The following is a 46,222-nucleotide window of genomic DNA, read 5'->3' as shown; positions in this document are numbered from 1 at the left end:
CCCACCTGCTCCCGCAGGAACGCCACATCCTGCGGCCCCTGCACCTTGTTGCCCACCACCGCGACGGCCACCCCGTGCTCGGCCGCGTACTGCCGGTACTGCCGATACACCCCCACCCCCTGCCGGGTCGGCTCGGCCACCAGGAACGTCAGATCGAACCGGGTGAACAACCCCGACGCGAACGCGTCCGCCCCGGCCGTCATGTCCACCACCGCGTACCGGCCCGGCCCGTCCACCAGATGGTTCAGATACAGCTCCACCGCCCCCACCTTGGAGTGGTAACACGCCACCCCCAGGTCCGCCTCCCCGAACGGCCCCGTCACCATCAGCCACGGCCCGTACGGCGCCGCCACCGCGAACCCCCCGTGCACCGGATCACCCGCCACCGACACATCGGCACCCGTCACGGCCGGCAACTCCAGCAGCCGCGACCCCCGCCCCGGCGGCGTCGTCTTCACCATCGACCCCGCCGAGGAGATCCGCGGATTGTCGCCCCGCAACCACTCCTTGATCTCCGTCAGATGCGACCCCATCGGCCGCGGCAGCGCCTCCTCCTCCACCCCTAGCACCATGCCCAGGTGCTGGTTGATGTCGGCGTCGATCGCCACGACCGGCAGCCCCCTGCTCGCCACATAACGCGCGAACAGCGCCGACACGGTCGTCTTCCCACTGCCGCCCTTACCGACGAAAGCCACCCTCACGACGACGATCCAATCTGATTATGAAAATCATTGCAAGGTCTGAGAGTGATAATCATGCCATGCCGGGAGGCGGGCGGCGCCGGCAAAAACGAGAACGGCGCGAGGAGTTAGGTGATGGCGCGCCTGATACCAGTACTTTCCCTCTGATAAGTCACTTCATATTTTTTCCTACTTAAATGGGATATATCGGTCAAGGTGGCGAGTCTCTGTGGTGCGTCGACTCGGGGAAATGTCGCTGATTGTGAAATTAGTGTCACTTTGTGGGGTTTTCGGGGCGAAGGTTTGACTTAGAGCGCGCTCTAACTTCTAGCCTGTTCGATGTGGCGAACGAGGGATCGCCGAAGCACCGGACCTGCCCAGGCAGGGCAGGGGCACGGCCCCGGCGCCACGTAAGACTTGGGCACGGATCAGGAAGAAGGGGGCAGTTCCCATGGGTGAGAGCACGACCCGCGAGGAGCGCTACGAGCACGGGCTGGCGATGCTCCACGCCGTGGACGGCACGGCCGGCGCGAACGTCATCGAGGCGCTCAAGGACGTCGCCCCGGAGCTCGGTCACCAGATCGTCGCGTGGGGGTTCGGCGAGATCTACTCCCGTCCCGGTCTCGAACCCCGGGACCGGCAGCTCGTCACGCTCGGGATGCTGACCGCGCTCGGTGGCTGCGAGCCGCAGCTCACCGTCCACGTCAACGCGGCTCTCAACGTCGGGCTGACGCCGCAGCAGATCATCGAGACGTTCCTGCACTCGGCGGCCTACTGCGGCTTCCCCCGGGCGTTGAACGCGACGCTGACCGCGAAGAAGGTCTTCGCCGAGCGTGGGCTGCTGCCGGTCGAGTGATATACCCCGCTATTTGTTGATATTTCGGGGTCTGGTGGGTCGGCCGTGCGGGTCGTCGAAGCGGGAGACGAACCACGAGGCGAATGAGGCGGTGACCACGCCGAGCAGGCCGACCCCGCCCAGCATCAGCAGGCCGCCGACCCAGCGGCCCCGCCCGGTGACCGGGTAGACGTCGCCGTAGCCGACCGTGGTGATCGTGCTGATCGCCCACCACGCGGCGTCGCCGAAGGTCCTGATGGTCCCCCGGTGCGCGCCTCGTTCCGCGCCGAGCACGAGCAACGCCGAGGTCAGGCCGTACAGCAGTGCGGAAAGGGCGGCGTAGGCCGCGACCTGGGCCTGGAAGCGGAGGGCGGCGCCACGCCGCCGGTGCCGGATCGACGCCCCGCTGATCATGCCGACCGCGCGCAGCGGGCAGAGCGTCGGCACGACCAGGAACACCAGCGTCGGCCAGTGGTGGCGCAGGAACGCCGTGTGGCTGGGGGCGAGCGTCAGCCGTACGGCGACGTCGAGGGCGAACAGCGTCCAGGTGCCGAGCAGGACGGCCCAGCACGCCGTCCGCGCCGGGACGGGCATGCCCGGGTTGAGGGTCAGCGTCGCGAAGATCGCGAGGAAGACCAGGGAGGCGAGGATGAGCGGCACCTCGCTCGCCTGCTCCCAGCGTTCCGAACGTGACGGGGCGGTGTCCTGGCGTTCCGTCGGAATCCCCTTTCCGCGTGTGGGGTGTCATCCGGAACGTCACACTTTCTACCGGGATGGAAACATACCAAACGGTATGGCATGGTGGGGGCATGGCAACGGAGCGGGACTGGCTCGACGAAGGGCTCGCCGTACTGGCGGAGCAGGGGGTCCCCGCAGTGACGATCGAGGTGCTGTGCGAGCGGCTTGGCCTGACCAAGGGGTCCTTCTACCACCACTTCCGGGGGATGGCCGCCTACCGGGCCGCGCTGCTTGAGCACTTCGAGGCCCGGTTCACCACCGAGTTCATCGACATCGCCGAGTCGGGTGCGGACGCGTCGGCCGTGGCGAGGATGGAACGGCTGCTGGACCTGGTGACGGGACGGGGCGACACGGCGAACCTTGAGATCGCCGTACGGGCCTGGGCCCATCATGATCCGCTGGCCCGTGCCGTACAGGAACGGGTGGACCGGCGCAGGATCGACTACCTGGGCACCCTGTGGCGGCGACGCGGGGGCGATGAGCCGGAGACCATGGCGCGGCTGCTGTACCTGATCGTGGTCGGCGCGCGCCACCTGGTCCCCTCGCTGACGGCGGGCGAGTTGCGCGAGGTCTACGAGTTCGCCGTACGGCCCTACTCCCGGGAGCCGTCGTGACCCGCGCGCGCTTCCACGTGGTGACCGAGGGGCTGCCGGAGCTGCGCGCGCTGGCCGAGGGGGCCGACCATCTCGACGTCAAGACCGTCGAGGGGGATCTCAGCCTCGTGGAGTTCCTCAAGGGGATGCTGGTCTGGCGGCCCTGGTGGCTGCGGGCCCTCTATATGGTCCGCGGCGGGTTCGTGCGCCTGCTCGGGATGCGGCAGGAGGGCAACCCGGCCTCGGGACGGGTGCCCGTGGAGGAGATCCCGCTCGTTCCCGGCGCCAGGGCGTCGTTCTTCACCGTCGTCGAGGCGGACCCGGACCGCTACGTCGCCGCGGTCGTCGCGGAGTCGCATCTCACCGCCCACCTCGTGGTCGTGGCGGAGCCGGGGCGCTTCCACGTCGCCACGGTCGTGCACTACAACCGCTGGACGGGGCCGGTCTACTTCACCGTGATCCGGCCCTTCCACCACCTGGTGGTCCGCGCCATGGCCAGGGCGGGCGTCAGGGGAGGGCGTCCTTCGCGATATGGGCGAAGGTGATCTCGCTCAGCAGCGTCTCCTCGTGCTCCCGCAACGCGCTCCACACGTCGGCCAGGGGTCTGGCCACCCCCGGGTAGTCGGCGCGCGGGGACTGCTCGGGATTGCCCTCCACGACCATGATCACGTCGGCCAGGGTGATCTGCTCGGGGGGCCTGGCCAGCCAGTAACCCCCGTCGGGGCCGCGCTGACTGTTGATGAGCCCGGCCCTGCGCAACTGCAGCAGGATGTTGTCCAGAAACCTCCTCGGGATGTTCTGCGCGACGGCGATCTTCTCTGCGGGGACGGGGCCCGGAGGCGCCGCGGCCAGTTCGGTGACCGCCCGCAGCGCGTACTGGGTTCTGGCGGAGAGCCGCATGTCGGTCAGCTACGCACCTGCTGCAGGCCCCAGCGGCGGCGCAGCGCGTTGTCGCCGGTCTCGAACAGCAGGTCGATGCCGACGCCGATCACCAGGATCACGATCATCGTGGCGAGCAGGCCCGCCGAGTCGGCGAGTTCGCGGTCGTAGTAGAGCCGCTCGCCCAGTGAGGACTGGTGGGCGATGATGACCACCAGCTCACCGGCCATCAGCGAACGCCAGGCGAACGCCCAGCCCTGCTTGAGGCCGGCCAGGAACGACGGCAGCGACGCGGGCAGGATCACGTACCGGTAGAGCTGCAGGCGCCGGAAGCCCAGCACGTGGCTGGCGCGCAGCAGGATCGGCGGGGTGTAGTCGACGCCGGTGATCAGGCCGTTGGCGATGGACGGCGCGGCACCGAGGATGACCACGAAGGTGATCGCGCTCTCGGTCAGCCCGAACAGCAGGATCGCCAGCGGGAACCACGCGATCGACGGCATGGTCTGCAGACCGGTGATCAGCGAGCCGAAGGCCGCCCTGAGCACCTTGACCCGGGAGACCACGGCGCCGATGACCAGGCCGATGACCATGGAGATCGCGAACCCGGTGACCGCGCGGCGCATCGTCACCGCGATGGCCTGCCAGTACTCGGGGTCGGTGAACCGCTCGCCCAGCTTGCCGAAGGTCTCGGCCGGGCCCGCGAAGACGTACTCGGGCCACCGGCCGCTCCACACGACGCCCTGCCAGATCGCCAGCACGATGGAGATCGCGAGCAGCATCGGCCAGACACGGCCCCAGACCCGGGAGGCCAGTCCGTTACTGGTGCCGCCGCCCAGTTCGAGGGCGTCGAGCCCGGCGAGCTGCCTGGCGTGGACGTCGGAGGGCTGACCGGCGGCGGGTGCCTGGTCAACGGCCATGGCGCAGGACCTCCTGGCGCAGTCGGGCGGTGATGGTCGAGGCCAGCTCGGCCACCTCGGGAGAGTCGGTGAGGCGGGGCCGTTCGATGTCCACCTCGAACTCCTCGGCGACCTTGCCCGGCCTGCTGCTCAGCAGCACGACCCGGTCGCCGAGCCGTACGGCCTCGCGGACGTTGTGGGTGACGAACAGGACGCTGAGGCCGCGCTTCTGCCAGATCCGTTCGAGCTCGTCGTGGAGCAGGTCACGGGTCATCGCGTCCAGCGCGCCGAACGGCTCGTCCATCAGCAGCACGTCCGCCTCCTGGGCGAGCGCGCGGGCGAGGGAGACACGCTGGCGCATGCCGCCGGACAGCTCGTGCGGGCGCTTGGCGCCGAATCCGCCCAGGTGGACGATGTCCAGGAACTCGGCGGCGCGATCACGCCGTTCCCGCTTGGCCACTCCCTGCACCCGCAGCGCCATCTCGACGTTGGCGGCGACGGTGAGCCACGGGAACAGCGCGGGCTCCTGGAACATCATCGCGATCTTGCGTCCCCCGACGCTCAGCGTGCCGGCCGTCGGGCTGTCCAACCCGGCGACCAGGGACAACAGGGTGCTCTTGCCGCAGCCTGAGGCGCCGAGCAGGCTGACGAACTCACCGGGCGCCACGGAGAGCGAGATGTTGTCGAGAGCCAGCAGCCCGTTCCTGCCCTGGCCGTAGATCTTGGAGACGCCGTCCAGCCGGACCGCGGGCTCGTCGCCCTCGGCCCGGCGGGCGGCCCGCTCCGTGAGCGGAGCTGTCACTGTGCCCTCCTGGGGGACTCGGATCGGGTGGTGGGGACTTACTTGTCGGCTACCTCGGACTGCCCCTGGGCCTTGAGGACCTCGTTGAGGGGCTTGAGGTCGTAGATGCCGGTCAGGTCGACGGGCTCAAGCAGGCCGATCTTGACCGCGTGGTCGGCGCTGGAGACCAGGGAGGAGGCGATCGGGTCGTTGGTGAAGGTGATGTTCTTGAAGGCGCTGTCGATGACCTCGGGCTTGAGCGCCTTGCCGCTCAGCTTCTCCAGCGCGGCGTTGACGGTCTTCGCGGCGTCGGCGGGGTCGGCGTTGATCGCGGCGTTGGCCTCGACGTGCCCTTCGAGGAGCTGCTTGACGACGTCGGGGTGCTGGGCGGCGAACTCCTGGCGGACGATCAGGTGGGTGATCACGAACTGCTTGTTCGGCCAGAGGTCGCGCTCGTCGATGAGGACCTTGCCCTTGCTCTCCTGGATCAGGCGGCTGGCGAAGGGCTCGGGGACCCAGGCGCCGTCGATGTCGCCGGTGGCGAAGGTCTGCAGGGTCTGCGAGTTCTCCTGCGGGACGATGTTGACGTCGCCGCCGCCCTTGGTGTCGGTCTTCAGGCCCTTCTCCTGCAGCCAGTAGCGCAGGGCGACGTCCTGGGTGTTGCCGAGCTGCGGGGTGGCGATCTTCTTGCCCTTGAGGTCCTCGACGCTGTTGATCTCCGGCTTGACGACCAGGAAGACGCCTCCCGAGGCCGCACCGGCGATGATCTTGATGGCCTTGCCCTTGGATTTGGCCCAGGCGTTGATGGCGGGGTTGGGGCCGATGTAGGTGGCGTCGATGGCGCCGGAGAAGACAGCCTCGATCGCGGCCGGGCCGGCGTTGAAGGTGGTGGTCGTGAGCTTGGTGCCGCCCAGGTGCTTGGCGAAGAAGCCCTTCTCGACGCCTACGAGCGCCGTTGAGTGAGTGATGTTCGGGAAGTATCCGAGCCGGACCTCCGCGAGCTTGCCTCCGCCACTGCTGGAGCCCCCGCTTCCAGACGTCCCTGTCGTTCCCGAGCTCCCGCAGGCCGCGGCCAAGGTCGTGAGCGCCAGTACGGCGAGTGCCGCCACCACCCCGCGTGCCCCGCGAGCTTTCATGACTACTCCCTAATTCCTACTTAATAAGTCGGTTAGGTGTATATAAGGGTTCGGCGGGGGTTTGTGTCAAGCCGATCACCTGAAGGGGTGGGCACTGTTACCGCTTCGTGTTCTTGTGTGTGGGTTCGGTGACGCTCTTTGGGGCCCGTGGGGCGGATGTTCACCATTGGTGCTGATGGGGCTCCTGTGACCTGGGTATCCGGTTCCTTGAGCCCGAACGGTCCGGCGACAAGGGGTGGGTTCACCGCATCTGTGTCGCGTTCCCCGCGTTCGTTACACCACCCGCCGCGGAGGCCCCGGGAACGGGTTCGGTGGCGGGTTCCGGTACGGCGAGGCCCGGGAGGTCAGCCGCAGACGGCGTCGAGAGTGGCCGGGCCGTCGCCGGTGTGCCGCTGGGCGGTTCTCTTCGGTCCTGAGGCCGTGGTGGTCGAGGACTCCTCGGGCTGGGCGAGAACGGCGGCGATCTTGTGCTTGATCAGGCGGTAGTCGGGGTCACCGGTGTCGATCAGCGGCGGGACGAACTGGAAGCTCCTGATCTTCGACTCCTTCACCTTCTCCGACAGCTCGATCAGGTTCGGCAGCAGTTCACGCGGGATGTCGGTCGAGACGGCGTGCGCGGTCGCGTCGGCCAGCCTCTCGAAGCTCCTGAGCACCGTCACCGGGTCCGCCTGCTTGGTGACGGCGTTCATCAGGCACTTCTGCCTGCCCATCCGGACGTAGTCGTCGCCGTAGGTGCGGGACCTGCCGAACCAGAGGGCCTCCTCGCCGGACAGCCTGCGGGTTCCGGCCGGGATCAGGCCCTCGTTCTGCCTGCCGTACACGATGGGGTCCTTGATGGTGACCTTCACTCCGCCCATCGCGTCGATGATCTTCGCGAAGCCGAACATGTCGACCATCGCGTAGTTGGTCACGTCAAGGCCGGTGAAGTCGCTGATCGTCTGCTTCAACAGCGCCGGACCGCGCCTGCCCGCAGGGACCCCGGGCACCATGTCGGGGTGCTCCTCGGCGTACTGGAAGACCTCGTTGAGCAGGCCGGGGGAGTACGGCGGCTCGCCCCCGAAGCCGAAGGGGAAGTGCTCGCGCGCCGGCCCCTCGGGCATCGGGACGTGCTCCAGGTTCCTGGGCAGGCCGAACAGCACGGTCGAACCGGTCCTGGTGTCGATGCTGGCCACGGTCATGCTGTCGGTGCGTACCCCGATCCGGTTGGCCGCCGCGTCCGCCCCGATCAGCAGGATGTTGAGCCGTTCACGACCCTTCCACGGATCGACCGGGATCGGGGTGGCGCTCTCGGTGAAGACCGAGGTCACGACCTCCTGGGAGATGTAGGCGAGCCGGGCCGCGTAGGCCATGGGCGCGATCACCAGCGCGCACAACCCCCCGACGGCCAGGGCCGACAGGTAACGGGCGGGGCCGGACAGCGTCTCCGGCCGCACCAGCCGGTAGGACCGGACGACCACGGCGACCGTGGCGACGGCGAACAGGATCGCGCCCAGCGTGAGGACCCACAGCCAGCCGGGCTGCACGACCAGGGAGAGGATCTCGGGCCTCCCCGTGACGAGGGCGGAGCCGACCGTCGTGACGACGGTCAGGTACGTCCCCATCAGCAGCGCGCCCGTCACACGCCTTCCGGTCCACAGATGCGCCAGGCCCCACAGCACGGCGGAGCCCAGGGTGAGAGCCAGGCCCGTTCCGATCCCCGAGCGATCCCTGTTACCTGCCATCTGGTCGACATCTCCCGTCCCTCTGGCCCCCCGTGTCCGCAGGTTAGTGATGGTTTTCGAATGAATGGCCTATGTACCCCCGCGACGCGCTGAGAAGCCTGAGTCAAGATTCGGTGCGCGCATTCCCGCTGGTTGCAGCGGTTTGCGGTCTTTCAAATCACGGTCAAAAACGGCTCCTAGCGGGATCCCCGGGGCGAGAAGGGGGATTCCCGGTTATGTGCGAAGGACGATCAGCGCGGTCCTCGTCGTGCTCGGCTGTGTCTGCGCGCCGCTCGCCCTCGTCGGCTTCTGGATGGCGGACCGGGCCATCGGAACCGGACGCTACGTCGAGACGGTGGCCCCGCTCGCCGAGAACTCCACCGTTCAGGACGACGTCGCCGACCGGGTCACCGCCGCGATCGCCGAGCCGATGCGGGAACTGGACACCTCAGTGCCCGACCACACCGCCCGGATGGCGGTGGACAAGGTCGTCACGGGTGACCGGTTCCCCGGGATCTGGAGGTGGGCCAACCAGGTGGCGCACCGGCGCATGTCCGGCGACCCACAGGGCGGCAACCTCGTCCTCGACCTCACCCCCGTCTACGAGATGGCCAAGGGCGAACTGGAGCACGAGGGCGTCCCGTCCGCCACGCGTCTGCCCGCGCTGCACCCGGAGATCGAACTGCTTTCCGCGACCGACCTGGTCAGGGCCGTGACGATACGGGACGTCCTGGCCCCCTGGAGATGGGTGACGCTGAGCCTGTCGATCGTCCTGCTCGCGGTGGGCGCGGCGCTGGCCGAGGACCGGCTGTGCGCGCTGGTCGGCGTAGGGCTCGGCCTGGCGGGCGGCGTGACGGTGCTGGCCGTACTGCTGGTCGTGGTCCGTGACACCGCCCTGTCCGACGTCGCGGACGACGGCGCGCAGGGGCGGGTCTTCGTGACGGTCTTCGACGCGCTGACGAGGTCGTTGTGGACCGGGATACGTGCGCTCTTCGCCGTCGGCCTGGTCGTCGCGGCCGTCGCGTTCGCCGTCAGGCACGTCCGGTCCTCATCCCGTCCACCGGGCGGTGGCGCCCGTTCACCAGGTGGCGGCGCCCACGAAGGACGTGGCTGAGGGGCGGTAGCCGAGCCTGGTCCTGGCCGCGGTGATGTCCAGGGTCCGCTCGACGGCCAGGTGGCCGACGGCGTATCGGGTGAGCCGTGGCGGACGCTGACGCCGCAGCATCCGGAACACCGCCTCGGCCATCGCGGCGGCGGGCTCGGCGAGCGCCAGGGGCAGGTAGTACGGCTCGGCGTCGATGCCGAGCTCCGCGATGAGCTCCCGCAGCGCCTCGTCGAGGACCACGGGCTCGGCGTCGGTCACGTTGAAGACGCCGTACTTCACGGGACCCGCCGCCGCCCGTAAGCACGCCTGGACCAGGTTGCCGACGGAGGTCAGGCTGATCCGCTGGCGCCCGTCCCCGACGGCCAGGAGTCTGCGCCCCCGGACCGCTCCAAGAACGCGGGGCAGCAGCGTGGTGTCCCCCCTGCCGTAGATCGCGTGCGGTCGCAGGATCACCGCCGTGTCCAGCGCCCGTTCCGCGGCGGCCTTCGAGGCTCCGTAGGCGTTGGCGTACCGGCGGATCGGGGCCGCGTCCTCGGTGGCCATGACGGTCGGCTTGAACGGGTCGTAGACGCTGGCCGTACTCACGTGCACGAACCTGGCCTGCGGAAAGGCGGCGGCGGCGTTGCGGGTGCCGTCCACGTTGGCCGCCCAGATCGCCGGGGACTCGCCCCAGTCGGTGACGCTCCCCGCGCAGTGGATCACCGCGTCCACCTCGGGCAGCGGCGGGCGGGCCCCCAGGAGGTCCCACGAGGTGTACGGCGCGCCGCCCACGTGCTCGGGGTCGACGCGGGAGCGTCTGCCGAAGGCCCACACCTGCCAGCCCTCGTCCACGGCGCCCCGGCAGACCGCTCCGCCAACGAACCCGGAGGCCCCCGTGACCCCGATCCTCATCGGATCACCCCTTTCGGCAGTTGCTCAGGCGCGTTCAGGCACGGCGTTCACGGGCGGCGTTCACGGACGGCGGGCCACCAGTTCGCGAAGGGCCGCGCGGTCGAGTTTGTCAGCGCGACCCGAGCGGGGGAAGGCATCGATTGTCTCGATACGGGTGGGTATGGCGAGGGCGTCGACGATCTCGGGAAGCGCCTTCCTGAGCAGGGTCTCGTCGTATCCCTCGGCGGGGACGACGGCGAGCACGACCTCCTCGTCACCGGTCTCCGCGTCGGCGATCCCGACGACGGCCGCCTCGGCGACCCCGGGCAGCGCGGCGATCGCGGGTTCGTACAGGCCGGGGTAGATGTTCACCCCGTCCCGCAGGATCATGTCCTTCTTCCTGCCGAGCAGGACCAGCCTGCCGTCCTCGACACGGGCCAGGTCGCCGGTCGCGATCTCGGTGAGCGGCTCCTCCCCGAGGTAGCGCTGGGCCAGGTGCGGCCCGGAGACGAACAGCTCACCGTCGTCGGCGATCCGCACGCCGACCCCGGGCAGCGGCGCGCCCAGGAGATCGCCCCCCGAGTGGGCCAGTTTCTCCTCGGCCGAGGCGATCGCGATCGGCAGCGCCTCGGTCATCGCGTACACCGAGAGCACCCGTGGCCCGGACTCGACGGCCCTGCGCAGCACGCCCGCGGGCGCGGGGGCCGCGCCGAGCAGCAGGTAGCGCAGGGTCTCCGGCAGCCTCGGCGTACGGCGCAGCAACCTGTCCAGGTGGACGGGGACGGCGAAGGTGTGGGTGGCCCTCCTGGCGGCGAGCTCCTCGGCGAGGTCGCCGCCCCCGGGGAGCGACCAGGTCGCCCCGGCGAGCAGGGCGGGCAGTCCCAGCATCAACTGGTCGGTGTGCACGACGTCGCCGGGGCCGAGGGGGAAGGCCTCACGGAACAGCTCAAGGCCGGCCGCCAGGGACCCCCGGGTGTGGACCACGCCTCGGGGCCGCGCGGTCGTTCCCGAGGTGAAGATCACTGCCGCAGGCTGATCTGGTGAAATTTCGGATATGTCCGGCGCGGTAGTGCCGGACATATCCGACTGGGGGGTTCGTGGGAGGTCACGGCCTTCCTCCCCCGCCCGGCCCTCGGGAACGGTCCCGCGCAGAACGCGTGACAGGCTCAGGGCGCCCCTGGGCACGCCGGGCAGCCAGGGCCCCGTGTGCAGGTGCCGTACGGCGTGGCCGGGAAGCGGGTCCCGCAGGTTCGGCAGCAGCAGGCCCCTGCGGCGGGCCAGGCTCCGTAGCGGCCCGCTCAGGGTGTAGAGGACGGACTCGGCGACCACCCACCCGGGGCGGGTCGCGGTCATCCGGGCGGCGAGCACGTCGGGGGCGAGCCCGGGGTCGGCCAGCACGAGCGTCCCGCCCGCCGCGACCGAGCCGAGCGCGAGCACCACGGCGTCGACGCCGGGCCGTACCGCGAACAGCACGCCCCGCCCCGGCGCGGTCCCGGTCATCGCGGCGCGTACGGCCTCGACTTTGCGGGCCAGCTCGCCGTAGGTGATCTCCCGCCCGCGCCCGTCGATGAGGGCGGTCCGGTACGGCTCCCGCCGGGCGGTCTCCAGGATCCCGGTGATGATGTCGTTCATGCCGCCTTGATCCACAGATGTTCGTAGGTGGGGATGAGGACCCTCCTGGCCGCGCGCCGCCGTACGACACGGACGTCGTGGGAGAGCAGGACCGAGGCCACCGCCCTGATCTCGGCCAGGGCGAGCGGGTAGCCGATGCAGAAGTGCGCCCCCGCGCCGAACCAGATCCGCCGCAGCTCCGGCGGATGTCTCCTGGACGGGTCGAAGGGGCCGTAGGAGCGGGCGCAGTTGTGCGTCACGATCACCACCCGGTCGCCGGGCCGTACGGCCAGCCGCCCGACCCTGGCCGGTTCGCCGACCGAACGCAGCATCACCGGGGTCGGGGTGGTGACCCGCATGGCCTCGTCGATCACCCGGTCCAGGTCGTCCACCCGGGTGCCGTGGTCGTGCAGCAGCGCGACCAGCCGGGGGACGAAGGTCGCGACCGTCTCCGTCCCGGTCAGGAAGAACGCGCCCGCCGCCCCCCTGGCCTCGGCGGCCGACAGCTCCTGCGCCCGCATCCTGCCCATGACCGTGGACTCGTCCCCGGCCTCGTAGGCGGCCTGCGCGATGTCCCCGATCCGGTCGAGCACGCCTCTGGCGATCGCCACCTGCCGCTCGTTCAGCCGCCGGGAACGCAGCGAGACCATCGAGACGACCCGCTCCCCTTCGGCGAACAGCTCCCTCGCCCTGGCCGTCGAGACCTCGCCGAGGCCGATCACCCGGCAGATCACCGCCCCGGCCATCGTCCGCATGACGTCGACCAGATCGACCGTCTCACCCCGTCCGAGCCGCGCGGACAGGTCGTCGAGCGGCTCCCGCAGCACGTCGGCGACCAGCCCCGAGACGTACCCGGGGGTGAACAGCGGCATCAGCTTCCTGCGCAGCGCCGCGTGCCCCGGACCCTCCATGTTCAGCAGCACCGAGGGGCCGAGCACCGGCGTCCACAGCTCACCGGGGGAGCCGGGGCCGTCCTTGCGGAAACGCCCGTCGGTCAGCACGGCCCGCGCCGTCGCGGTGTCGTTGACCACCACCCCGAGACCGGGGACGCGGACCACGGGGCCCAGCCGGGCCAGCAGCCGCACCAGCGGATAGGCGAAGGGGTGGGCGGCCAGGTGGAGCCTGGTCTCGTGGTTCAACGGATGTCGACCACGTCGGGGCGGTAGCGGTGGTCGGCGTACCACGCCAGGGTCCCGGCCAGGCCGTAGGCGCGCAGGCGGCGCACCGAGCCGTAGACGACCACGTCGCGGCGGGAGCCGTACGCGGAGGTGACCCTGCGGACCTGGTTGACCAGGGCGCGGTCCTCGTGGACCTCCTCGATCGCGGTCCTGGGGAAGCCGCCCGCCCGCTCGTACAGCGAGGCCGTGATGGCCATCGCGCAGCCCGGCATCATCACGTAGGGGCCGAGGTACTCCGGCGACCGGTTGCCCGGCCTGAAACGGCCGAACGTCGCGGCCACGTCGACCACGAACGGGATGAACCGCCGCTCCCAGAACTTCAGCGGGAACTCGTCGGTCCTGGGCAGCAGTCTGCCCCCGACCATTTCGAGCCCGTCGCCGAACGCGCGCCTGACGCCGCGCACCCAGTCGGCGCGGGGCAGGCAGTCGGCGTCGGTCCTGGCGATGTGGGTGGCGCCGTTGGCGATGGCGTGCCGTACCCCGGTGTCGGAGGCGGCGCCGGTGCCCTTCTGCCGTTCGGTGATCACCCGGACGCCGTGCCGTTCGACGATCTCGGCGGTCCCGTCGGTGCTGGCGTTGTCCACCACGACGAGCGTGAAGTCACGGTCGTCCTGCGCGTCGAGCGCCCTGAGCGTCGCCTCGATGCCCCGCGCCTCGTTGTAGGCCGGGACGACCACCCACAGGTTCATCGCATCGGTTTTTTTCACATCTCCGCCAGCATCACGCCGGTGCTGATCCCGCCGCCCAGACCGAGCAGCGCCACCATGTCGCCCCGCCGCCAGTCGCCCAGCGCGAGCTGCAGCGGCAGGGTGGTCGAGGCGCAGTTGCCGTGCTCGGGGAGGCTGACCACGAGCCTGTCCCGGGGAATGCCGAGCGTGGCCGCCAGATGGTCCAGGTACGGCAGCGCGACCTGGTGCACCGCGACGAGGGCGAAGTCCTCCCAGCTCAGTCCGGTGCGTTTGAGCGCGTTGAGGAAGACGTCGGGACCGGCCAGCTCGAACGCCTCCTTCAGACGCCGTCCGTCACCGCGGAAGTAGGAGTACTCGGGGTCGCGCGGATGCGCGGAGCCGCCGCCGGGCAGTGTGCCGATCGCCCACGCGGTCGAGTCGGCGGCGAAGTCGCGGTAGAAGATGCCGCGCTCGTCGTCCGCGCTCAGCATCACGGCGCTCCCGCTGTCCGACAGCGTGTATCCGGCGAAGGACTCGGCGAACTGGGCGTGGTCGCGCACCCGCCAGCGGACCGCCCGCGAGGGGACCTCGCCCGAGCAGACCAGCACCCTGCGGTGCGCCCCGGTCAGGATCAGCGCCTCGGCCACCTGGATGCCGTTCAGCACGCTGTTGCAGGCGTTCTTGACGTCGAAGACCGGGCACGAGAGCCCGAGCTTGGCGGCCACGATGTGCGCGGTCGCGGGCTCGACCATGTCCTGCGAGGCGGAGGCGAAGATCAACAGATCGACGTCGGTGCGGTCGAGTCTCCTCGCGGCCTCGACGGCCAGGTCGGAGGCCTGTTGGCCGTCCTCCGCGACGTGACGTGACCGGATGCCGGTCATCCGCTCGATGACGCCTCGGTGGGGGACGTATCCCTCGATCCGTCGCTCGACCTCCGCGCTGGTCATGGTCCGTGGCGGCAGATACGTCGCGACGCCCGTGATCCGGGCCTTCATGCTCCCCCTAGGTGGTGTCACCTCTTCCTCATATCGGGGCAATGTACCGAAAACATGGGTAATTGTCCTGGTCAGCTCGGGGCGGAGAGCCGCCGGCCAGGCGGGTGAGGGTCGGACCGAAACCCTCAAGATCGTGATGAGGGTGCCCGGCGGGGTGGGTTCCGGTCCTCCGGAAATCATGGGCTCGGCTCGTAGAAATCCCTCCCGTGTTGGGTTGGGTGTTTTACGGAGCGGTGTCTTGATTTATCGGAGTATGTGAGAGGGATTCTGCCTTTTCCTCGACTTCGCAGGGCGGTGGCAGACGTGCCCCATATTGCGGAGATCTTTACTTAAAAGTGGATGGAAAATAATCTTGTTGCCGTAGTCGCCGTATTCTGCCGACCGCGTTGGAGCCCTTCCCTCTCATGGCTCATCCATATCCCGTGCCCTCGCCGTTGCCGACGGTCTCACCGCCGCCTCGGCCGCCCGCCGCTCAGCAGGCCGGGGAATCCCAGGCGAAAGCCGCCGCTCCCGCGCCCATGCCGCGTCCGGCCCCGGGCGTCAACGGTGAGTACTCGGGAATCGACCCTGCCTCGATGGACGACTTCGAACGGGGACTCGGAAGGGCACAGGACACCCTCGGCAGGAACGAGCCCCGCATTCGCAGCGCCCTGCAGAAACTCGACCTGGACACCTCGGGCCTGAACGCCCTGCGCGAGATACGGAGCTGGATCGAGACCAGCCGCCCTGACCTGCGTCGCCGCAGCGAGACGATCCGCGCCGAACGCACCGCCTGGGGAACCTCCTCCTCCATCGACACGACCCCTTTCGGCCTGCCCACCTTCGACGAGAAGCTGTACGGCAAGGCCGCCCACGACCCCGACGTCTACGCCGCGACCCTCAAACTGACCGAGGCCGCGCAGAAGGGCGAGGCCGACGACAGGACCCTGGCGGAGCTGGAGAAACGCACCGGCGACAGGACATTCGCCCTCGGCCTGATGACCACCCTGGGCGCCACGGGGTTCCGCGAGCTGATGACGAAGGCGGTGGAACAGGGCGACGGCAAGAAGGCGAAACGCCTGCGGACCGCACTTGGCAAGACCTTGGGAACGGCGAGTTCTAAACTTCCCGACACCTGGCGTGACGAACTGGTCTCAAGGCCCGCCCTGGGATGGCCGGGAAACGAGTATCGCGCGGTCGCGGAGGCGCTGAAATACGGCACCTTCGCATCTCCCTTTCTGCTCTCCGTCGCCAGGAAACTCGACGCCTGGGACCGTGAACCCAACCCCCCGGGCATCAAGTCGAACGTCATGGTGCCGCTCATGGAAGCCCTCAGCCGCAATCCGGCAGCCGCCCAGGACTTCTTCGCGGGCGACTCCACCGCGCTCAAGCACTTCCTGACCGAGTGGAGCATGACCGATGGCGGCGAAGCACTGGGCAAGGCCCTGGAGGCGGCGACGCTCACTTTCCGCGACCACGACGGTTCCCCACAACACCCGTCGCGGGGTTACCTGTCGGCAAAAATCGCCTCGGAGCTCATCCACCTGGGAGCCGAGCAGATCAATTCGGGAGACTCGCTTACGGCGTTTGTGAAACCCGAAACCGTAGGCCGCATCCTCGCCGGATACATCCATGACGTCAACTACGTCACCCAGCGAGTTGCTGACATCAAGGCGCCAGGGGTCCGAGGCATCGATAATCCAGACCTTCCAGGACGGAGCCCTTGGGGGGCGCAGTTCAGTGCGGAAGAACTACGTCTGGTGATGAAGGAGGCATTGTCGGACCCCAAAGCGTTCACTCCTGTTTTGGCCGCTCAGACGCTATTCAGTAAACAGCTTCTTGAACATGGCGCCACTGAGATGGCCGGCGGGCGCGGTGAGACCGTCTTCAAGGCAAGTGCGAAACGGATAGGGGCGGGGTTCGGCATCATCATTGATGCGGCCGGGCTTGCCAAGATCGAGGAGGGGAAGAAGCTGGATGAAAAACAAGAGCGGAACATGAAAACACTCGCGGCGGTGGTTAACATGGGACTTGCTTTTCCGCAGTCGAAACTTGGTTCGATCACTGCGGGTGTCATAGGGGCATGGACATGGCGTATTGAGGATGACCTCAAGGGAGATGCTGAGACCAAGGCGCGAGGCGAGGCCAATGCCGCAGTTGATCAAAGCCGGACCCTTGTTCGTGACTTGGCAGCTCAGGCCATGCTGAAACATGGCCTTTTCGGTTCAGCCGAACCTGCTGCGAAGACCCATCCGTGGGCTTCCTTGGAAGGGCTGAGCAAGGGAGAGAGCCCTCGCGACAGCCCCAACAACTTCCTGAGGAGTGATGGTCGGACACTTATGACCGTGAGCGAGATGGTCGACAAAACAGCCACAAATAGCACTGACATGTACCGGCGGGTTGAAGCGTATGATCGATGGCTTAACAGCGGATTGTCGGGAAAGCAGTGGCAGGACATCGAGGATCGTCTGGACCAGGGATTCTCTGACGCTTTCGCTCAGTATGGATCATGATGAAGAAACCAGTGATCTTGATGGTTCTGGTGGTGGCATTGTCCCTCTCGGTAGGCTGTCAGGGAGGTGTAATGAACGTCGATCTGAGCCCGTTGCCGGTTGCCGCCGTTCCACCTTATTTATGTGATTATATTCCTCTGCGGGCGGTGGAGTTGATGACCGGTGTTCGCGACCCACTGGTTCGCGGTCGGTTTGATCTAGTAGAACCAAAAAGACTTGGTGAGGGAAGCTGTATTGCCTATCGCCGGGACGGCGACAGGCCGAAGGTGCTGCATGTCGATCTAACTCCTGACGGATATTCCGGAGAGGCTAAGGAGCAAATCAAAGACGGTGCCCTTCCCTTGCCGGAGATCGTGCCGGGGGGCATTGGATTCTATTTCAAGGACAAGAACAGCAGAAACAATGCTGCTTATGCCATGCTTGTCAGAGGAAGGGCAGAGCTCACGATCCGACTGGAAAGAGGCGTCGCGGGGCGTGACAACGCCGCTGATGTGCTGGCGTTGATGAAGTTGATCGCGCCGAGGCTCATCACCGATGCCGGTGCCCCGTCCGCGAGCGCGGGTCCGTCCTCCTCGAAGAGAAGCTCATGACCAGGTTGGTGCCCAATCCGCTTCATGCCGCGTTGGAGGACGCGTTGCGGACGATCGAACCGTTGGTCCAGGAGGTCGAGAGCGGTTTCGAGACGCCGTTTCAGGCGTTTCACTCCGGCGGAGTGTGGACGGGGCCGGCGGCGAAGCGTTTCGACGAGCAGCTCGTCGGTCACCGTACGCGCCTTCGGGGGTCGGCGGACAGGATCCTGGCTGATCTGCGGCAGGCGCTGGCCCGCACGCCGCGCCAGGTGTCAGAGGAGGAGGCCACGGCGATCAGGAAACGGTACGGCCTGCCCTGACACCGTGCGGAAGCCTCAGAGGCCGGTGACGTCGAACCTGGAAACGTAGGGGCTGGGAAACGTCAGGATCGAGGTCGGCCAGGTGGGTGAGGGGCGGACTGCAATCCTCAAGATCGTGGTGGAGGCGGTTCCGGCCTTCGGGAAACCGGGGGACGCCCGGCGTGAAGTCCGGTGGCCGCGCCGGGGGAGGCCTGCGGCCGTACCCCGCTCATGCCCGGCCTGTCTCCCCGCGAGTATTGAATTTCACATGAACGCCGAATTTTGTGAACCGAGGGTCAGTGAGTGGTCGGCGTTTCCACGCCACCGCCCGAGGGGCGAAAAGCACCCTCGGGCGGTGTTCCAGGTATGGGAAACCCGCTGAGAAAACGTCAGCGGTTCACGGCACAGGTGACGAGCGCGCAGTCAGGCGTCTTTGACGTCAGCAGTTGCGGATGGACCACACCGGTTCCCAGTCGTAGTCGTGTACGCCCGAATCCGGAGTGAACGAGTGCAGCACCTCACCCGCCTGCCCGTAGAAGTACGACGTGACACCCCCGGTCTGGTTGTTCGTGTAGAAGCCGTCACCCTTCCAGTAGGACAGGTTGTACCTGGCGCACGTGTACAGCCGGAACTGCCGCCACTTGTTGGTCACGGGGTTCCACGCCTCGGGGCAGAGATTGCCGCTCGGGCATGTGATGGTGGTCCCGGGGTCGTACTCCGCGTAGCCGGCGGAGGGTGAGACCGTCGGAGGGTTCGCCAGGAGGGCGGACGCCGCAGCGGGGGCGGCCGGGCGCCTGACCTGACGGGCGCCGGTCGCGCCCGCCGCCTCGGGGGCGTCCGGCGAGGTGACGGCCGCGCCGGCGGTGCTCACCGTCGTGCCGGTGGTGCTCGCGTCCGCCCCGGCGGGGGCGAGACCGGTCACCAGCACCGCCGCGGACAGAACGACTCCGATCTTTTTCATGATTGTCACTTGCGTGAATTCCCTTCTTTGAGGAGAGGGTCTTACTGCGAGTGATCCGGGTCGGCCTCGGCCTTTGAGACGCATGGTCCGGCCTGACTCGCCGACCAAAAGATGGATCCGGTCGGCAGGGCGACCAGTTCCGCAGGGAGAGCATAAGCAGACGTTCTGCGGAGAAACAAACTGATTATCTTTGCGTTGGAAAGCGGCTGGTCGTTATTGTGGTCATGGGGTGTTTTATTTCCTTTCCGGTGATTCCGGAAATGCTCGTCACGACAAGCCGTTTCCGCGGAGACGCTTCGGTCCCGCCGCCGGGGAAACCGGGAGGACCCCGCCGTCCGGTGGGCCGGGCAACGACCGTAAACGTCAGGGCAGGGGTGCCGAGGCGGGGCATGAGATGATCTCCTCGGGGTAGCCGGGGAGGCATGAGCGACGTTCAGACGGGGACGGTGACCACGAAGGTCCCCGCGAGGTTGGACCGGCTGCCCTGGTCACGGTGGCACTGGATGATCATCATCGGCCTCGGAACCGTCTGGATCCTCGACGGCCTCGAAGTGACGATCATCGGTAACCTCTCCGCCCAGCTCGCCAAGCCCGGCAGCGGCCTGGAGATCACCCAGACCCAGGTCGCCGGTACGGCCGCCGCCCTCTACGTGGCCGGAGCGTGTCTCGGGGCGCTGTTCTTCGGCTGGCTGACCGACAGGTTCGGCCGTAAGCGGCTGTTCATCATCACGATGGTCGTCTACCTGGTGGCCACCGCCGCGACCGCGTTCTCGTTCTCGGCGTGGTGGTTCTTCCTGTTCCGCTTCATGACCGGTTTCGGTATCGGCGGTGAGTACGCCGCGATCAACTCCGCCATCGACGAGCTGATCCCGAGCCGCCACCGGGGACGCATCGACATCGTCATCAACGGCAGCTACTGGCTGGGGGCCGCGGGCGGCGCCCTGCTGACGGTCCCGCTGCTCAACGGGTTCGCGGTGAACATCGGCTGGCGTATCGCCTTCGGCCTCGGCGTCGTCCTCGGCCTGGGCATCCTGCTCGTCCGGCGGCACGTGCCGGAGAGTCCGCGGTGGCTGTTCATCCACGGCCGGGACCGGGAGGCGGAGGAACTCGTCGACGGCATCGAGGCCCAGGTCGAGGAGGAGAAGGGGGTACGTCTCGACGAGCCGGAGCGGTCCATGACCATCCACCAGCGCACGTCCATCGGGTTCGGGCGGATCGCCCACACCATGGTGGCCCGCTACCCCAAGCGCACGATCCTGGGCTTCTCCCTGTTCACCGGGCAGGCCTTCCTCTACAACGCCATCACCTTCGGGTACGCGCAGATCCTGTCGACGTTCTTCAAGATCGACACGACCACCGGTTACTTCTTCGCGGTCATCGCGATCGGCAACTTCCTCGGTCCCCTGCTGCTGGGGCACCTGTTCGACACCGTCGGCCGTGTCCCGATGATCTCGGCGACCTACATCGGCTCCGGCGTGCTGCTGCTGGGTACGGCCTGGCTCTTCTCCCAGGGGGTGCTGACCGCGTTCACCCTGACCGCCTGCTGGTGTGTGGTGCTCTTCTTCGCCTCCGCGGGGGCGAGCGCGGCCTATCTGACCGTCAGCGAGATCTTCCCGATGGAGACCAGGGCGATGGCCATCGCGTTCTTCTACGCGATCGGCACCTTCGTCGGAGGTGTCGCCGGCCCGTTGGTCTTCGCCAACCTCGTGGGCAGCGGCCAGGTGGGGGACACGGCGCTGGCCTTCTGCATCGGCGCGGTCCTCATGATCGCCGCAGGTCTGGTCGAGATTTTCCTCGGCGTCAAGGCGGAGGGCAGGGGGCTTGAGGACATCGCGGAGCCGTTGAGCGCCGCCACCCCGACGTGACGGTGCAATTCGGACGAAGAACGTTCCATAATCCGGACCGGGGACTTGATATGATAGTGATTATCATTTGAGCATCTGTTCAGGAGTTCGCCCATGGATGTCGCCACCGCGCCCGACATACACCCCCCCATGGAGCTCGACGAGGCCGAGGCGGGGGCGACGCGAGAGCGGATCGTCACCGCGGAGGAGGCCACCCAGCTCGCGGAGCTGTTCCGGCTGCTGGGAGACCCGACCCGGGCCCAGCTTCTCTACGCCCTGCTCGAAGCCGGCGAACTGTGTGTCTACGACCTCACCGAGACGGTCCAGGTCAGCGACACCGCCGTTTCACACGCCCTGAGACTGCTGCGGACCGCGGGCATCGTGGCCAGTCGCAGGGCGGGCAGGATGATCTACTACCGGCTCGCCGACGTTCACGTCCGAATGCTCCTCGACCTCAGCCGTGAGCACCTGCGGCATGGCTGAGGCCGTTCGCCGTCGGCCTGAACGTGCGGCGGTAGGCCATCGGTGAGACCCCGACCGTGCTCTGCATGTGCTGCCGCAGGGAGGCGGCGGTGCCGAAACCGGCCTGGGCGGCCACGGCGTCCACGGCCAGGTCGCTGGTCTCCAGCAGGCGGCGGGCCAGTTCGAGGCGTTGCAGGACGAGCCACTGGCCGGGGCTGAGCCCGACCTCGTCGCGGAAGCGGCGGGTGAACGTACGGCGGCTCATCCTGGCGTGGGTGGCGAGGTCGACGAGAGACAGGGGCAGGTGCAGGCGCTCAAGCGCCCACGCCCTGGTCGTGGCGGTCGTCGCCGCGGCCTCCTCGGGCACCGGGCGCTCGATGAACTGGGCCTGGCCGCCGTCACGCCACGGCGGGACGACACAACTCCTGGCCACCCGGTTGGCCACCTCGCTGCCGTGGTCACGACGGACGATGTGCAGGCACAGATCGACCCCGGCGGCGACGCCCGCTGAGGTCAGCACGTCCCCGTCGTCGACGAACAACACGTCCGGGTCCAGCTTCACCTGGGGAAACAGCTTCTGGAACCGTTCGGTCCAGCTCCAGTGCGTGGTCGCGGGCCGTCCGTCGAGCAGTCCGGCGGCGGCGAGCACGTAGGCGGCGGTGCAGATCGAGACGAGCCTGGTGCCCGGCCTGATCAGGGCGAGCGCGTCGGACAGGGGAGGCGGCAGCACCCCCTCCACGGCGATCGGGCCGAGCCGGTGGGTCGCCGGGATCACCACGGTGTCGGCGGTGGTCAGCGCCTCGGCCCCGTGGTCCACGGAGATCGAGAAGTCGGCGTCCGTCCCGACGGGGCCGCCGTCCAGGGTGCAGGTGAGCACCTCGTAGAGGTGTTCTCGCGCGGCGTTCCTGGCCATGCCGAAGACCCGGGACGGGATGCCGAGCTCGAAGGGGATGACACCGTCCAGGGCGAGTACCACGACTCTGTGCATGACCCGATCCTTACACACAAATGATTCGGGCCACCATGACTGGGTGATTCTTTGCGTTTCATCACCTCGCCCCTCGGGGGAGTGGGGGTACTTATCGCCATGTGATCAAGTTTTTGGCGGGGACGGTGGCTCTGTCCTTCGGCGCACTGGGTTTCGCGGCTTCGACACCCGGCGGCTCGCTGCGCCCCGGCGACTTCGCCACGCCCGTGAAGCGGCTGCAGCAGGAACTGCTGAGGCTGGGGTTCGCGCCGGGACTGGTCAACGGTTACTACGGCTCGGAGACCCAGGCCGCCGTCTGGGCCTTCCAGAAGTCACAGGGGCTCGTGCCGCGCGACAGGGTCGGCAGGCGGACCTGGCGCGCCCTGGCCCACCCGCGCGTCCCGGCGCCGTTGGTGCCCGGCGGTGAGCCGCGACGGGTGGAGATCGACCTGGAACGTCAGCTCCTCACCGTCTACCGGGGCCGTCACCGGGCACTCGTCTCCCACGTCTCCCCTGGCGCCGGACCCGCCTTCTGTCAGAACGGCCTCAGCTCGGCGGAGGAGGCCCCGACGGGGGACTTCCAGGTCGCCGAACGCCTCCCGCGCCCCGGGGTCGATCCGCTGGCCCCGATCTACGAGACGTTCTCCTTCGCGGCCCCCGGACCGGACAGCGGCGGATCCGAGGCCGGGCCGGGGGGTGGCGAGCCCAGGCCCGAGGTCAGGCCAAGTGGCGGCGGGCACGAGGTCAGGCCGGTGCGCCGGATGAGGGAGGTCCCCCTCCCGGGAGGAACGCCCCGTCCCCGGCCGACGGTCCGGCGGTCCTACCCGATCAACACGGTCGCGCCGGTCAGGCCGGCCCCCACGGTCAAGCCCGTCTACCCGATGGCCACGGTCAGGCCGATCCACCCGATCCCCACCGCAGGGCCGTTCCATCTGCGGTCCCCTGCCGAGCCTCTCGTCGGACCGATCGACATCGGGCCGATCAGGCGGGCCCCCGCCGTACGGCCCGCCCTGCCCGAGGTCCGGGCGCAGGAGAGCCCGGTGCCCGCCGCGTCCGTGGTCCGCGGGTGCGTCCGGGTTCCCACGCACATCGCCGAGCGGCTCTTCGGCCTGGTCGAGCCGGGTGATCCGGTGTACGTCCGCCGGGGTTGAGCCGTCACGGCGTCGCCAGGGACAGGGGGAGTTTGAGGATGAGCCTGGCGCCCTGACCGGTCGTGCTGGTGGTCGCGTACAGGACGCCCTGGTGCGCCGAGGCGATGTCCCTGGCGATGGGCAGGCCGAGACCGGTTCCCCCGGCGTCGCGGCTGCGGGCCGAGTCCAGGCGGGCGAACCGCTGGAAGATCCGTTCGCGTTCCTCGGGCGGGATGCCGTGCCCGTCGTCGGCGATCTCGACGACGGCGTCCCCGTCCTGGCGCGCGACGTGGACGTCCACCTTGTTGGCCGCGTGACGGTCGGCGTTGGCGAGGAGGTTGGTCAGCAGGCGCGTCAGCTGGAGCCGGTCGCCCCTGACGACCACGTCCGGGGCGAGGTGCGTGCGGATCTCGTGCCGGGAGGGGCGGCGCCGTACCTCACCGGCCACCAGTTCGCCGAGGTCGATGGATTCGGGGTCGCCGGTGACGCCGGCGTCGAGATGGGCGAGCAGGAGGAGGTCGTTCACGATCGCCTGGAGGCGTTCCGCGTCGTTGAGCGCCGACCGTATCGTCTGGGAGTGGTCCTCGAACTCCGGGTCGGACAGGGCGAGTTCGAGCTTGGTGCGCAGTCCCGTCAGCGGGGTGCGCAGCTCGTGCGAGGCGTCGGAGACGAAGCGGCGCTGGCGTTCCGCGGCCTGGTCGAGCCGTTCGAGGGTGGTGTTGATGGTCCGGGTGAGCGCGCAGAACTCGGTCTCGTCGTCGCCGACGGTCAACCGGCGGCCGAGGTCGGAGGCGCTGATCGAGGCCATCTCCTCACGGATCTCATCGACCGGCTCCAGGGTCCGTCCGACGGCCCGCCAGGTGCCCCAGCCGAGCAACGCCAGGAGCACGAGGGACAGACCGGTGAGTCCGAACTCCAGAGTGTGGCCTGTGACCAGCGCGGACTCGGGCGCCGCCGCGTAGACCATGACGCCCCCGGCGGGGGCGTCCGCGTCCAGCAGGCCCACGACGACGAAGCACGTCCTTTCACCCGCCTGGACGGCGCAGGACCTGGTCTCCACCCGGTTGTCGTTGTCGGGGGGCCAGGTCCTGGTGATTGCGGGGCGGCCTCTCATCGCCAGGCTGGCCGCGAGGACCCGGCCGTCGCGGGCGATGACCTGCAGACGTCTTACCTGCTGTGTCGGCAGGATGTCGTCTTTCACCCTGCGGTTGACCTCGTACGCCTGCCGGGCGGCCTGTGAGACGAGCTGCACGGCCCGGTCGGCGAGCCAGGCGCGTATGGCGAACGACGTCGCGGCCGAGCCGATCCCCAGGATCACCGCGAAGATCATGACCGTGGTGAGCGTCGCCCGGGCCCGGATCGAGCGAGGCCTTCGCCATGAAGCCACGCTTCCCCCCAAAAGATCCTCTTCCCCTATTTATAGGTTGTGGATCTTCACAGGAGAGCAAAGGCGAAATAGCCCTTATGTCCTTTTAAACGAGTGCGGCAATCGGATGGTCGATCAGTCGGAGAGGGCGATCGTCGCCAGTTCCCCACGGGAGGCGACCCCGAGTTTGGGATAGGCCTTGTAGAGGTGGTAGCCGACCGTGCGCGGACTCAAGAAGAGCTGGGCGGCGATGTCCCGGTTCGACAGTCCACGGGCCGCGAGCCGTACGATCTGCAGCTCCTGCGGGGTGAGCAGGGCCAGCAGGCCGGGCGCCGAGGCGGCGGGGGCGGCTGAGCCGGTCGCGTTCAGCTCCGCCCTCGCCCGGTCCGCCCACGGCGTGGCCCCCAGCCGCTCGAAGACCTCAAGCGCGGCGCGCAGGTGGGGCCGGGCGTCGGCCTTCCTGCGCGTACGGCGCAGCCACTCCCCGTACAGCAGCGCGGTCCTGGCCTGTTCGAACGGCCGTCCCTCCACCCGCAGCGCCTCGGCGAAGTGCTCCTCGGAGTCGTCGAGCAGGGCCTGGCAGCGCGCGAGCAGGGCGCACGCCCACGGCTGCCCCATGCCGAGCGCCCACCGGCGGAAGCCGTCCAGGGCGTCGGCCGCCCGCTCGGGGGCGCCGAACCGTACCGCCGCCTCGACCAGGTCGGGCACGCTGCGCTTCCCGGCCACCTGGTAGCCGCCCGCGACCGTTTCGAGACGCGAGAGCGCGACCTCGATCCGGCCCCGCCCGAGGTCGAGGACGCCGAGCGCCCAGGTCGCCCAGCCGTGGCCCGCCGGTCCCGCCGCGAGCGCCTCGTCGGCCAGCGCGCGACAGCGCTCCTCGTCGCCTTCGAGTGCGGCGAGGTAGGCGAGGAAGGCTCCCAGCTGCGCGGCCCACTGCGTCTGCCCGGTGTCGCGCGCGATGCGCAGGCCCTCGGTCGCGGTGGTCAGCGCGTCGCGGTGCCGTCCGTGGAACATCTCGGTCTCGGCGAGGAAGAACAGCAGCGTGGGCAGCGTCCCGATGCCGCCCGTCGACCTGGCCTCGGCGACCAGCGCCCTGGCCGTCTCGCCGACCTCCTCGTCCTGCCCGGTGACCAGCCCCATCCCGCAGACCTGGACCAGGTCGCCCGGGCGCGCGCCCGCCTCGCGGGCCTCGGCGATCGCCTTGGCCAGTGAGGGCGCCGTCCCGCTCCGCGTCAGCGTCGCCGTGACGAACGCGGCGACCGGCGCCAGCGGGTCACCGTCCGGCAGGGACAGCTCACCGAGCCGGGCGGCGGCGTGGTCGACCTCGGCCGCGCCGATGTACCAGGCGCTGTGCAGGGCCTGGAACAGCATGCGCGCCGCCTCCGCGCCCCCGGTCAGGGCGGCCCCCTCGACCAGCGCCTCGTAGGCGGCGCGCAGGGATCCGCGCAGGAAGCCGGCGGTCGCGCGGACGTGCGTCAGCCGCGCCCCGAGCGCCGCCGTCCCCGCGTGCTCTCCCGTCTCCACGGTGAGTACGGCCAGCAGCCGGGCGGCCTGCTCCGCGAGCGTCCCCGCCCGGTCGAGCTGGCCCGCCCACGCCGCCGTCTCCGCGGCCAGGGTGAGCCGTCCGGCCCGGGTGTCCGGCCGGAGGCTGAGCCTGGCGGCACGCTCGTAGGCGCTCGACGCGGCGGCGTGCCCGCTGCGGTCGCTCGCCCGCGCGGCCGTGCGCTCAAGCTCGGCGGCCACCTCCTCGTCGGGGCCGGTCGCGGCCATCGCCAGATGCCAGGCGCGCCGGTCGGCGTCCTCCCGGCCGTCCAGGGCCTCGGCGAGCGCCCGGTGTACGGCCAGCCGCAGACTGGGCGGAATCCCCTGGTAGACGGCGGCCCTGACCAGGGGGTGCCGGAAGGTCACGGTGCCCGCCTGGACCCTGACCAGGTCAGCGCTCTCCGCCGGATGCAGGTCTTCGAGGAAGTCCCCGAACGTGGCCGCGGCCCGCAGTACGACGCGCAGGTCACCGGTGTCCTCGGCGGAGGCGACGGCCAGCAGCCCCTGGGTCGCCTCGGGCAGCCGTTTGACCTGCCCGAGGAAGGCGTTCTGGACCCGGTCGGTCAGCGCGGGCGCCGTACCGTCTCCGGCGGCGGCCTTGGGCAGCTCGATCAGCGCGAGCGGATTGCCCCGCGCCTCGGCGAGCACGCGGTAGCGGGTGACGGGGTCGATCTCCGGGCCTAGCAGGGCCGCGGAGGCGGGCGCGTCGAGGCCGCGCAGCACGAGCTCGTCGATTCCCTGGGCGGTGAACGGGTCACGCGCGGCGAGGATCAGCACGACCCCCTCCGCGTCCAGTCGCCGCGCGGCGAACAGCAGCGCGTCCGTCGAGGCCTGGTCGAGCCACTGGGCGTCGTCGACGAGCACCAGCAGCGGCCCCTCCTCGGCCAGCTCGGACAGCAGGGAGAGCACCGCGAGGCCGACCAGCAGCCGGTCCCCGGCCTGTACGGCGGCCAGCCCGAAGGCGGCCCTGACGGCCCGTTCCTGCTGCTCGGGCAGCGCGTCCAGCCGGTCGAGCACCGGCCGCAGCAGCAGGTGGAGCCCGGCGAAGGGCAGCTCGGCCTCCGACTCGATCCCGGTGCCGCGGAGCACCCGCGCGTCCCCGGTCGCGGCGTGGTCGAGCAGCGCGGTCTTGCCGATGCCGGGTTCGCCCCGCACGAGCAGGGCGCCGCTACGGCCCGCACGGGCCTCGGAGAGCAGCCGGTCGATCACGGCCTGTTCGGCGGCCCGCCCGTACAACATGCCCCGAACCCTACTCAACCAGGATCAGGTGCCCGCACAGGAGTCGTGGGTGGCGTCGAAGCCCTTCAGACTGTCGAGGTCGTCCTGCTTAAGCGGCTTGAGACCCTTCCAGTCGTCGCCGATGGTGAGGATGAGCCTGGGCGTGGTGGCCCGCCGTACGAGCAGGCCCGAGGACTTGAGCACGTCCCGGGTGAGGGTCGGTGCCGCGGGGGCGCCGTTCGGCGAGTAGGCGATCGTGGTCTTCGGGTACGGCTTGTGCGGCGCGTCTGTGATCTTGGCGATGTGGTAGCCGCGCTCTTCGAGCTGTACGGCCACCAGCGAGCCGAGGCCCTTCCTGGCGGTCCCGTTGCGGACCTCGACCTGGATCTTCGACCGGGAGACCTTGGCCTGGCCGCCCTTGACGCCGGACCCCTTGACGGCCGTGTCCTTGGCGACGATCTGGAAGAGCTTCCTGCTCTGCGGCTCGACCCACTCGACCCGGCCCGGATAGGTGACGGAGTAGCGCCACGGCGTGGTGATGAAGTGGATCTGCCCGGCGGCCAGGCCCTGGGCGCTGGTCGCCAGGTCCTTCATCACGCTCGGGGTGAGCGCGGGGTCGGTGGTGACCGACTTGGTGGCCGCGTCGAGGAAGCCGAAGAGCCGGGCAGGGTCGGTGAGCGTCTCGCCGCTCATCACCTTCTTGATCATGGAGGCGATGAACATCTGCTGCCGCTGGATGCGCCCGATGTCCGAGCCGTCGCCCAGGCTGTAGCGGGCCCTGACGTAGCCGAGGGCCTGCTCGCCCTTGAGCGTCTGCTTGCCCGCGGGCAGGGTGAGCAGGGCCTTCTTGTCGCGGATCGGCTCGGGGATGCACACCTCGACCCCGCCGACCGCGTCGACCATGTCCTTGAAGCCGGTGAAGTCGACCTTCACGAAGTGGTCGATGCGGATGCCGGTGAGCGTCTCGATGGTCTTCCAGGTGCAGGTGATCCCGCCCGAGTTGAACGACTCGTTGATCATGCCCAGGTGCGCCCGCTGACCGGTGAGACCCGGCTTCGCCTTGCAGTCGGGGAGTTGGACCATCGAGTCACGGGGGAAGCTGACGACCATCGCGTTGTCCCGCTTCGGGGAGATGTGCGCGAGCATGATGGTGTCGGTGCGCTCGCCGGGGAACTTCCCGTACTTCGCGTTCTTGCCGCCGCGCTGGTCGGAGCCGACCACCAGGACGTTCAGCGCCTTGGTCGCGACCTTCACGGGGCGGGCGCCCAGTTCCTCGTCGGGGACCTCGATGTGTTTGACGTTGCCGCTCAGCCTGAGGTACGCACCCGCGACCGTCGCCACCGCCAGGACGACGACGGTGGTGACGATGGAAACCAGCCACCACAGCCACCTGCGGCGCCGCCGTGGGGGCTGGCCTTCCGGCTTCGTGGGCGCCTCTGTCAGCCCGCTACTCACGTGTCTCCCGGGGAGGATGGGTCAGGGACACGCCCATGACCGTGGAGCCGGTTCCCGGCCGTCGCTGAGTGTACTAATCCTCCGTAAGGGTGGGATAAGAACCGGGAATCACCCCATCCGCCCAGAACGGTGGAGCGCCCCAGCCTGCCCGTCGATCGGCAGGGTAGCGCGTGCGCACGTTCCGTGACCTGTGGACCGGTGGCTTCCGTAGAACCTTCGGTGGGAGATGTCCTGTTACGATCCGCCGGTGATGATCCGTGATGGACTGCCGGAGGATGTCCCCGCGGTCCTGGCGATGTTCGACAGCGCGGTCGCATGGCTGACGGCGCGGGGCCGTACCGGACAGTGGGGTGACCGGCCCTTCTCCGAGGACCCGGCCCGCGTCGAGAAGATCACCTCCTGGGCGCTCTCCGGCGGGATGCGCGTGGCCGAGGTGGACGGCGAGCCCGCGGGGTGTCTCGTGCTCGGCAACGCCGTCGAGTACGTGGAACCCGCGCCGGAACCCGAGCTCTACGTCCAGGGACTGGTGGTCGACCGCCGCTTCGGCGGCCACGGCGTCGGCGCGGCCCTGCTCGCCAGAGCCCGCGAGGAGGCGCTCGAAGGCGGGGCCGTGCTGCTGCGGGTGGACTGCTACGCCGGTGACGACGGCCGTCTTGTCGCCTACTACGAGAGCCAGGGCTTCACCAGGGCCGAGCCGTTCACGGTCGGCGAGTGGCCGGGACGGGTCCTGCAGATGAGGCTGTGACCTGAACGCGCGGGGCGGATCCCGCGGACGGGAGCGTGACCTGGGCACGCGGGGTCTGCGGACGGGAGCGTGACCTGGACATGGGGGCGGGCCCGCGGGCGGGAGTGTGACCGAAGTCGCGGTTGACCTCAAGTCAGCTTGAGGTTGCACGGTTGGGGGTACGAGCCGTGCACCCCGAGGAGGCCACCGTGCTGGACATCGCAGTGATCATCGCCAGTCCCCGCGAGGGCGGCGTCGGCACGACGATCGGCCGGTGGTTCCTCACGCAGGCCGGCCTGCGGGCCGACCTGCGCCTCGACGTGATGGAGCTGAGCCGTACCCCGCTTCCCCCCGCCCAGCCGTCCCTGACGGGCGACACCGGGCAGGAGGCCGCCGCGCTGGCCGCCAGGATCGCCGCCGCCGACGGCTTCGTGGTCATCACCCCGGAGTACAACCACGCCTACCCGGCCTGCCTGAAGCTGGCGATCGACGCGGTCCGCCACGAGTGGGCCGCCAAACCCGTCGGGTTCGTCTCGTACGGCGGTCGCTCCGGGGGTCTGCGCGCGGTCGAACAGCTCCGCCTCGTCTTCGCCGAACTGCACGTGGTGTCCCTGCGCGAGACGGTGAGCTTCCACCACACCCCCGTGCTGTTCGACGCCGAGGACAGACCGACCGGGGGCGACGGCGCCGACGGCGCGGTCAAGATCATGCTCGACCAGCTCATCTGGTGGGCGACCACCCTCAAACAGGGACGCCAGGCCAGGCCGTACACGACCTGAACTCAGGACTCCAGGGGATAGACGCGCAGCCAGTCGACCTCCATCCAGGCGTCGCCCTGGTCGCCCTGGCCGGGGAACCAGTCCAGCTGCAGGCAGACCGACATGGGGCTGCGGGCCGCGTTCGGCGAGCGGAACCACTCCTGCCCGTCGAGGTAGCCGACGACCCCCTCCGAGGTGTTCTCCACGGCGTAGGTGTGCCAGTCGGTCATGTCCACCTGGGCGTGTGACTGCTCCTGGCCCTGCGGCGTGTGCAGGAAGAAGTTGGGGCGCTGTCGCTGCGGGTCGTTGACGACCTCAAGGAAGTCGACCTCCTCCCCGGTGGAGCTGCGCACGTTCCCGCCGCCCTCCTGCGGCCACAGCAGGGCGACCGGGTGGTAGGACCCGGCCCCCGGGTACAGCCGGATACGCGTCTCCCAGCGGCCGTAGGTCTGGACGTGGCGGGCGGCCAGCCCGGCGGTCGTGCCGTCGGCGCGGCCGTACAGGTAGAGGGCGCCGTCGCCGAGGAAGAGCTGGTCCGGGGAGCGGCGGCCGTTGCCCGCGTGTCCCGGGGAGTCGTAGACGACCCACTCGTCCTCGTCGAGGTAGTCGTCGAACTCGGCGCACCAGGTGGGCGCGCCCCAGCCGAGGGCCTCGGCGTTCTTCGAGGGGGAGCAGTCGGCGCCGGACGACACCTGGCCCCGCGCGACGGTGAGGGTGCTCACCGCCAGCGCGGCCACCAGGCTGAGCACGGCTAATCGTAGGTTCGACCTGGACATCAGGGTCGCCGCTCCTGTGGTCTGGCGCAGAGCGCGGAAGGACTGAAGCTCCAGCAACCCGGTGCCCTCGGCGACCAGGTCCCGGACGGGTTCGCGGGACGGCCCTCACGCCCGGCGGGTGGCCCGAAGGCCCACCGGGAGGTCACGGCCGCCGACCACGACGTGTTCGCCGCCGCGGTGGGGAACTCGGAGGTACGGCTGTGCCACGGCCCGAGGCTCCAGCACGCGGCGAGCTGGTCGGCGCCGCAGACCCCGGAACCGATGGAGTGCCGCAACGGCGGCAACGGGACGACGACCGCGGAGAAGGGGGACGGCGGGAAGGGCACGGCGGCGGGCCCGGCGGACGGTGCCGCGGCCGGTGTCGTGGTCGGCGGCACCGTGGACGACACCGTGGTCGGCACCGTGGGAGTGGTCGTGGGTACGGCGGTCGCGTCCGGCGTGGCCGTGGTGGGGGCCGGAGTCGAGGTCAGGGCCGGGGTCGGCGTCGGCGTCGGGGTCGGCGGGGTCGGTTCGGGCGGGGCGACGGCGGAGACCGACGGGCTCTTGGTCGTCGCCTCGGGGCTCGTGCCGGTCTTCGACTTCTGCCGCGTCTTCCTCCGGGCCCTCTCGTGGGCCTTCTCGCCGCCGCTCTTCTTCGCGCCGGTCTTCTTGGCGGTGCCCTTCTTGGTGGTGTCGTTCTTTCCCGGGTCCTTCTTCTCGGCGTGCTTCGCGCCGGGCTTCTCGTTGGAAGGCTCCTTCGCGGCGGGCTTCTTACCGGTGGATTTCTTCGGCGGCTTCGGGGAGGCGGTCAGGTCGTCGCCCGGCTTCTGCGCCGTGGCCGGGACGGGCGGCGTCGTGGCCACCTGCGGAACCTCACCCTTGCCGGGCTTGCCGAGACTCGGGGAGGGAGCGGGGGCCGGGGTCGCCGGATCGTCGACCGAGAGCGAGTCGATGTCACTCGTCTTCCCGGTGGGCGCCTTCAACGCCGCGACGGCGGGAGCCTCCTGCGTCGTGGGAACGTCGTCCGAGTCCGTGTCGGAGGAGGGCTTCTTGTGCGCCGCCTTGGGGCGTGCGAGCGGCTTCGACGAGGAGGTCCCCTTACCGGTTTCGGACTCCTCGACGGGTCCCTTCGCGGGCTTCTTGGCCTGCTTCTTGGCGGGCTTCTTCGCGGAGTCGTCACCGGGGTGATCGGCGGAATCGCCGTCGGAATGGTCGGTGGGCCGGTCGGATTCCGGGGCGTCAGGGGAGCCGGGGTCGGCCTCCTCGGCGGGCGCCACCTCCCCGGCCTCCTTCGATCCCCCGGCGCCCCCGGAGTCCTGGGAGATCGACGAACCCTCCGAGTCGGAGAGCGGGGAGGTGTCCGACTCGGCCTCGGGAGCCGTCTGGGAGGTGGTCGAGGTCTCACTCGCGGGCTCGGCCAGGGCGCTCCACGGGTGGGCGGCGACCGCTCCCGCCGTCGCGGAGACCCCGGCGAGCAGCAGGCCTGACATCAGGGTGACGCGCCGGGACGGGATGCGTCGGGGCATGGCGGTCCTCCTCGATCTAGGGGGTGGGGTCGGAACCGGCGATGGGCTTCCAGCCCGCGGCGGTGAACTCGGGGCTGCCGGGCAGGGCGACCTGGGGCACCGTGGTCGTGACCGGGTCGGGGATGTTGACCCAGTCACCCTGGCTCGGGCCACGCATGGTGGGGTTCCAGCTCATGAGCAGGTTCATGGCGTACGGGCTCGAATAGGTGGGGTCGGTGTCCCCGACGCCCTTGGTCGCGGTCACCTGGACCAGGACGGAGACCTGGACCAGGTCCTTCGAGCGGGAACGCCACTGGACGCCGATCGTCCTGGTCCGCATCGCGGCGTCCTCGGGCAGCGGCCCGGTCCTGGGCAGGCCGAGGGTCTGCCGCCATCCGGCGACCGCCGCCCGCGCCCCGGCCAGGGCCGTGTCCCGCTGCTCCGGCGGGGCGTACAGGATGGCGGCGTGCTCGGCCTGGGCGACGTCCAGCGTCCAGGCGCCCTCAAGCGCGGCGGCGGCGGCCGAGGCCGCCCCCAGGTCCGTGTGCGGGAACCCGACGGGATAACCCGCCTCGCTCTCGTAGCCGGACGGCTGCGCGAGCACGACGCCCCCGCCTCCGTCCTCGGCGGTGGAGACCGTCGAGACCACCTGGGGTTCCTGGCCGCCTCCCACGACGCGCCACATCACGGCCGCCAGCAGGATGGCCCCGACCATCGAGACGACGACGAGGAGCATCCTGCGGTTGTTGCGCGGCGGGCCGAGGTCCCAGTCCAGGTCTCCGTTCTTGGCCACTAGCGGCTCCGGTCCTGGCGCTGGCCGAACGCCTGGCCCGCCGCGGCGGCCAGACGCAGGTAGGCGCCCCTGGTGGTGGGGCGCAGCCGTACGAGGTCGACCTCGGCGCCCTCCTTGAGATGCGGGTCGTACGGCACGCGGATCACCGAGCGGCAGCGGGCGGCGAAGTGCCGTTCGAGCAGGCTGACGTCCACGTCGGACTTGGGCTCGACGGCGTTGAGCACGACGATGGCGTTCCTGACCAGGTCGGAGTGGCCGTGGGCGGTCAGCCAGTCCAACGTCGCGGCGGCCGAGTTGGCGCCGTCGACGGCGACGAGGCTGACCAGCACGATCTGGTCGGCCAGCTCCAGCGTCGCCCCCATGGCGCCGTGCAGCAGCCCCGTCCCGCAGTCGGTGATGCAGATGGAGTAGTAACGCTCGATGAGCCCGGCGACCGTCCGGTAGTCGTCGGCGTCGAACGCCTCGCTCACCGCCGGGTCGCTGTCGGAGGCGAGGACCTCCAGCCGGGCGGGCGACTGGGAGGTGAAGGCACGCGCGTCGGCGTAACGCATGATGTGCGGGGCCTCGGCGAGCATGGTGCGGATGGTCGCCGCGGTCTCCGACTTGACCTTCAGCCCGAGGGTGCCCCGGTCGGGGTTGGCGTCGATGGCGATCACCCGGTCGCCCCGCAGGGAGGCCAGGGTGTTGCCGAGGGCGACGGTCGTGGTGGTCTTGCCGACCCCGCCCTTGAGGCTCATCACCGCGATCCGGTGGTGGCCGCTGGCCACCGGGGTCTGGGCCTGGGCGATCAGCGTGCGGCGTTCCAGTTCGGCGCTCGACTCGGCGGGGGTGATCCTCCCGCCGGAGACCTGCCACACCAGGCGGCGCCAGCCGCCGGTCGGTTCGGGACGTCGGTTGATGAGCAGGTGTTCGGCGGTGAGGGGGACCGTCTCCTGGAACGGTTCGCCCTGCGGGGGCGGCGAAGCCTGGATCTGGGGGGACGTCTCCGTCATGGCCAGGGTCCTTTCACAGAGGGCAGCGCGGGAGGTCAGCAGGTCTGCCAGCGCACCGTGGTGGTGATCGAGTCGTCGGGTCCGTGGACGGTCAGGGAGGTCGTCGCGGTGAAGGGCGTGCCGCACCAGTGGCGGATGCGGTGGGCGCGCAGGGTGATCACGTCGGGGCGGCCCGGCCGCGTGGTGCCGCTCGACGGGCGCACCGTCAGGCCGGGGGCCGTGACGCGCCACCGCAGGGGGGAGCCCGTCACGGTGAGGAGGATGTTCCCCTGGCCGAACTCGTCGAGCGTCACCAGAGGCGGGACGCGCACCCGTTTGGCGAGCTCCCCCGAGCCTCCCGGCTCTCCCGAGGCGGATCCGGACGACTCGGTCCCGGGGAACGTCAGCTGGGGCGAGGCCGTCGGCCGGTCGGGTGTCTGGCTCTGCGTGGTCGTCCGCAGGGAGGTCACCGCGTCCCGCGACCCCATCACGGGCGCCAGGAGGTTCATTCCCAGCAGGGTGCCCGTCGCGCCCGCGACCACGACGATCACGACCTTGACGGTGGTGTTCCTGAGCCACGTCCCGACGGGGGCGAGCGCCTCCAGGACGCGGACCCCGAGGGGGTACCCCTCCGTCTCGTCCGGCTCGTGTCCCGTCGCGGGCTTCGGGGCGGGCTTGCGGACAGGCTTCTGGGGGGACTTCTGGGAGGACTTCGCGACGGCGGGCAGGGACGGCATGGTGGCCGAGGCGTCCGTCTCGCGCTCGGCGGTGTTCCGCGCCCACGCCTGGGTGAACAGGGCGTCGTAGAGCGGGGTGTTCTGTCCGGGGACGGGCGGCGCGAGCGGCGGCCCCGAGGGCCCAGGGGCGGGCAGCACGGGCAGGGACGGCAACGTGGGACGGTCCCCGTGCCGCTCGGTGGGCCTTGGGGACCCGGGAGGCCTGGGGGAGCGGTCTCCCGAGGCCGGGCCGTACGGCATGGAGCGGTCCCGGCGGCTGCGCCGGTCGGTTTCGGTTTCGGTCGCGGGGTGGTCCCGGCGGTCGGCGCCCTCCTTCGGCCCGGTACGGCTCACGCCCTCGGGACGGACGGTCCGGTAGGGCATCGTGGAGCGGTCCTGCCTGGCGGAACGTGCCCGGGGGTCCACGGTGACGGGGGGCCCGGCGGCGGGTTCGGTGCCGGTTTCGGCGACGGCCGTGGGCGCGGCGAGCGGTCCCGCTCCGGCGATGCCCGGGGAACGCCTGGCCGGGGGCTTCGGCGCGGACGGTGGCGGCTCGGGCAGGGAGTCCATGAGCTGACGCCGGACCTGCGGGGGAAGCGAGCGGATGCGCGGATGGGAGACCATCTGCGGGACCGTGTAACGGATGTTGATCGGCCGCGCGCACACCGGGCACTTCAGCATGTGGGAGATCAGTTCCCCCCGCGCCTCCGCGTCGATGTCGGCGGCCGTCCACTCCTCCTCGGGGAAGATCCGCTCGACGAGGGGGCCCAGCTCGGGGCAGGTGCGGCGGTGGTTGGCGAGGGCGTCGAGTCCGCTGGCCAGGATCTCCAGCAGGTCCTGGGTGCGGGTGGCGAGCCTGGTGACCTCCTCGACCGGCATGGCCAGGACGTGCGCGAGGTCCTCGGTGGTGAGTCCGTGGCGGTACATCAGTCTGAGCGTCTCGGTGCCCAGTGGTTCGACGAGCGACCAGACGCGCTCGGTGACCTCCTCGTCCGGCATGCCGGGTCCCGTGTCGGGGACGTAGATCTCCCGGTGCTCGGGGGACGCCAGGCAGTCACGCCGCAGGGCGGAGAACAGCCGTCCTCTGACGCCGACGCCCTCCGGCGGGGACGGCTCGGCCAGGCACGCGGTCAGCACGGAGGCGACCGCGGGTAACGCCCGGCCTGAGGCGAGGTGGGAGGCGGCGTAGTCCAGCAGGTGCGCGCCGTGTTCGCCCACCCACGCCGCCCCCTCGCCGCCGGCGCCGGGCGTGACACGCCCGGCGCCGGTGGAGGTGCTCATGGTCCGGTGTGCCCGTCCTGGTCCGGCTCGACCTGGCCGGGGCCGTTCTTGATGTAGCGACGGGTCTCGTACGGCCCCGCGTCGGACGGGGTCTCCCGCCGCTGCTGCTTGGAGTGGCTCGTCTGCTGGTCGGGCTGCGGCTGGGCGGGTACGAGGCCGCCGGACTGGCCGTGCTTGCCGGACTGGGCCGGGGGCTGCTGGCCGTACTCGCCGTTCTGGCCCTGCTGACCCTGCTGGTCGGGCTGGCCCTGCTGACCGGGCTGGTCGTCCTGGCCGTAGGGGTCGTACTGGTCGTTCTGCTCCGGCTGCTGCTGGTCGGGCTGCTGCTCCGGCTGGGTGGGGGCCTGCGGGGACTGGGCGGGAGCCTGGTCCGTCACCACGAACTCCAGGTTCCGCTCGGGCAGGCCGGTGAACTTGGTCCAGTTGCTGACCTCGCCGGGCGCGGGCTCGGCGTAGAGCCAGCGGACGAAGGCGGGCCACCGGCAGGAGTCGCGGGGGATGACCGCGCCGTCCTGGTCGGCGCCGAGCTCACGCAGCTCGTCCTCGGTGTAGTCACGGCACGGCGGGGTTCCCGGCGGGGCGATGTTGAGGTCCCACACGCCGTTCTCGTCGGTGTAGCGCATGTTCTTGTCGAGCCCCAGAGCCTCCTGGGCCCGCTTGAGCAGCTCGGGGTCCTTGAAGACCGGCAGCGTCTCCACTTCCGCTCCCATGGGGGCGGGCTGGAGCACGGTCTGGTCGGGTGCCTGCCCGGAGTCGGGCGCCTGCTCGGAGTCGGGGGCGGGGAGCGTCTGACCGTACTTCTTGGGCGCGGACTGCCCGTACGGGTTGTGCTTGCCCGAGGGCCGGGGCTTGGTCGGGCCGTCCAGGGGCTGGTTGACCGGGCTCTGGGGCTTCTGCTTGGCGGCTGTCTTGGGCGGCGTGACCGGCTTGGCCGTGCTGTTGGGCAGGGCGGGCTTGAGGGTGCCGGTCGGTTTGGCAGCCTTGGGCGGGTTGGGAGAGTCCGGCTGCGGCTTCTCCTCACGGTCGGCGACCTTCGGCGCGTCCGCGCCGATGCCGAGCTTCGGCTTCTCCGCGAGGGTCGCGGGCTTGTCGATCACGCTGCCGTTGTCCGAGATGCCCCCGCTGACCTTCTTCGTCGGCGAGGCTGGGGGCGGGGCGGCCTTGGTGTTCGTCTTCGGGGGCTGGACCGGGGCGGAGACGGGCGCCTTCTGCGTGGTGCCGCCACCTCCGCCACCTCCGCCTCCGCCGCCCGTGTTGCTCTTCGGCGGGGTGTCGTTCTTGACGGGCTTGACCGTCGCCGTGTCCTTGGTGTCCTTAGCGTCCTTGGTGTCCTTGGTCGTTCCCGACTTGGGGTTGCCGGGACGCTGGAGCGGGGCCGTGGCGCTGGCCAGCACGGGCAGGCCGATGCAGCCTCCCGCGCTTCCTGAGACGGCGTGCCCGTCGGCGGTCGCGGTCAGGCAGACCTTCGCACCGGCCAGAACCGTGCCGAGAGGCCCCTTCTTGCTGATCGCGCTGCCCGCGTCGGAGCCGGACAGCGGCGGGGCGTCGCCCGCCTTCCACGCCTGGGCGAGTTCGTCCAGGTGATAGGTCCCCGCGGCCAGCCGTACGGCCTGCTCGGCGGGGGGCTGGGAACGGGCGGCGATGACGGTTCCCAGCCCGGCGCCGGCACCGAACACGCCGATCGCGATGCTCGCGGTGATCACCGTCGCACGTGAGGGCTTACGTGAAGGTGTCATATGGGCGTTCCTCTTCTCCCGGTGGGGCGTCAGTCGCCGTGGCTCTCCAGGACCTCGCTCCACTCGCCCAGTACGCGGACGGGGTCGGTGGAGCCGGCGGGGGGTACATATGTCACGTACATCCGTCCATAGGTGGCGCTCGCCGAGTGGGTGAACGCCTTGTTGCGCGTGCGGACGGCGGCGGGACCCTTCAGGGTGACCTTCGCCCCCGCGCGCTCGGCCATGCGGGTGTCGGTTGAGCGCGCCGAGTACCAGACCAGGGCGCCCCCGTCCCCGGTTCGCAGCGCCCGGATCGGGCCCTCCTGACGGTAGGTCAGGCTGAGGATCCACCCGGCGTCCTCAAGCTGGGCGCGTTCCTGCTGCCAGAACTTCACGGTCTCGCTGGTCCACGGCCCGTCCTCGAACCTCTGGTCGGGCTTGGCGCTCTCCAGGCTCTCCAGGTGTTCCTCGGCGATCTGGCGCGGGGTCGCGACCAGGCCGGTGGCGTTCTCCGGCAGGCTCGTGGCGTAGCCTTCGGCGTCCGTGGCGATCTTGGGGAAGGCGGGCAGGATCGCGCGGGTGTCGGCTCCCGAGGCGACCAGGCGCCAGCCCGCCGGGGTCGAGCTCATCAGGTCGACGACCCTGGCGATGCCGGTCTCGTGGGCGACCGCGACGAACCAGTCGGGGGAGCCCTCGACGTGCCGGGGCACCCACACCTGCGGGTTCGGCCATGTGCCCGAGGCGACCGATTCGCCCTGCATCTTGGCGGTCTTGAAGCTGGCCCTGGTCATCTCGACCGCCAGTCCGCCTTCGAGCTTGCCCATGGCCGCCGAGTCCATCCGGGACTGGACCGCCGACAGGTTCTTCTGGTACGAGCCGTGGATGCGGTAGGCCTGCCGGACGGTGAGCTGGGGGGACTCCTCGGGCTTCGCGGTCGTCCCGATGGCGGTCTTGCCCGGTGGCGCGGTGGCGGAGGCGCCGTCCCCGGTGCCGCTCCGGTCGACGTAGACCGAGGCGGAGGGGGCGGGCTTCCCGGCGTCGATGTCCGAGGGACTCCGCGACGCCGCTCCCCAGCCCGCGCTGGACGTCTGCGGCGAGGGGTCGGCCACGAGGGTCTGCGGGGTCGCGGAGTTGGCCCTGATCAGCCAGACGCCCGCGCCCGCGACGACCACGGAGAGGGTTCCGAACAGTACGGCGCGGCGCCAGTTGAACGTCGGCAGGCTATCGGGGTGCCAGTCGGACTCGTGCTCAGATTCGTCTCCGGGGGAAGCGCCGCCACGACCGGGAGGCCAGGCTTCCTCATCTGGGAAATCTGATGCACGCCATGACATAGGTCCAAATATTAGACTGACCGTGATCCATTGGGAAGGTAAAGCGCAATGGTAATCGGCACTTATGGTTATTAAGTTATAAATAATACATAATCATAGATAAGTGCTGTCCGAAACCCCTCCTTTGCGGCTGGGTGCCGAGGCCGTACGGGGGATGCCGGAGCCTCTCTGGAGAGGTTCGCGGCCTGGGGTTTGCGCTGGTCTGCGCTATTTGCTGGCGATCTGATATTTCCCTGAAGCGGGGTTTCCGTTCTCCTTGCGTTGTATTTCCGTTTTCCGAGGGTAGGGGCGGGGAGCCGGAAATCGTGTCCAGCCCCGAGGCGCCGCCCCGGTCCCCCGGCGGCCGGACGGAATGGCCCGTGTCCTTTCGAGGCGTCCGATCGGGTGAGCTGAACACGACAATTAGGGGCTGTCCCTTTTCCCGAACTCGCGAGGGTTTCCCGGCGCGGGTCAGCCGATCCGCACGGGCTCGTCGTCCTGCGCGCGGCCCGCGTCGTCGAGGACCACCTCCGGGATCTCCCTGGGAACACCGCGCAGCGCGAACAGCACGGCCACCGCCAGTACGGCCAGCAGCGCGGCCCCCGTGACCAGCGTGGTCCGCATGCCGTCGAGGAAGGCCAGCCTCGCGGCCCGCTCGACGGCCTCCGCGACCTGGGCGGGCAGGCCGGCCGCGGCCTGCAGCGCCCCGCCGAGTGACTCCCCGATCTGCCCGGCCACCCGGTCCGGCACCCCGGCGGGCAGCCGCAGGCCGTCGCGGTAGGCGCCGTTCAGCACACTCCCCAGCACGGCGATGCCCAGCGCCCCGCCCATCTCCTGACCGGTCTCCGCGATGGCGGAGGCCGCCCCGGCCCGCTCCCTGGGGACGGAGGCCAGGATGGTGTCACCGGTGACGGCGAAGGCGAACCCGTTGCCGAACCCCGCGAGGACCATGGCGAGCAGCATGTACGGGTAGCCGGTGTCCGTCCCGAACCGGCTGTACAGCACGAACGCCGTCGCGCCGAGGACCAGCCCGAGGGCCACGACCCGGGCCCTGCCGAGCAGGCCGACCAGCGGGGTCGCCAGGGCGCCGCCGACCGCCGCGCCGAGTCCGCCGGGCAGGCTCGCCAGTCCCGAGACCAGCGGCGACCACCCCAGGACGAGCTGGAAGTACTGCGCGAAGGCCAGCGAGGCCGCGAGCATGGAGAAGATGCACACGACGTTGGCCCCGACCGCGCCGGAGAAGGCGCGGTGGTGGAAGAGCCGCACGTCGATGAGGGGTTCGGCCAGCCGCCGCTGACGCCGGACGAACAGGGCGAGAACGACCGCGCCGACCACCGCCGCGACCAGGACGCCGGGCGCGGTCACCCCGTCGTGGGCGGCGTTCTTCACCGCGTAGATGACCGCGACCACCCCGACGATCGACAGCGGGACGCTGACCAGGTCGATCCGCCCCGGGTTCGGGTTGCGCGACTCGGGGAGCACGAGGGCGCCGGCGACGATGATGAGCGCGGCGACCGGGACGTTGACCAGGAAGACCGACCCCCACCAGAAGTGGTCGAGCAGCAGGCCCCCGATCACCGGGCCGAGGGCGAAGCCGAGCGCCGAGACGCTGCTCCAGACGCCGACCGCGGTGGCCCGCTCGCGGGGGGAGGTGAAGACGTTGCGGATGATCGACAGGGTCGAGGGCATGACGGTCGCGCCCGCGACGCCGAGCAGCGCCCTGGCGGCGATCAGCAGCTCCGGCGTCGGGGCGTAGGCCGTCAGCGCGGAGGCGCAGGCGAAGGCGGCGAGCCCGGCCAGCAGCAGCCTCCTGCGCCCGATCCGGTCGCCGAGGTTGCCCATCGTGACCAGGAGCCCGGCCAGGGCGAAGCCGTACACGTCGACGATCCACAGGAACTGGGTGGCGGAGGGACGCATGTCCCGCGTCAGCTTCGGCGCGGCCAGGTGGAGCACGGTCAGATCGATGCTGAGGAGCAGTACGGCGAGGCAGGCGACGGCCAGTGTGCCCCACCGGCGGGAGGAGGAGATCATGGGAGGAGCGTCGGTGGCGGCGTTGACGGGACGCTGACCGGACGCTGACGGCCCGTCCGGTTGCGCTCCCGTGGATCAGGGAAGCCCTCCGGTAGGCGGGAACGGGGACGACGGAGGGAAGGCAATGCGGGTAGCGGTGCTCGGGATGGGTCGGATGGGCAGGGCGATGGCCCAGCGACTGCTCGCCCGCGGTCACACGGTGCGGGTCTGGAACCGTACGCCGGGCAGGGCCGCCGAGGTGGTCGACGCGGGCGCGGCCGAGGTCCACTCACCGCTGGACGCCGCGCTGGACGCCGAGGCCGTGCTGCTGTCCCTCGCCGACGACCGGGCCAGTCGCGACGTCATGGGACGGCTCGTCGCCCTCGGGCAGGACGAGGCGACGGTCATCGCCGACATGAGCACCGTCTCCCCCTCGACCTCCCGCGATCTGCGGGACATCGCGCCGGGCCGCCGTTTCGTGGCCGCGCCGGTCATCGGGGGGCCGCAGGCCGTGGTCGAGGGACAGGCCACGGTGCTGATCGGCGGAGATCGGGAGTACGCCCGCGACCTCGACCCCGTCTGGTGCGACCTGTTCGCGGTCCAGCACTACTGCGGGGAGGACCCGGGTGGCGCGCTGACGTTCAAGCTGCTCAGCAACTATCTGCTCATGGCCGGGCTCGCCGTGCTCGGCGAGGTGGTCGCGACCGGTCAGGCGGCCGGACTCGACCAGGAGAGGCTTCGCGACTTCCTGAGCCGCTGGCCGACCGTCGCCCCCGCCCTGCACAACCGGCTCGACGACGTCCTCGACGGCGACCACAAGGGCTGGTTCACCACCCCGCTCGGCGCCAAGGACGTACGGCTGGCCGTCGAGCTCGGGGAGTCCCTCGGTCTCGACCTGCCCGTCGCCCGGCTGGTCGAGCGACGCTACGAGGAGGCCGCGGAGAACGGCTGGGCGGACCGCGACATCGCGGCGGTCGTCGAGCTGGTTCGCCACCGTCCGGAACCCCCCAGGTGACGGCCGGAAAACACGGCTGATTTCCTTCAAGCGCTGATAAACCCCGGCTTGACAGGAATTCCCAACATCCCTACTGTCTGTGTAGGTAATACAGGAAATAGCGCACATATCCCTGTTTAGGGACTCTGTGTGGGACAGCACTTCCGTGGCCACTCTCGCGATAGGGGCGACGAGATCGATGGCAAGAACGAGAGCTGATCTTTCCGGCGCACGCGGGGCGGCGACGTCCCGTCCGGAGCCTGGTGGCGTGTCCACCACCTGTCGGACCTGTACCGAGAGCTGAGAGGCCGGGGGCCGCCGAAGCGGCTGACCCGTTTCGTTTTCCGTGGCGCGTGCCCCTGGGGCCGGGGCCGCCGGATCGCCGTGTCTGTCTCACGGGCGCCGTCGCCACAGGCCGAAGGTTGGGCCGACTCCTCCAGAAACCGGGGTTGAATCATCATGCGGACGTTGACGGAGCACACGAACACGCTGCTGGGGATATTTCCCAAGAAAATCGAAGAACTTAAAAAGGACGGGCTTTATCGCAGTTTCGTGCCCTTCTCCCACCTGGCCACCGAACGCGGCCACGCGGTACACGGCGCCGACGACGGGGTAGGCGACGGTGCGGGCCGGGTCCAGGTCTGGTGCAGCAACGACTACCTCGGGCTCAGCCAGCACCCCGAGGTCATCCGGGCGCAACTCGACTCGACCGTGGAACACGGCACGGGCAGCGGCGGCTCACGCAACATCGCGGGCACCAGCGCGGCCCACGTCGAACTGGAGACCAGACTCGCGGCCTGGCACGGCAAGGAACGCGCGCTGGTCTTCTCCAGCGGCTACATCGCCAACTTCGAGACGCTGAGCACCGTCATCTCCGCGCTCCCCGGCATCGTCGTCTTCTCCGACGCCAAGAACCACCGCTCCCTCATCGAGGGGATCCTCCGTACGGGATGCGCGAAACACATCTTCCCGCACAACGACCTCGACGAGCTGGAGAGGGCGCTCGCCCAGTACGACCACGACCGTCCCAAACTGATCGTGTTCGAGACCGTCTACTCGATGGACGGCGACGTCTCCCCGGTGCGCGCCATCTGCGACCTCGCGGAAAGGTACAACGCGCTGACCTTCGTGGACGAGACGCACGCCGTGGGCACCAGGGGCCCGACGGGCGCCGGAGTGTGCGAGGAGGCGGGGGAGAACAGGCCGACCTTCGTGCAGGGCGTCTTCAGCAAGGCCTTCGGGACGGTCGGCGGATACGTGGCGGGTCCCGACGCGGCGCTTGACTACGTTCGCTCCCACGCGCCCGGGTTCATCTTCACCACCTCGCTGCCGCACTCCAGCCTGGACGCCACGCTCAGGAGCCTGGAGCTCATCCAGGACGGCGACGCCCTCAGGCGCGCGCTGGCCGACAACGTGCGCCACCTGAAACAGGCGCTGCAGGCCGCCGGGATCGGCTTCCTCGACGCGGACAGCCACCTGGTCCCGGTGCTCGTGCCCGGCGCCGAACACGTCAGGCGGGTGGCGCGCGTGCTCTTCGAGGAACACGACGTCTACGTCACCCCGATCAACTTCCCCTCCGTGCCCAGGGGCGCGGAGCGCTTCCGGATCACCGTTCCGCCCTTCAGGACCTCCGGCCAGATCGACGACTTCGTCGTCGCGCTGCGCAAGAGCCTGGACTCCTGAACGCCTCAGAATCCGACGAGAGGGCCAACCATGACGATCAGTGAGATCACCCCCTTCATCGGCGCCGAACTGACCGGCGTCACCTACGAGGACCTCGAACGCCCCGAACTCTTCGACCAGCTCGTGGACAATCTGCGACGACGCGAACTCGTGGTCGTGCGCGGCGTCGAGCTGACCCCGAAACAGCAGATCACCCTGGCCAGGCGCCTCGGCAGACCCGTTCCCTTCCTGCTCAGGGAGTACCGCCATCCGGAGTTCGAAGAGATCATGATCTCCTCGAACGAGGTGCGGAACAACAAACCGGTCGGGGTGGCCAGGGTCGGCAACTTCTGGCACCAGGACTCCTCCTACATCGCCGACCCGGCGCCCTACACCATGCTGCACGGCGTGAACGTGCCCTCGACCAGCGGGCACACGCTCTACGCCAGCGCCGTGGACGTCTACGAACGTCTCCCCGAGGAGTGGAAGCGCAGGATCGCCGGGAGGAACGCCCTGGCGACCGTCAACAAGCGCCTGCGGATCGGCAAGGAGCACGTCGGCCTGTCGGTGGCCGAGTTCCGCGCGCTGATCGACATCGAGCACCCGAAGGTCGAGCACCCCCTGGTGCGCGAGGACCCCTTCACCGGACGTCCCTACCTGTACGGCTCGCCCGAGTACCTCGACTCGGTGGTCGGCTTCGACGCCAACGAGAACGCGGCCTTCTTCGCGCTCGTCGACGAACTCGTCCAGGACCCCGAGCACGTCTACACCCACCGCTGGACCCCCAACGACCTGGTCATCTGGAAGACCGCGACGACCTACCACTGCGCGACCGCCGTCGAGCCGGGCGTCGGGCGGACGGTGCACCGCGTCAGCATCCAGTCCGGTGACTGATGGGCGGCATCGTCGACTTCGAGGTCCGTCTCCCCAGGGGACGGGCCGCCGTCCACCTGATGCACCGGGCCTCCGGCGTGCCGGTCGAGGCCATCAGGGAGATCACGCACACCGAGGAGTTCCCCGTCCTGGGCGAGACGGAACAGTCCTGGGAACTCGCCGCCGAGTCGGCCAGGGCACTGCTCAGCCGTACGGCGACGCGGCCGGAGGACGTCAGGCAGGTGATCTTCGCGGGCTCCGGTGAGTGGGACGTCCCGTTCTGGTCGCCGGCGGCGCGGGTGGCCGCGGAACTCGGCGTCGAGGACGCGCACTGCTTCGAGGTGGCCAACTTCTGCAACGCGGGAACGACCGCGATCAGGATCGCCCTCGACCGGCTCGCCGGGCAGCGCGGCGACGGGTACGCGCTGGTGCTCGTCGCCGACCGGCTCAGCCAGCTGGTCGACCACGCCGACCCCGGGTCCAAGGAGCTGTTCAACTTCGGCGACGCGGCGGCGGCCGTACTGCTGTCGAGGCGGGAGGCCGCCTTCGAGGTGCTGCACACCGCGGTGCGGACCGACCCGAGCTGGGCCGACTACTACCACGGCGAGCAGCGGGACGGACGCCTGGTCATCCGCAGGGGTCCCCACCGCTCCGGGCTCGCCGACGCCTACGTGGACAACTTCACCCGGCTGGTCGAGGAGACCCTGCGGGCCGTCGGCGGCAAACGGGACGACGTCGCCCACTTCCTGATCAACCAGGGTGACCGGAGGATGCACGAGCGGCTGCTGCGGGAGCTCGGGCTGCCACGGGAGAAGAGCGTCTTCAACTACCACAGGCTCGGCCACATGGGAGGCGCCGACACCCTGATCGCCCTGGACGGGCTCAGGGAACGGCGGGCGCTGCGGCGCGGGGACCTGGTCCTCCTGGCCACGAGCGCCATGGGCTTCAGCTGGGGAGTCACCGCATTGGAGTACGCGCGATGAAGATTCTGGTCGTCCACCAGGTTCCCTACCGGAAGATCGACTACCACCTCGCCATCGACCACGAGGTCCACGACGTCACCTACGTCGGCCGCGCGGAGCGGATCGCCGAACTGCCCGAGGGGCTGCGCTGCCGGAGACTTGAGGTCGGCCCGGCCGACGACCTGGCCGGGTGGATCATCGAGAACGTCTCCCCCGCCGAGGG

General features: G+C 69.9%; 42 protein-coding genes (1 of these 42 running past the window's edge). 17 read left to right on the top strand and 25 right to left on the bottom strand.

Annotated elements, in window-relative coordinates:
* Positions 1-701, bottom strand: a 701-nt coding sequence (locus ACFYY8_RS25415) for an ATP-binding protein (protein WP_390044960.1), incomplete at its 3' end; no start/stop codon positions are given.
* A 430-nt stretch (positions 702-1,131) separates the two neighbouring features.
* Here ACFYY8_RS25415 and ACFYY8_RS25410 point away from each other — a divergent pair.
* On the top strand, positions 1,132-1,536 hold the full coding sequence (locus ACFYY8_RS25410; protein WP_390044958.1) for a carboxymuconolactone decarboxylase family protein: 405 nt from the start codon (positions 1,132-1,134) through the stop codon (positions 1,534-1,536).
* A 9-nt stretch (positions 1,537-1,545) separates the two neighbouring features.
* On the opposite strand, the gene ACFYY8_RS25405 is transcribed toward ACFYY8_RS25410, so the two are convergent.
* Entirely contained in the window at positions 1,546-2,175 is a 630-nt protein-coding gene (locus ACFYY8_RS25405) for a potassium channel family protein (protein WP_390044956.1), read from the bottom strand.
* A 149-nt stretch (positions 2,176-2,324) separates the two neighbouring features.
* Here ACFYY8_RS25405 and ACFYY8_RS25400 point away from each other — a divergent pair, with 149 nt between their 5' ends.
* Together ACFYY8_RS25400 and ACFYY8_RS25395 are read left to right on the top strand one after the other, a co-directional pair.
* Entirely contained in the window at positions 2,325-2,867 is a 543-nt protein-coding gene (locus tag ACFYY8_RS25400; RefSeq protein WP_390044954.1) for a TetR/AcrR family transcriptional regulator, read from the top strand.
* Positions 2,864-3,391, top strand: a complete 528-nt coding sequence (locus ACFYY8_RS25395) for a DUF2867 domain-containing protein (RefSeq protein ID WP_390044952.1) — start codon at positions 2,864-2,866, stop codon at positions 3,389-3,391. The genes ACFYY8_RS25400 and ACFYY8_RS25395 overlap by 4 nt, the downstream gene beginning before the upstream one ends.
* Here the strand turns inward: ACFYY8_RS25395 and ACFYY8_RS25390 are convergent.
* The 5 genes from ACFYY8_RS25390 to ACFYY8_RS25370 form a co-directional block, all read right to left on the bottom strand.
* On the bottom strand, positions 3,354-3,746 hold the full coding sequence (locus ACFYY8_RS25390; RefSeq protein ID WP_352015067.1) for an Rrf2 family transcriptional regulator: 393 nt from the start codon (positions 3,744-3,746) through the stop codon (positions 3,354-3,356). The genes ACFYY8_RS25395 and ACFYY8_RS25390 overlap by 38 nt on opposite strands.
* Positions 3,747-3,751: 5 nt before the next feature.
* Positions 3,752-4,642, bottom strand: a complete 891-nt coding sequence (locus ACFYY8_RS25385; protein ID WP_390044949.1) for an ABC transporter permease — start codon at positions 4,640-4,642, stop codon at positions 3,752-3,754.
* Positions 4,632-5,423: an ABC transporter ATP-binding protein gene (locus ACFYY8_RS25380; protein WP_352015065.1), complete on the bottom strand. Its 792-nt coding sequence runs from the start codon at positions 5,421-5,423 to the stop codon at positions 4,632-4,634. The genes ACFYY8_RS25385 and ACFYY8_RS25380 overlap by 11 nt, the downstream gene beginning before the upstream one ends.
* A gap of 38 nt (positions 5,424-5,461) precedes the next feature.
* Complete coding sequence (locus ACFYY8_RS25375) at positions 5,462-6,538, bottom strand: ABC transporter substrate-binding protein (RefSeq protein ID WP_390044947.1); 1,077 nt, start codon at positions 6,536-6,538, stop codon at positions 5,462-5,464.
* 344 nt (positions 6,539-6,882) lie between these two features.
* Complete coding sequence (locus ACFYY8_RS25370) at positions 6,883-8,259, bottom strand: LCP family protein (protein ID WP_390044945.1); 1,377 nt, start codon at positions 8,257-8,259, stop codon at positions 6,883-6,885.
* 217 nt (positions 8,260-8,476) lie between these two features.
* On the opposite strand from ACFYY8_RS25370, the gene ACFYY8_RS25365 reads away from it, so the two are divergent.
* Complete coding sequence (locus ACFYY8_RS25365) at positions 8,477-9,352, top strand: hypothetical protein (protein WP_390044943.1); 876 nt, start codon at positions 8,477-8,479, stop codon at positions 9,350-9,352.
* On the opposite strand, the gene ACFYY8_RS25360 is transcribed toward ACFYY8_RS25365, so the two are convergent.
* The 5 genes from ACFYY8_RS25360 to ACFYY8_RS25340 are packed head-to-tail and all read right to left on the bottom strand — an operon-like array spanning position 9,317 to position 14,665.
* The gene (locus ACFYY8_RS25360; protein WP_390044941.1) at positions 9,317-10,234 is read right to left on the bottom strand and encodes an NAD-dependent epimerase/dehydratase family protein; all 918 of its coding nucleotides are present in this window, start codon (positions 10,232-10,234) and stop codon (positions 9,317-9,319) included. The genes ACFYY8_RS25365 and ACFYY8_RS25360 overlap by 36 nt on opposite strands.
* 60 nt (positions 10,235-10,294) lie before the next feature.
* Complete coding sequence (locus ACFYY8_RS25355; protein WP_390044938.1) at positions 10,295-11,845, bottom strand: class I adenylate-forming enzyme family protein; 1,551 nt, start codon at positions 11,843-11,845, stop codon at positions 10,295-10,297.
* A complete protein-coding gene (locus ACFYY8_RS25350) occupies positions 11,842-12,963 on the bottom strand; it encodes a cytochrome P450 (protein ID WP_390044935.1) in 1,122 nt (373 codons plus the stop codon). Before ACFYY8_RS25350 ends, ACFYY8_RS25355 begins: the two co-directional genes overlap by 4 nt.
* Positions 12,960-13,709, bottom strand: a complete 750-nt coding sequence (locus ACFYY8_RS25345; RefSeq protein ID WP_390044933.1) for a glycosyltransferase family 2 protein — start codon at positions 13,707-13,709, stop codon at positions 12,960-12,962. The genes ACFYY8_RS25350 and ACFYY8_RS25345 overlap by 4 nt, the downstream gene beginning before the upstream one ends.
* Entirely contained in the window at positions 13,706-14,665 is a 960-nt protein-coding gene (locus ACFYY8_RS25340; protein ID WP_390044931.1) for a 3-oxoacyl-ACP synthase III family protein, read from the bottom strand. Before ACFYY8_RS25340 ends, ACFYY8_RS25345 begins: the two co-directional genes overlap by 4 nt.
* A gap of 575 nt (positions 14,666-15,240) precedes the next feature.
* On the opposite strand from ACFYY8_RS25340, the gene ACFYY8_RS25335 reads away from it, so the two are divergent.
* From ACFYY8_RS25335 to ACFYY8_RS25325, 3 genes are all read left to right on the top strand, one after another.
* Positions 15,241-17,157, top strand: coding sequence for a hypothetical protein (locus ACFYY8_RS25335; protein WP_390044929.1), 1,917 nt, complete (start codon positions 15,241-15,243; stop codon positions 17,155-17,157).
* A gap of 71 nt (positions 17,158-17,228) precedes the next feature.
* Positions 17,229-17,747, top strand: coding sequence for a hypothetical protein (locus tag ACFYY8_RS25330; RefSeq protein ID WP_390044927.1), 519 nt, complete (start codon positions 17,229-17,231; stop codon positions 17,745-17,747).
* The gene (locus tag ACFYY8_RS25325) at positions 17,744-18,046 is read left to right on the top strand and encodes a hypothetical protein (RefSeq protein WP_390044925.1); all 303 of its coding nucleotides are present in this window, start codon (positions 17,744-17,746) and stop codon (positions 18,044-18,046) included. The genes ACFYY8_RS25330 and ACFYY8_RS25325 overlap by 4 nt, the downstream gene beginning before the upstream one ends.
* A gap of 418 nt (positions 18,047-18,464) precedes the next feature.
* On the opposite strand, the gene ACFYY8_RS25320 is transcribed toward ACFYY8_RS25325, so the two are convergent.
* Positions 18,465-18,986: a hypothetical protein gene (locus ACFYY8_RS25320; protein ID WP_390044924.1), complete on the bottom strand. Its 522-nt coding sequence runs from the start codon at positions 18,984-18,986 to the stop codon at positions 18,465-18,467.
* Positions 18,987-19,408: 422 nt separating this feature from the next.
* Here ACFYY8_RS25320 and ACFYY8_RS25315 point away from each other — a divergent pair, with 422 nt between their 5' ends.
* Both ACFYY8_RS25315 and ACFYY8_RS25310 read left to right on the top strand, forming a co-directional pair.
* Positions 19,409-20,851, top strand: a complete 1,443-nt coding sequence (locus ACFYY8_RS25315; protein WP_390044922.1) for an MFS transporter — start codon at positions 19,409-19,411, stop codon at positions 20,849-20,851.
* Positions 20,852-20,980: 129 nt separating this feature from the next.
* Positions 20,981-21,313, top strand: a complete 333-nt coding sequence (locus ACFYY8_RS25310; RefSeq protein WP_390044920.1) for an ArsR/SmtB family transcription factor — start codon at positions 20,981-20,983, stop codon at positions 21,311-21,313.
* On the opposite strand, the gene ACFYY8_RS25305 is transcribed toward ACFYY8_RS25310, so the two are convergent.
* Positions 21,285-22,280 (bottom strand): GlxA family transcriptional regulator, encoded by a 996-nt coding sequence (locus tag ACFYY8_RS25305; protein WP_390044918.1) that lies wholly within the window; start codon positions 22,278-22,280, stop codon positions 21,285-21,287. The two genes, ACFYY8_RS25310 and ACFYY8_RS25305, sit on opposite strands and share 29 nt — an antisense overlap.
* 101 nt (positions 22,281-22,381) lie before the next feature.
* Between ACFYY8_RS25305 and ACFYY8_RS25300 the strand changes: the two genes are divergently transcribed.
* Positions 22,382-23,410, top strand: a complete 1,029-nt coding sequence (locus ACFYY8_RS25300; protein WP_390044916.1) for a peptidoglycan-binding protein — start codon at positions 22,382-22,384, stop codon at positions 23,408-23,410.
* Positions 23,411-23,414: 4 nt separating this feature from the next.
* Here ACFYY8_RS25300 and ACFYY8_RS25295 read toward each other — a convergent pair whose 3' ends face one another.
* From ACFYY8_RS25295 to ACFYY8_RS25285, 3 genes are all read right to left on the bottom strand, one after another.
* A complete protein-coding gene (locus tag ACFYY8_RS25295; protein WP_390044914.1) occupies positions 23,415-24,776 on the bottom strand; it encodes an ATP-binding protein in 1,362 nt (453 codons plus the stop codon).
* Positions 24,777-24,890: 114 nt separating this feature from the next.
* On the bottom strand, positions 24,891-27,536 hold the full coding sequence (locus tag ACFYY8_RS25290) for an AAA family ATPase (protein WP_390044912.1): 2,646 nt from the start codon (positions 27,534-27,536) through the stop codon (positions 24,891-24,893).
* A gap of 24 nt (positions 27,537-27,560) precedes the next feature.
* On the bottom strand, positions 27,561-28,970 hold the full coding sequence (locus tag ACFYY8_RS25285; protein WP_390044910.1) for an LCP family protein: 1,410 nt from the start codon (positions 28,968-28,970) through the stop codon (positions 27,561-27,563).
* Between the two features lie 250 nt (positions 28,971-29,220).
* Here ACFYY8_RS25285 and ACFYY8_RS25280 point away from each other — a divergent pair, with 250 nt between their 5' ends.
* Together ACFYY8_RS25280 and ACFYY8_RS25275 are read left to right on the top strand one after the other, a co-directional pair.
* Complete coding sequence (locus ACFYY8_RS25280; protein ID WP_390044976.1) at positions 29,221-29,715, top strand: GNAT family N-acetyltransferase; 495 nt, start codon at positions 29,221-29,223, stop codon at positions 29,713-29,715.
* Positions 29,716-29,903: 188 nt separating this feature from the next.
* Entirely contained in the window at positions 29,904-30,473 is a 570-nt protein-coding gene (locus ACFYY8_RS25275) for an NADPH-dependent FMN reductase (RefSeq protein WP_390044908.1), read from the top strand.
* Positions 30,474-30,475: 2 nt separating this feature from the next.
* On the opposite strand, the gene ACFYY8_RS25270 is transcribed toward ACFYY8_RS25275, so the two are convergent.
* From ACFYY8_RS25270 to ACFYY8_RS25235, 8 genes are all read right to left on the bottom strand, one after another.
* Complete coding sequence (locus tag ACFYY8_RS25270) at positions 30,476-31,228, bottom strand: glycoside hydrolase family 16 protein (RefSeq protein WP_390044906.1); 753 nt, start codon at positions 31,226-31,228, stop codon at positions 30,476-30,478.
* Positions 31,228-32,733, bottom strand: coding sequence for a hypothetical protein (locus tag ACFYY8_RS25265; protein ID WP_390044904.1), 1,506 nt, complete (start codon positions 32,731-32,733; stop codon positions 31,228-31,230). Before ACFYY8_RS25265 ends, ACFYY8_RS25270 begins: the two co-directional genes overlap by 1 nt.
* Before the next feature lie 16 nt (positions 32,734-32,749).
* Positions 32,750-33,505, bottom strand: coding sequence for a hypothetical protein (locus tag ACFYY8_RS25260; protein WP_390044902.1), 756 nt, complete (start codon positions 33,503-33,505; stop codon positions 32,750-32,752).
* Positions 33,505-34,497 carry a MinD/ParA family protein gene (locus tag ACFYY8_RS25255; RefSeq protein ID WP_352015041.1) on the bottom strand — a complete coding sequence of 331 codons (993 nt, stop codon included), beginning with the start codon at positions 34,495-34,497 and terminating at the stop codon, positions 33,505-33,507. Before ACFYY8_RS25255 ends, ACFYY8_RS25260 begins: the two co-directional genes overlap by 1 nt.
* A gap of 35 nt (positions 34,498-34,532) precedes the next feature.
* Positions 34,533-36,473: a hypothetical protein gene (locus ACFYY8_RS25250; protein ID WP_390044900.1), complete on the bottom strand. Its 1,941-nt coding sequence runs from the start codon at positions 36,471-36,473 to the stop codon at positions 34,533-34,535.
* Complete coding sequence (locus ACFYY8_RS25245) at positions 36,470-38,209, bottom strand: hypothetical protein (protein ID WP_390044898.1); 1,740 nt, start codon at positions 38,207-38,209, stop codon at positions 36,470-36,472. The genes ACFYY8_RS25250 and ACFYY8_RS25245 overlap by 4 nt, the downstream gene beginning before the upstream one ends.
* Before the next feature lie 29 nt (positions 38,210-38,238).
* Positions 38,239-39,360: a hypothetical protein gene (locus tag ACFYY8_RS25240; protein WP_390044896.1), complete on the bottom strand. Its 1,122-nt coding sequence runs from the start codon at positions 39,358-39,360 to the stop codon at positions 38,239-38,241.
* A gap of 609 nt (positions 39,361-39,969) precedes the next feature.
* Complete coding sequence (locus ACFYY8_RS25235; RefSeq protein WP_390044894.1) at positions 39,970-41,529, bottom strand: MFS transporter; 1,560 nt, start codon at positions 41,527-41,529, stop codon at positions 39,970-39,972.
* Between the two features lie 124 nt (positions 41,530-41,653).
* On the opposite strand from ACFYY8_RS25235, the gene ACFYY8_RS25230 reads away from it, so the two are divergent.
* From ACFYY8_RS25230 to ACFYY8_RS25210, 5 genes are all read left to right on the top strand, one after another.
* Positions 41,654-42,523: an NAD(P)-dependent oxidoreductase gene (locus tag ACFYY8_RS25230; protein WP_390044892.1), complete on the top strand. Its 870-nt coding sequence runs from the start codon at positions 41,654-41,656 to the stop codon at positions 42,521-42,523.
* A gap of 447 nt (positions 42,524-42,970) precedes the next feature.
* The gene (gene hemA / locus ACFYY8_RS25225; protein WP_390044890.1) at positions 42,971-44,185 is read left to right on the top strand and encodes a 5-aminolevulinate synthase; all 1,215 of its coding nucleotides are present in this window, start codon (positions 42,971-42,973) and stop codon (positions 44,183-44,185) included.
* Between the two features lie 30 nt (positions 44,186-44,215).
* Complete coding sequence (locus ACFYY8_RS25220) at positions 44,216-45,058, top strand: TauD/TfdA dioxygenase family protein (protein ID WP_390044888.1); 843 nt, start codon at positions 44,216-44,218, stop codon at positions 45,056-45,058.
* On the top strand, positions 45,058-46,020 hold the full coding sequence (locus ACFYY8_RS25215; RefSeq protein ID WP_390044886.1) for a 3-oxoacyl-ACP synthase III family protein: 963 nt from the start codon (positions 45,058-45,060) through the stop codon (positions 46,018-46,020). The genes ACFYY8_RS25220 and ACFYY8_RS25215 overlap by 1 nt, the downstream gene beginning before the upstream one ends.
* Positions 46,017-46,222: the beginning of an acetyl-CoA carboxylase biotin carboxylase subunit family protein gene (locus tag ACFYY8_RS25210; RefSeq protein WP_390044884.1), read on the top strand. The gene runs 1,048 nt beyond the window's last position; the window shows 206 of its 1,254 coding nt (coding positions 1-206); the start codon lies at positions 46,017-46,019; its stop codon lies off the right edge, out of view. The genes ACFYY8_RS25215 and ACFYY8_RS25210 overlap by 4 nt, the downstream gene beginning before the upstream one ends.

The sequence above is a fragment of the Streptosporangium sp. NPDC001559 genome, from assembly GCF_042893955.1.
In the GTDB taxonomy this organism is placed as follows: domain Bacteria; phylum Actinomycetota; class Actinomycetes; order Streptosporangiales; family Streptosporangiaceae; genus Streptosporangium.
Note: the sequence above shows the minus strand (reverse complement) of the source record. Positions and strands in the feature narration are given on the sequence as shown.

Excerpts from the sequence above, each read along its gene's own strand:
- ACFYY8_RS25335 (WP_390044929.1), top strand. The coding sequence starts at position 15,241 with ATGGACGACTTCGAACGGGGACTCGGAAGGGCACAGGACACCCTCGGC.
- ACFYY8_RS25250 (WP_390044900.1), bottom strand. The coding sequence starts at position 36,473 with ATGAGCACCTCCACCGGCGCCGGGCGTGTCACGCCCGGCGCCGGCGGC.
- ACFYY8_RS25400 (WP_390044954.1), top strand. The coding sequence starts at position 2,325 with ATGGCAACGGAGCGGGACTGGCTCGACGAAGGGCTCGCCGTACTGGCG.
- ACFYY8_RS25360 (WP_390044941.1), bottom strand. The coding sequence starts at position 10,234 with ATGAGGATCGGGGTCACGGGGGCCTCCGGGTTCGTTGGCGGAGCGGTC.
- ACFYY8_RS25370 (WP_390044945.1), bottom strand. The coding sequence starts at position 8,259 with ATGGCAGGTAACAGGGATCGCTCGGGGATCGGAACGGGCCTGGCTCTC.
- ACFYY8_RS25410 (WP_390044958.1), top strand. The coding sequence starts at position 1,132 with ATGGGTGAGAGCACGACCCGCGAGGAGCGCTACGAGCACGGGCTGGCG.
- ACFYY8_RS25325 (WP_390044925.1), top strand. The coding sequence starts at position 17,744 with ATGACCAGGTTGGTGCCCAATCCGCTTCATGCCGCGTTGGAGGACGCG.
- ACFYY8_RS25265 (WP_390044904.1), bottom strand. The coding sequence starts at position 32,733 with ATGCCCCGACGCATCCCGTCCCGGCGCGTCACCCTGATGTCAGGCCTG.
- ACFYY8_RS25355 (WP_390044938.1), bottom strand. The coding sequence starts at position 11,845 with ATGAACGACATCATCACCGGGATCCTGGAGACCGCCCGGCGGGAGCCG.
- ACFYY8_RS25220 (WP_390044888.1), top strand. The coding sequence starts at position 44,216 with ATGACGATCAGTGAGATCACCCCCTTCATCGGCGCCGAACTGACCGGC.
- ACFYY8_RS25340 (WP_390044931.1), bottom strand. The coding sequence starts at position 14,665 with ATGAAGGCCCGGATCACGGGCGTCGCGACGTATCTGCCGCCACGGACC.
- ACFYY8_RS25310 (WP_390044920.1), top strand. The coding sequence starts at position 20,981 with ATGGAGCTCGACGAGGCCGAGGCGGGGGCGACGCGAGAGCGGATCGTC.
- ACFYY8_RS25270 (WP_390044906.1), bottom strand. The coding sequence starts at position 31,228 with ATGTCCAGGTCGAACCTACGATTAGCCGTGCTCAGCCTGGTGGCCGCG.
- ACFYY8_RS25320 (WP_390044924.1), bottom strand. The coding sequence starts at position 18,986 with ATGAAAAAGATCGGAGTCGTTCTGTCCGCGGCGGTGCTGGTGACCGGT.
- ACFYY8_RS25235 (WP_390044894.1), bottom strand. The coding sequence starts at position 41,529 with ATGATCTCCTCCTCCCGCCGGTGGGGCACACTGGCCGTCGCCTGCCTC.
- ACFYY8_RS25390 (WP_352015067.1), bottom strand. The coding sequence starts at position 3,746 with ATGCGGCTCTCCGCCAGAACCCAGTACGCGCTGCGGGCGGTCACCGAA.
- ACFYY8_RS25230 (WP_390044892.1), top strand. The coding sequence starts at position 41,654 with ATGCGGGTAGCGGTGCTCGGGATGGGTCGGATGGGCAGGGCGATGGCC.
- ACFYY8_RS25385 (WP_390044949.1), bottom strand. The coding sequence starts at position 4,642 with ATGGCCGTTGACCAGGCACCCGCCGCCGGTCAGCCCTCCGACGTCCAC.
- ACFYY8_RS25375 (WP_390044947.1), bottom strand. The coding sequence starts at position 6,538 with ATGAAAGCTCGCGGGGCACGCGGGGTGGTGGCGGCACTCGCCGTACTG.
- ACFYY8_RS25330 (WP_390044927.1), top strand. The coding sequence starts at position 17,229 with ATGAACGTCGATCTGAGCCCGTTGCCGGTTGCCGCCGTTCCACCTTAT.
- ACFYY8_RS25315 (WP_390044922.1), top strand. The coding sequence starts at position 19,409 with ATGAGCGACGTTCAGACGGGGACGGTGACCACGAAGGTCCCCGCGAGG.
- ACFYY8_RS25305 (WP_390044918.1), bottom strand. The coding sequence starts at position 22,280 with ATGCACAGAGTCGTGGTACTCGCCCTGGACGGTGTCATCCCCTTCGAG.
- ACFYY8_RS25215 (WP_390044886.1), top strand. The coding sequence starts at position 45,058 with ATGGGCGGCATCGTCGACTTCGAGGTCCGTCTCCCCAGGGGACGGGCC.
- ACFYY8_RS25280 (WP_390044976.1), top strand. The coding sequence starts at position 29,221 with ATGATCCGTGATGGACTGCCGGAGGATGTCCCCGCGGTCCTGGCGATG.
- ACFYY8_RS25245 (WP_390044898.1), bottom strand. The coding sequence starts at position 38,209 with ATGACACCTTCACGTAAGCCCTCACGTGCGACGGTGATCACCGCGAGC.
- ACFYY8_RS25290 (WP_390044912.1), bottom strand. The coding sequence starts at position 27,536 with ATGTTGTACGGGCGGGCCGCCGAACAGGCCGTGATCGACCGGCTGCTC.
- ACFYY8_RS25255 (WP_352015041.1), bottom strand. The coding sequence starts at position 34,497 with ATGACGGAGACGTCCCCCCAGATCCAGGCTTCGCCGCCCCCGCAGGGC.